Source organism: Alphaproteobacteria bacterium 33-17, from assembly GCA_001897445.1.
In the GTDB taxonomy this organism is placed as follows: domain Bacteria; phylum Pseudomonadota; class Alphaproteobacteria; order Rickettsiales; family 33-17; genus 33-17.
The window spans coordinates 57,672-110,029 of sequence record MKSX01000016.1 but is presented as its reverse complement, the minus strand read 5'-3'; the positions used below and the strand labels follow the sequence as shown (position 1 = coordinate 110,029).

Annotated in this window: 54 protein-coding genes, 1 tRNA gene and 1 other annotated feature (1 of these 56 only partly in view); of the genes, 31 read left to right on the top strand and 24 right to left on the bottom strand. The window is 33.5% G+C overall.

Annotated features, from left to right (window positions below; all coding sequences use genetic code 11):
* Window positions 1-204: 204 nt before the first annotated feature.
* Together BGO27_01450 and BGO27_01445 are read right to left on the bottom strand one after the other, a co-directional pair.
* On the bottom strand, window positions 205-1,146 hold the full coding sequence (locus tag BGO27_01450) for a hypothetical protein (protein OJV14136.1): 942 nt from the start codon (window positions 1,144-1,146) through the stop codon (window positions 205-207).
* A 72-nt stretch (window positions 1,147-1,218) separates the two neighbouring features.
* Window positions 1,219-1,869: a ribulose-phosphate 3-epimerase gene (locus BGO27_01445; GenBank protein ID OJV14135.1), complete on the bottom strand. Its 651-nt coding sequence runs from the start codon at window positions 1,867-1,869 to the stop codon at window positions 1,219-1,221.
* 79 nt (window positions 1,870-1,948) lie between these two features.
* Here BGO27_01445 and BGO27_01440 point away from each other — a divergent pair, with 79 nt between their 5' ends.
* Genes BGO27_01440 through BGO27_01420 form a run of 5 tightly spaced genes read left to right on the top strand, consistent with a single transcriptional unit; the run spans window position 1,949 to window position 7,224 of the window.
* The gene (locus tag BGO27_01440; GenBank protein OJV14134.1) at window positions 1,949-2,302 is read left to right on the top strand and encodes a hypothetical protein; all 354 of its coding nucleotides are present in this window, start codon (window positions 1,949-1,951) and stop codon (window positions 2,300-2,302) included.
* Window positions 2,303-2,309: 7 nt separating this feature from the next.
* Window positions 2,310-4,040, top strand: coding sequence for a hypothetical protein (locus BGO27_01435; GenBank protein OJV14133.1), 1,731 nt, complete (start codon window positions 2,310-2,312; stop codon window positions 4,038-4,040).
* An 8-nt stretch (window positions 4,041-4,048) separates the two neighbouring features.
* Entirely contained in the window at window positions 4,049-5,434 is a 1,386-nt protein-coding gene (locus BGO27_01430; protein ID OJV14132.1) for a glutamate--tRNA ligase, read from the top strand.
* Window positions 5,435-5,452: 18 nt separating this feature from the next.
* Window positions 5,453-6,259, top strand: coding sequence for a hypothetical protein (locus BGO27_01425; GenBank protein ID OJV14131.1), 807 nt, complete (start codon window positions 5,453-5,455; stop codon window positions 6,257-6,259).
* Window positions 6,250-7,224: a hypothetical protein gene (locus BGO27_01420; GenBank protein OJV14130.1), complete on the top strand. Its 975-nt coding sequence runs from the start codon at window positions 6,250-6,252 to the stop codon at window positions 7,222-7,224. Before BGO27_01425 ends, BGO27_01420 begins: the two co-directional genes overlap by 10 nt.
* A 137-nt stretch (window positions 7,225-7,361) precedes the next feature.
* On the opposite strand, the gene BGO27_01415 is transcribed toward BGO27_01420, so the two are convergent.
* Window positions 7,362-8,027, bottom strand: coding sequence for a thiamine-phosphate diphosphorylase (locus tag BGO27_01415; protein OJV14129.1), 666 nt, complete (start codon window positions 8,025-8,027; stop codon window positions 7,362-7,364).
* On the bottom strand, window positions 8,014-9,198 hold the full coding sequence (locus BGO27_01410; GenBank protein OJV14128.1) for a hypothetical protein: 1,185 nt from the start codon (window positions 9,196-9,198) through the stop codon (window positions 8,014-8,016). Before BGO27_01410 ends, BGO27_01415 begins: the two co-directional genes overlap by 14 nt.
* 53 nt (window positions 9,199-9,251) lie before the next feature.
* Window positions 9,252-9,353: a binding site (TPP riboswitch), on the bottom strand.
* A gap of 186 nt (window positions 9,354-9,539) precedes the next feature.
* Here BGO27_01410 and BGO27_01405 point away from each other — a divergent pair.
* Complete coding sequence (locus tag BGO27_01405) at window positions 9,540-10,736, top strand: phage portal protein (GenBank protein OJV14127.1); 1,197 nt, start codon at window positions 9,540-9,542, stop codon at window positions 10,734-10,736.
* 89 nt (window positions 10,737-10,825) lie between these two features.
* Here BGO27_01405 and BGO27_01400 read toward each other — a convergent pair whose 3' ends face one another.
* Window positions 10,826-11,059 carry a hypothetical protein gene (locus tag BGO27_01400; GenBank protein ID OJV14126.1) on the bottom strand — a complete coding sequence of 78 codons (234 nt, stop codon included), beginning with the start codon at window positions 11,057-11,059 and terminating at the stop codon, window positions 10,826-10,828.
* A gap of 174 nt (window positions 11,060-11,233) precedes the next feature.
* Between BGO27_01400 and BGO27_01395 the strand changes: the two genes are divergently transcribed.
* Together BGO27_01395 and BGO27_01390 are read left to right on the top strand one after the other, a co-directional pair.
* Window positions 11,234-11,674 (top strand): hypothetical protein, encoded by a 441-nt coding sequence (locus tag BGO27_01395; GenBank protein OJV14125.1) that lies wholly within the window; start codon window positions 11,234-11,236, stop codon window positions 11,672-11,674.
* 23 nt (window positions 11,675-11,697) lie between these two features.
* Window positions 11,698-12,876, top strand: a complete 1,179-nt coding sequence (locus tag BGO27_01390; GenBank protein OJV14124.1) for a hypothetical protein — start codon at window positions 11,698-11,700, stop codon at window positions 12,874-12,876.
* A 272-nt stretch (window positions 12,877-13,148) separates the two neighbouring features.
* On the opposite strand, the gene BGO27_01385 is transcribed toward BGO27_01390, so the two are convergent.
* Together BGO27_01385 and BGO27_01380 are read right to left on the bottom strand one after the other, a co-directional pair.
* Entirely contained in the window at window positions 13,149-13,544 is a 396-nt protein-coding gene (locus BGO27_01385) for a hypothetical protein (GenBank protein OJV14123.1), read from the bottom strand.
* Between the two features lie 96 nt (window positions 13,545-13,640).
* A complete protein-coding gene (locus tag BGO27_01380; GenBank protein OJV14122.1) occupies window positions 13,641-14,054 on the bottom strand; it encodes a hypothetical protein in 414 nt (137 codons plus the stop codon).
* A gap of 51 nt (window positions 14,055-14,105) precedes the next feature.
* Here BGO27_01380 and BGO27_01375 point away from each other — a divergent pair, with 51 nt between their 5' ends.
* The 14 genes from BGO27_01375 to BGO27_01310 are packed head-to-tail and all read left to right on the top strand — an operon-like array spanning window position 14,106 to window position 23,571.
* Window positions 14,106-14,894, top strand: a complete 789-nt coding sequence (locus tag BGO27_01375) for a hypothetical protein (protein ID OJV14121.1) — start codon at window positions 14,106-14,108, stop codon at window positions 14,892-14,894.
* Window positions 14,895-14,910: 16 nt separating this feature from the next.
* Entirely contained in the window at window positions 14,911-15,297 is a 387-nt protein-coding gene (locus BGO27_01370; protein OJV14120.1) for a hypothetical protein, read from the top strand.
* A complete protein-coding gene (locus tag BGO27_01365) occupies window positions 15,287-15,472 on the top strand; it encodes a hypothetical protein (protein ID OJV14119.1) in 186 nt (61 codons plus the stop codon). Before BGO27_01370 ends, BGO27_01365 begins: the two co-directional genes overlap by 11 nt.
* A gap of 1 nt (window position 15,473) precedes the next feature.
* Window positions 15,474-16,001: a hypothetical protein gene (locus tag BGO27_01360; GenBank protein ID OJV14118.1), complete on the top strand. Its 528-nt coding sequence runs from the start codon at window positions 15,474-15,476 to the stop codon at window positions 15,999-16,001.
* 1 nt (window position 16,002) lies between these two features.
* Window positions 16,003-16,338, top strand: a complete 336-nt coding sequence (locus BGO27_01355; GenBank protein OJV14117.1) for a hypothetical protein — start codon at window positions 16,003-16,005, stop codon at window positions 16,336-16,338.
* Window positions 16,335-16,739 (top strand): hypothetical protein, encoded by a 405-nt coding sequence (locus BGO27_01350; protein ID OJV14116.1) that lies wholly within the window; start codon window positions 16,335-16,337, stop codon window positions 16,737-16,739. Before BGO27_01355 ends, BGO27_01350 begins: the two co-directional genes overlap by 4 nt.
* Before the next feature lies 1 nt (window position 16,740).
* Window positions 16,741-17,145, top strand: coding sequence for a hypothetical protein (locus tag BGO27_01345; GenBank protein ID OJV14115.1), 405 nt, complete (start codon window positions 16,741-16,743; stop codon window positions 17,143-17,145).
* A complete protein-coding gene (locus tag BGO27_01340) occupies window positions 17,138-17,695 on the top strand; it encodes a hypothetical protein (GenBank protein OJV14114.1) in 558 nt (185 codons plus the stop codon). Before BGO27_01345 ends, BGO27_01340 begins: the two co-directional genes overlap by 8 nt.
* Window positions 17,692-18,459: a hypothetical protein gene (locus tag BGO27_01335; GenBank protein ID OJV14113.1), complete on the top strand. Its 768-nt coding sequence runs from the start codon at window positions 17,692-17,694 to the stop codon at window positions 18,457-18,459. Before BGO27_01340 ends, BGO27_01335 begins: the two co-directional genes overlap by 4 nt.
* A gap of 5 nt (window positions 18,460-18,464) precedes the next feature.
* Complete coding sequence (locus tag BGO27_01330) at window positions 18,465-18,875, top strand: hypothetical protein (GenBank protein OJV14112.1); 411 nt, start codon at window positions 18,465-18,467, stop codon at window positions 18,873-18,875.
* A 10-nt stretch (window positions 18,876-18,885) separates the two neighbouring features.
* Window positions 18,886-22,332 carry a hypothetical protein gene (locus BGO27_01325; protein OJV14111.1) on the top strand — a complete coding sequence of 1,149 codons (3,447 nt, stop codon included), beginning with the start codon at window positions 18,886-18,888 and terminating at the stop codon, window positions 22,330-22,332.
* Window positions 22,333-22,336: 4 nt separating this feature from the next.
* Window positions 22,337-22,696, top strand: a complete 360-nt coding sequence (locus BGO27_01320) for a hypothetical protein (protein OJV14110.1) — start codon at window positions 22,337-22,339, stop codon at window positions 22,694-22,696.
* 13 nt (window positions 22,697-22,709) lie between these two features.
* Window positions 22,710-23,153 (top strand): hypothetical protein, encoded by a 444-nt coding sequence (locus tag BGO27_01315; GenBank protein ID OJV14109.1) that lies wholly within the window; start codon window positions 22,710-22,712, stop codon window positions 23,151-23,153.
* Between the two features lies 1 nt (window position 23,154).
* A complete protein-coding gene (locus tag BGO27_01310; GenBank protein OJV14108.1) occupies window positions 23,155-23,571 on the top strand; it encodes a hypothetical protein in 417 nt (138 codons plus the stop codon).
* Window positions 23,572-23,719: 148 nt separating this feature from the next.
* Here the strand turns inward: BGO27_01310 and BGO27_01305 are convergent, their stop codons facing one another.
* Window positions 23,720-25,933 carry a DNA topoisomerase IV subunit A gene (locus BGO27_01305; protein OJV14107.1) on the bottom strand — a complete coding sequence of 738 codons (2,214 nt, stop codon included), beginning with the start codon at window positions 25,931-25,933 and terminating at the stop codon, window positions 23,720-23,722.
* 144 nt (window positions 25,934-26,077) lie between these two features.
* Window positions 26,078-27,271, bottom strand: a complete 1,194-nt coding sequence (locus BGO27_01300; protein OJV14106.1) for a hypothetical protein — start codon at window positions 27,269-27,271, stop codon at window positions 26,078-26,080.
* Window positions 27,272-27,430: 159 nt separating this feature from the next.
* On the opposite strand from BGO27_01300, the gene BGO27_01295 reads away from it, so the two are divergent.
* From BGO27_01295 to BGO27_01265, 7 genes are all read left to right on the top strand, one after another.
* The gene (locus BGO27_01295; protein ID OJV14105.1) at window positions 27,431-28,108 is read left to right on the top strand and encodes a hypothetical protein; all 678 of its coding nucleotides are present in this window, start codon (window positions 27,431-27,433) and stop codon (window positions 28,106-28,108) included.
* Between the two features lie 4 nt (window positions 28,109-28,112).
* Complete coding sequence (locus BGO27_01290; protein OJV14104.1) at window positions 28,113-29,294, top strand: hypothetical protein; 1,182 nt, start codon at window positions 28,113-28,115, stop codon at window positions 29,292-29,294.
* On the top strand, window positions 29,294-30,640 hold the full coding sequence (locus tag BGO27_01285) for a ribosome biogenesis GTPase Der (protein ID OJV14103.1): 1,347 nt from the start codon (window positions 29,294-29,296) through the stop codon (window positions 30,638-30,640). The genes BGO27_01290 and BGO27_01285 overlap by 1 nt, the downstream gene beginning before the upstream one ends.
* Window positions 30,641-30,794: 154 nt before the next feature.
* Complete coding sequence (locus tag BGO27_01280) at window positions 30,795-31,370, top strand: ribosomal subunit interface protein (GenBank protein ID OJV14102.1); 576 nt, start codon at window positions 30,795-30,797, stop codon at window positions 31,368-31,370.
* 113 nt (window positions 31,371-31,483) lie between these two features.
* Window positions 31,484-31,573: transfer RNA gene (locus tag BGO27_01275), tRNA-Ser, on the top strand.
* A 59-nt stretch (window positions 31,574-31,632) separates the two neighbouring features.
* The gene (locus BGO27_01270) at window positions 31,633-32,166 is read left to right on the top strand and encodes a GNAT family N-acetyltransferase (protein ID OJV14101.1); all 534 of its coding nucleotides are present in this window, start codon (window positions 31,633-31,635) and stop codon (window positions 32,164-32,166) included.
* A 319-nt stretch (window positions 32,167-32,485) separates the two neighbouring features.
* Window positions 32,486-33,088, top strand: a complete 603-nt coding sequence (locus BGO27_01265; protein ID OJV14100.1) for a hypothetical protein — start codon at window positions 32,486-32,488, stop codon at window positions 33,086-33,088.
* Window positions 33,089-33,146: 58 nt separating this feature from the next.
* On the opposite strand, the gene BGO27_01260 is transcribed toward BGO27_01265, so the two are convergent.
* From BGO27_01260 to BGO27_01235, 6 genes are all read right to left on the bottom strand, one after another.
* Complete coding sequence (locus BGO27_01260) at window positions 33,147-34,778, bottom strand: hypothetical protein (GenBank protein OJV14099.1); 1,632 nt, start codon at window positions 34,776-34,778, stop codon at window positions 33,147-33,149.
* Between the two features lie 105 nt (window positions 34,779-34,883).
* Entirely contained in the window at window positions 34,884-35,090 is a 207-nt protein-coding gene (locus tag BGO27_01255; protein ID OJV14098.1) for a cold-shock protein, read from the bottom strand.
* A 302-nt stretch (window positions 35,091-35,392) separates the two neighbouring features.
* A complete protein-coding gene (locus BGO27_01250; GenBank protein OJV14097.1) occupies window positions 35,393-35,914 on the bottom strand; it encodes a hypothetical protein in 522 nt (173 codons plus the stop codon).
* A 50-nt stretch (window positions 35,915-35,964) separates the two neighbouring features.
* On the bottom strand, window positions 35,965-36,438 hold the full coding sequence (locus tag BGO27_01245) for a hypothetical protein (protein ID OJV14096.1): 474 nt from the start codon (window positions 36,436-36,438) through the stop codon (window positions 35,965-35,967).
* A complete protein-coding gene (locus BGO27_01240; protein ID OJV14095.1) occupies window positions 36,439-36,909 on the bottom strand; it encodes a GNAT family N-acetyltransferase in 471 nt (156 codons plus the stop codon).
* Window positions 36,906-37,331 (bottom strand): hypothetical protein, encoded by a 426-nt coding sequence (locus tag BGO27_01235; protein ID OJV14094.1) that lies wholly within the window; start codon window positions 37,329-37,331, stop codon window positions 36,906-36,908. Before BGO27_01235 ends, BGO27_01240 begins: the two co-directional genes overlap by 4 nt.
* A gap of 153 nt (window positions 37,332-37,484) precedes the next feature.
* Between BGO27_01235 and BGO27_01230 the strand changes: the two genes are divergently transcribed.
* On the top strand, window positions 37,485-40,682 hold the full coding sequence (locus BGO27_01230) for a hypothetical protein (GenBank protein ID OJV14093.1): 3,198 nt from the start codon (window positions 37,485-37,487) through the stop codon (window positions 40,680-40,682).
* Window positions 40,683-40,820: 138 nt separating this feature from the next.
* On the opposite strand, the gene BGO27_01225 is transcribed toward BGO27_01230, so the two are convergent.
* Window positions 40,821-41,972, bottom strand: a complete 1,152-nt coding sequence (locus BGO27_01225) for a hypothetical protein (GenBank protein OJV14092.1) — start codon at window positions 41,970-41,972, stop codon at window positions 40,821-40,823.
* A 155-nt stretch (window positions 41,973-42,127) separates the two neighbouring features.
* Between BGO27_01225 and BGO27_01220 the strand changes: the two genes are divergently transcribed.
* Window positions 42,128-43,975, top strand: coding sequence for a tRNA uridine-5-carboxymethylaminomethyl(34) synthesis enzyme MnmG (locus BGO27_01220; GenBank protein OJV14091.1), 1,848 nt, complete (start codon window positions 42,128-42,130; stop codon window positions 43,973-43,975).
* Between the two features lie 32 nt (window positions 43,976-44,007).
* Here the strand turns inward: BGO27_01220 and BGO27_01215 are convergent, their stop codons facing one another.
* The 8 genes from BGO27_01215 to BGO27_01180 form a co-directional block, all read right to left on the bottom strand.
* Entirely contained in the window at window positions 44,008-44,394 is a 387-nt protein-coding gene (locus tag BGO27_01215) for a hypothetical protein (GenBank protein OJV14090.1), read from the bottom strand.
* A gap of 88 nt (window positions 44,395-44,482) precedes the next feature.
* Window positions 44,483-44,854: a hypothetical protein gene (locus BGO27_01210; GenBank protein OJV14089.1), complete on the bottom strand. Its 372-nt coding sequence runs from the start codon at window positions 44,852-44,854 to the stop codon at window positions 44,483-44,485.
* 181 nt (window positions 44,855-45,035) lie between these two features.
* Complete coding sequence (locus tag BGO27_01205) at window positions 45,036-45,425, bottom strand: hypothetical protein (GenBank protein OJV14088.1); 390 nt, start codon at window positions 45,423-45,425, stop codon at window positions 45,036-45,038.
* A 271-nt stretch (window positions 45,426-45,696) separates the two neighbouring features.
* Complete coding sequence (locus tag BGO27_01200; protein ID OJV14087.1) at window positions 45,697-46,146, bottom strand: hypothetical protein; 450 nt, start codon at window positions 46,144-46,146, stop codon at window positions 45,697-45,699.
* Between the two features lie 217 nt (window positions 46,147-46,363).
* Entirely contained in the window at window positions 46,364-47,617 is a 1,254-nt protein-coding gene (locus tag BGO27_01195; GenBank protein OJV14086.1) for a hypothetical protein, read from the bottom strand.
* 287 nt (window positions 47,618-47,904) lie between these two features.
* The gene (locus BGO27_01190; GenBank protein OJV14085.1) at window positions 47,905-49,158 is read right to left on the bottom strand and encodes a hypothetical protein; all 1,254 of its coding nucleotides are present in this window, start codon (window positions 49,156-49,158) and stop codon (window positions 47,905-47,907) included.
* 202 nt (window positions 49,159-49,360) lie between these two features.
* On the bottom strand, window positions 49,361-51,493 hold the full coding sequence (locus tag BGO27_01185; protein ID OJV14084.1) for a hypothetical protein: 2,133 nt from the start codon (window positions 51,491-51,493) through the stop codon (window positions 49,361-49,363).
* A gap of 3 nt (window positions 51,494-51,496) precedes the next feature.
* Window positions 51,497-52,358, bottom strand: partial view of a hypothetical protein gene (locus tag BGO27_01180; GenBank protein OJV14083.1) — the 3' portion only. 161 nt of this gene lie beyond the right edge of the window; only the last 862 of its 1,023 coding nucleotides appear in the window; its start codon lies beyond the right edge, outside the window; it ends in the stop codon at window positions 51,497-51,499.

Genomic DNA, 52,358 nt, shown 5'->3' with positions numbered 1-52,358 from the left:
ATTGTCAACCCTTTTCACTCAAAATTCCGTCACCGATACTCCGAACCTATACAATTGCGAGGAAAATCAAATTTTCCGTGGCAATCCATTAAAGTAATAGAATATCTTTTTTTAAATTAAGCAGTATAAGAAACGAAGAGCGAAGCCTAGTCAAACCTAGGTGAGCGATAAGTGACGCAGTAATGCTTTATTTAAAAAAAGATATTATTCGCCGTACATGTATAGGGGCGCATTAAGCTCAATATTATTAGCCTTCATTTCTCTGAATAGTTCATTATAAATATTACTGACTATTATTGCTCTTGAAATATCTGCGCGCAAATCTATCCAAAATGTTATTTTATATGTTAGAAGCCTTTCTTCAACGTTTATAAGCAAAATTTGTGGCTCTGGGAATTCAAGAATATTGTTTTGTGAATATATAACACTTTCAAGAATCTCTGAAACTTTGTTAATATCGTTTTCTTGAGATACTTTAAACTCTATTGCGTGCCTTATTGTACCCTCACCCGATAATGTATAATTAATGATGGTATTTTGAAGTAGCGTACTATTTGGTATTATTACATCAATATTGTCACCAGTGACAATATGCGTACATCTTGCTGCAATATTTGTGACAATCCCGCTTAAATTAGTACCACTACCACTTACTTCAATAATATCACCTATTCTTATTGGTTGTTCCATCATTATAATAATGCCACTAACAAAATTGTTGAGAATTTGCTGTGTTCCAAAACCAAGACCAATGGCAAGCGCACCACCCACAAATGTAAAGGCTGTTAATGGAATATTAGCAATATCAAGAACTATAAAACTTATAATAACTATAAGTCCATAATAGGTCGCCTTTTCAAATGCTTGCGCCGCACTTCTTTCGATATCAAGCCTTGAAATAAAACGTAAGTATATTTGTCTACTTAAAGATTTAGCAACTTTCACACCAAAGTATAAAAGTAAAGATGCTATTACAAGATTAGACAAAGCGATTGTTTGATTTTCCCCAGCAACAATAGGATAGTGCCAGATTTTATCTAAGATTCTTAAAAAATATAAAAACCATTTATAAATCGACATATCGTCCGGTATGGACATAACAATATCATGAAGCGATTCTGTATGATCTGTAAGCGATTTGCGCATGCTTGACCTCATATTCCAAATATTAACTATTTGAAAGTTTAGCAAATCTTAGAGCAGTATACTAGCAAAACCTTACGCTCTTAAGCTTTCGATATTATCTTTATAATTTTTATTTCCGAAAATGTAAGACCCTGCAACTAATACATCAGCCCCTGCCTCTATAACAAGTTTTGCCGTATCTTTGTTAATACCGCCATCTACCTGAAGGTCAATTTGCCTTCCTGTTTTTTCTATCATTGCCCGAATATTACGAATTTTCGGTAGCATGGTATCAATGAATTTTTGCCCGCCAAAACCAGGGTTAACTGTCATGACTAAAATTAAATCAACTTTATCCATAACATATTCTAATGTTGATTCTGGTGTTGATGGTACTAAAGATACACCTGCTTTTTTACCAAGAGATTTTATGTGAGCAAGTGTACGGTCTAAGTGTATTACTGCCTCTTCATGGACTGTGATAATGTCAGAGCCTGCACGTGCAAATTCCTCAATATAATGATCAGGATTTGAGATCATAAGATGCACATCAAATGGAAGCTTACTATGCTTTCTGGCAGCCTTAACAACTTCAGCTCCAATGGTAATATTTGGTACAAAATGACCGTCCATAACGTCAAAGTGAATGTAGTCTGCACCAGCTTCGGAAATAGCCCTTACTTCTTCGCCAAGGCTTGCAAAATCACACGATAAAAGAGAAGGAGAAATTTTGATTTTATTCATTATTTAAAAACCTTTAATTTTATATTACGCCATGCTATTATAATATTATGAAAAACACAAGTATAAACGGGTAACTAATATGGCAGGTCATGATTCATTTCAGGCGTCACTTCAAAGTCAGCTTTCTCAATCACCAAGCATTATAGGTGCAGGAAGCGGATCAGCTCAGGCTGTGCTTTTCGAAATGGGTGCAGACTCAAATATTACTTCAAATCTTGAAAAATATCTAGATGCTGTCGGTCAAAAAAAAGGTGCTTTAGGTGCAATGATTGGCGCATTCATGAGTATGCAGGGAATAGCAGGATTTGCTGGTATTCAGGCTGCATCTTTAGCCATCTTAAGTCCTCAAATGACACCTACCTCAATAGATTCTACAAATATCGGTAAGGGTCTTCAGGGCGCTGGTACTCACAATATAGGTCAAGGCAAATAGAAATACTATGATAGATTCTAAGCTTAACATTCTTCAAAAAGTTTTAGAAAACAATAGCATAGAATCATTTTTAATACCTTCAACCGATGAATTTTTAAGTGAATACAGCCCCCCTTACCTTAAGCGATTAGAATATATTTGTGGATTTTCCGGATCCAACGGAATATTGCTTGCAAGTAGCAATGGCAAGCACGTATTATTTACCGATGGGCGCTATTTAATTCAGGCTAGAAATGAACTACCCCAAAATGTAAAAATAATAAATCTCTCTGAAAAATCAGTAAAAAATTACATTGATGAAGAAGGGATCAAGTTACTCGCTTACGATCCAAGACTGCATTCTTCAGCATTTATTGATAACATTAAGTCAGATAATTGTAAGCTCTTACCTATTAAAAACCCTATTGATGAAATATGGGAAAATAGACCTAAAATGCCAAATTCTATGCCATTTATGCAGAATTTGGATTATATAGCTGATTTTCCTCAAATTAAACTTACTGAAATTCTAGGCAAATTCGCGACAATTGCAGATAAGCTTTTAGTAGCCGACCCAGAATCAATATGTTATTTACTTAATATTCGCGGTACAGATATTCCATGTAACCCAGTTATACTTAGCTACATTTTTATTTCAAAATCAGGCGACATTGACTTATTTACTTATAAGCCTTCAAGGTTTGATTATCTTAAAGAAGTTATTGAGCTTCAAATAAAATTCCATGATATCAATAATTTAGAAGAATATATATCGGGTTTAAATGGTCAAAAAATTGCCTACAACATCCCTAAAACTCAGGATTGGTTTAGAAATAAATTTGATAAAAATTCCATTGAAAGCGTAAGCTTTGATGATGGTCTTTTACTTATGCGCGCTGTTAAAAAAGACAATGAAATAGAAGGCGCAAAAAAAGCCCACATTATGGATGCTATTGCTGTAATTAATGCCATTTACCGTATTAAACATGCAACTACTACCCTAAATGAAATGGATATTGCCCAGATTTTGCTTGAAGAGCGCAAGAAATATAAGGAATTTATTTGTGAAAGTTTTCCAAGTATATGCGGTTTTGCATCTAATGGCGCTATCATACATTACCGTGCTACTGAAAAATCAGCAAAACCTCTTGTAGGAACTGAATTACTTTTAGTTGACTCTGGTGGTCATTATGAGTCTGGCACAACAGATATTACCAGAACTATATTAATAGGAAATAACCCTAAAGATAAATGGAAAGAGTGCTATACCGCTGTACTTCAGGGTCATATTAACTTGCTAGATCATGATTTTAATGAAAATACAATTGGCTCAGAGTTAGATGCCATTGCCAGAAAGCCAATTCAGGATATTGGATATGATTATGAGCATGGAACAGGTCATGGCGTTGGAAACTTGCTTAACGTTCATGAAGGACCTTTTCATATATCTAAACGCCATAACCCTCAGAAAATTATGAAAAATATGATTATGTCAAATGAGCCTGGTATTTATATAGAGGGTGAGTTTGGCATTAGAATTGAGAACCTTATGTTTTGCAAGGAAGTTGCAACTCATCAATATGGATTTGAAAGCCTAACTTTAGTACCATATGAAAAAGACCTTATTTTATTTGAAAAACTTGACACATCCCAGATAAATTGGCTAAAACATTACTATAAAATGATTTCTAGCATTATATTGCCACAAATCAAAGACAATAACATATCTGCATGGCTTAAAAGCCAACTAGAGTTTTAGGACTTATTATGACAATTACAACACGTTTTGCGCCGTCTCCAACGGGTGCTTTACATATTGGCAGCGCCAGAACTGCACTGTTTAACTATCTTTTTGCACGCCGCCACAACGGCAAATATTTACTAAGAGTTGAAGATACTGACGTAGCAAGATCAACCGACGCCGCTAAACAAATAATACTTGATAGCCTAGAATGGTTAGGGCTTAAAAACGATGACGAGATAGTCTATCAACTTGCAAGGTCAAATAGGCATGCAGAAGTTGCGCATGAGCTTGTTAAAAAAGGTAAAGCGTATTATTGCTACACTCCGCAAGAAGAAATTAATAAGCTTAGAGAAGAAGCGCAAAGTAAAGGTGAGTCATTTTTATTTAGAAGCCCTTGGAGAGATGGCGGAACCCCACCAGAAGGTCAAAAACCAGTAGTACGTATTAAAGCACCACGCGATGGTGCAACCGAGGTTAATGATCTTGTTCAAGGTAAAGTTGTAGTTCAAAATGCCATTTTAGATGATATGGTAATTTTGCGTTCTGATGGTACACCAACATATATGCTGGCAGTGGTTGTAGATGACCATGATATGAACGTAAGCCATGTTATAAGGGGTGATGACCACTTAAATAACACTTTCAGGCAGATAATGATTTATGACGCAATGGAATGGAAAAGACCAGAATTTGCTCATATTCCACTTATTCATGGAAGTGATGGAGCAAAACTTTCTAAAAGGCATGGAGCATTATCTGTGCTTGAATACCGAGAAATGGGAATACTTCCCGAAAGCTTATTAAATTACTTACTTCGCCTTGGCTGGAGTCATGGAAATGAAGAAATTATTCCAATCGAAAAAGCTATCGAATGGTTTAATTTAGAGCATGTTAATAAAGGTGCTGCTAAGTTTGATATGGCAAAACTGCTTAATTTAAATGCCCATTATATAAAAGAATCTTCAAACGAAAGGTTAATTAGCTTAATTGAAAATCTGGCTGGTAAATTTTCAGACTCAGTTAAAGATAAGCTTATAAAAGGCTTAGACTCCCTCAAAATTAGAGCCAAAACCATTAATGAGCTTCAGGATCAGGCAAAGTTTTATTACTTAGAAACATTAGATTACTCAGATGAAATAAAGTCTAAAATGACTGATGAGAAAAAAGATTTGCTAAAAAATATTATGCAAATACTTGAAAATGTTGAAAATTGGCAGCAGGATAGTATAAAATCTGTTGTTGAGGATTTCTTAAATTCTAAACAACTAAAATTAGGACAATTTGGCGAAGTGGTAAGATATGCAGTTACAAACTCTACTTCCTCACCAAGTATGTTTGAAGTTCTTGAGATTGTTGGAAAAGAAATGTCTCAGGCAAGAATTAAAAGCTTTTTAGAGCAAATTGGATAAACTTTAATAGTTAATTATATGAAATGTACAGCATACGCAATAGCTGAAGAATTTGACGTAGATAATATCGCAAAAGAACTTAGATTTAAAGGTTATGAACCTAAGTTTTATGATGACGTTATTCATTTTACAATAGACCGCACAAGTGAAATACATCAGGATGTATTTTTATTCTCATATGGATGTATAGTGACCTGGGGATCTACCGAAGATGTCCTTGAAATTATGGACGATATGAGTAAATATATTAAAGGCAAATATGATGCCGTATTCGAGGAAGTCACTAACTTTAAAATAGATACCGAACAAAAAACAAGCATAATCGAAGAAGATGATTTATGGATTTTAGAAGAAAATGATGAGCTTATTAAACTATCATTCTCGCATGCATTATCACAATCAGCAAAGCTTGAATATTTTGAGTTTAGAGTAAGTAAGTCTATTGAAAAAACTAGACCACTTTCACATGAACTTGCTCAAAAGGGTAAAGTATCGCTATCAAGAAAAGCCTTAGCTAAACAAATTGGGGCGCTTTTTGGTGAAAGAAACTCTATTAATTTAGACAACGATATTTTAGACTTACCAGAATTCTTCTGGCGCAGACCTAAATATGAGTCATATTACCAAATGGCATCAAGTTACCTTGATATCAACACACGTCTTGATATTTTAAACAGACGCCTTGATTCGATTCATGAAGTGTATGATATTTTATCTAACGAACTCAATCACTTACATTCTTCAAGGCTCGAGATGGTAATTATCCTGCTTATCGTAATTGAAGTTATAATGTCAATATTACGTGACTTACTTAAATGGATTTAGAGCAGATATATTCACATTTTAATGGCTCTTTAGAGGAAGTTGATCGCATTGTATGCGAGCGTTCCTCATTTCATACCGATATTATACCGCTTGTTACTGAATATATTGTAAAATCAGGCGGTAAACGATTTAGACCGTTACTTACCATTTTATCGGCTGAACTTTGCAACATTACTAATAATCGCCATTTAAAACTTGCTGCTGCTGTTGAGTTTATTCATACTGCAACATTACTGCATGATGACGTAATTGACGAAAGCATGATGCGCCGTAACAAACCAACAGCTAATAATGTCTGGGGCAATAAAGCCGTTATTTTAGTTGGCGATTATTTGTTCAGCCGCTCATTCCAGCTTATGGTAGAAGACAAAAGCCTTGATGTTTTAAGAGTTTTATCAACTGCATCTAGTATTATTTCCGAAGGTGAAGTAATGCAGCTTGATGAGATTGGTAACTTTGACTTAAGCTATGATAAATATATAAAAATTATATCGGCAAAAACTGCAGAACTATTTGCTGCATCTTGTGAAATTTCACCTCTTACAGCTGATAACATTGATAATAAGCTTGTTTCAGTAATGCGTGAAATTGGTCTTTATTTAGGTATAGCATTCCAGATTATGGATGATGTTATTGATTACTCCCCCTCACCTAAAAAAGGCAAAAATCAGGGCGATGATTTTTTAGAAGGAAAAGTAACTCTCCCACTTATTTTACTTCGTGATAAGCTTGAGACTCCAGCCAAAACAAAGCTATATCAGATATTTGCAGATCTTGATTTTACTAAAGAAAGCTTTGCATATGTATACACCTTAATTGAGAAATATAATATTTTAGAAAAATCAGTAACTTATGCTGAAGAATATATAAATAAAGCAAGACAGAAGCTTGAAAGCTTCCCAGATTCTTATGCAAAAGAAGCTTTTGAAGAGATTTTTAAATTTTCTTTAGAGCGGAATTTTTAGAATTTATTGCGTCAATTATTTTAATTGAAGTTATGCGAAAAACTCCCTAGAGTTTATTCGCTTAAAAATGGGTGTTAGTTTAGAAACAATTCACTGGATTGTTTCTAAAACTCCCCCCACCCCACCCATTTATAATCTCATAAACTTACTGCCCTGATCTTACAATTATACTGGTCAATCACTTGTCTTAATTGACTCGATGCCTCCTTTGGATCTATAGCATCTGTAATCGCACCAATCACTGCAACACCATTTATACCTGTTTGCATTATTTGATCTATGTTATATTGCTTAATTCCTCCTATAGCCATAACAGGATGCCTGGAGTTTTCTACAAAACCTCTTAACCCTTCAATACCCCAAAGTCTTCTACAATCAGTTTTAGTTCTGCTTGGAAGTACTGCGCTTGCAGCAACGTAGTCTACCCATGACATTTTATTAGCTATTTCAAGTTCATACTCTGTTTCAATTGAAAGACCTATAATTTTATCTTTACCTAAAATTTTTCGAGCAGACTCTGGATCCATATCTCTTTGTCCAATATGGACACCATCTGCATCAATTTCTTTAGCAATATCAACATGGTTATTAAGCATGAAAGCCACTTTAAATGGTAATAAAACTTTTTTAAATAGCTTAGCTCTATGTCTATATTCTTCTTTACTTAAATGTTTATCTCTTAGCTGCACCATAGTCACACCACCTTTTACAGCCTTAACTACCATTTTACTATATTCTTCAAAACTTTCCTGCTTCATATTTGTGACTAAACAAAGCTTCATAGCATATTCAAGACTTTTCATATCTGTACCTGTTTAAAATTAATATACTAAGAAGAAACAAAATACTAACTGGTGCAATTATGCTGATGAAAAATTCATATAATAATATAGTTCCAGACAGTAACAAAGTTGAAGCACACTTTCCTGTGGTATAACTAACTGATATTGATTTATATCTTGAAATACTTTGTGATAAATCTTGTGCATATGCATGAAAAGGAGCGATATATAATGCAGCCATTAGCATAAAAATTGTTTTAACTACCAATACTATAATTAAACTTTTAATGCTTAGCATCATAGTAAGCGGATATATTAATATTACAGTAAAAATAACTGCAATTCTCATTTGTTTTTTAAAGCCAATCTTATCAGATATATAACCGAAAATACTTAAACAAATCATGTATATAATTAAAGATAAGGCATTAATTAGCATAATATGTGACTGACTTATACCACTGTGCAAAGGTAAAATAACGCTCAGTATTTTCGAAGGCAAACCATATAAAATACCAAAATACATACTTGCTAAACAGATATCATATATAAAAATTAGTTTTGAATTACTATTTGGCTTAGCTTTATATTCAGGGGTTTCCTTTATATCTTTACGCATAAATACTGTCAATATCGCTAAGATAAAACTTAAATAATAAGCATACCTAAAATATTCAGCTCCAAATTTACTAATTAAATATGCTACAAAGCTTGCTACAACTATACCAAGTACGGTAAAGGAACAATAAATCCCACTAATAAAACCCTTGTTATTTTTCGTATGTTCCAGGCAATAAATAGCACCACCATTATACTCCCCACCTAAGAAGAAGCTTTGTAATAGCCTTGATAAGACAAATGCTATAGTTGCAACTATTCCAATATCATTATATGTAGGAAGCATACTTACTATAAAAGTAACCAAAGATGTTCCAAGCATCGAGTAATACATTGCTGGCTTTCTGCCATACTTATCACCAACATACCCAAATATTTTGGCACCGCACACCTGAAAAAGTGCGGCTATAAACTCTATGAAAAAATAAATAAAATAGGCTTTACTTTTAGTTATGTAAGGAAAAAACACCTTTACTAAAATGGGTGCCATAAATCCATAAAGTGCTACGTCGTAGTACTCTATAGCAGCCCCAAGCATTGCTGGTAAATAATTTTTTTTAAATTTTAAAAGCATCTGATTTCCCCATTAAATTGGGAATACAGAGCATAAAAATGATATAATAAAGTATTGGCATTTTATTACGCTCCCTCCGCAGGCATTATCCAGTGCAGGTTAAAAAGGGTATTTCTCAGCCTTAGCAAATGCATCAGGCACCCCTGGTAAATTGAATTGCTGGTAAATTATTATATGTATTTTTATTTGTCAATTACGATAATAAGAAATTTTAGCTTATTATATCATCCTTTTGATTAGTATAGAAAAATAAAAAAAGTTGAAAAAAGTTAAGCACACCCCATTCCCAAGATAAAAAATATTCATATTATAGCCCCTCGTACCTAGTAACGAGGATGATTATGAATCTTAAAAACTTATTTTCTTATTTTAGTAAATCTGCGTCTATAAGATCTACTTACAACAAAAACCAAACTATATTAAATAGCGCAGGCAAAGCCACCTGGATGAAGCGCGAATATACTGAATTTGCAAAGGAAGCTTATTGCAAAAACGTAGTAGCACATAGGTCTATTAGTTTGATAGCAAAAGCAGCTAGCAGCATTACATGGCAGGCTGAAAATAGACTTACAAATGAAAATTATGACTCTCACCCGATTATCACTTTGATAAACAAACCCAATAGTCTAACTTCTGGCATAGAGTTTTTTGAAAGTTTAATAAGTTATATTTTAATAGCGGGTAATAGCTTTTGCGTAATTACTAAAAACTCACAAAGTAAACCAATCGAACTTCACTTACTCAGACCGGACAGAGTAAGTATTATTACAGATGAAAAAGCATACCCTGTCGCATATAGACATAAGATTGGTAGCCTTCAGGAAGATTACATGATCGATAACGTTACAGGTAAAAGCGATATTATCCACTTTAAAAATTTTCATCCCCTTGATGATCTGTATGGGCTTTCACCAGTAGAAGCTGCTGCTTACAGCATTGATCAGCATAATATGGCGGCAAGCTGGAATCAGTCATTACTACAAAACGGAGCAAGACCTAGCGGTGCACTAATTTACAAAGCTGAATCTGGAAACTATCCATATTTAATAGAGCAGCAATATGAAAGACTAAGAGAGCAAATTGAAGAGAATTTCTCCGGTCATAAAAATGCTGGTAGACCGCTAATTTTAGAAGGCGGATTAGAATGGAAAGAAATGAGCCTCTCAAATAAAGAAATGGAGTTTTTAGAAGCTAAAAATAGTGCAGCACGTGAAATTGCTTTAGCTTTTGGTGTGCCGCCTCAATTACTTGGTATTCCAGGTGATAATACTTATAGCAATTTACAAGAAGCAAGACTTGCACTTTGGGAAGAAACTATTTTCCCACTGCTTGATAATATAACCAATCAGTTAAATAGCTTTCTTGCACCTTACTATAATGACAATATTAGAATTATTTATAATAAAGATAATATTAGTGCGTTGTCAGCTAGAAGAGAAAGTTTATGGCAAAGAATTGAAAGCTGTAGTTTTTTAACTAAGAACGAGAAGAGAGAAATCTTTGGCTATAGCCCTTTAAATGGGGATAATTACAACTAAGTCTATATGCTGTTATATGTAATAAAAAAAGGCCAGAATATAAAATTCCAGCCTTTATAGATAAAAGAAACTTAAAGCTTCTAATAAACTTATTTTACGAGTTTACCGTCTTTAACTTCGATTTCTTTACCATCAGCTAAAACGTGTTTCCCGTCTGGAGCTGGTTTTTTAGAACCGTCTTTTTCAACTACGTTAACAGCATCACCCATGATTTCTACTGTTGTGCCGTCTTGTAATTGTGCGTGCATAGCTTCTTCAGCAGATGCAACTTGAGCTGTAGCAATAGCAGCAACGAATGCGCTAGCAAGTAAAACTTTTTTCATTTGTTGTACCCAATTTGTTATGTGTTTATGTATGCATGATGCCCATGCATCATTGCTAGTTATATTAGCAACATACATGCAAATTTCAACAACAAGACAATAACAAATTATGCAATTTTTTTTAATAGTGGCATAAAGATCGCAATTTTCAACTTACAAACAATATAACTTAAGATGAATAAAGACATTATTAATAAAAACCCAATGTTTTCAGGTTATGCAAGCGTTTTTAATGTTGTTGACCAACATAATGATATTGTTGCTCCAGGTGCGTTTAAAAAAACTTTGGCAAATAATAAGCCAGAAAATATTAAATTACTTTGGCAGCATAACCATGACTATCCTATTGGTAAAATTATAAAAATTACTGAAGACAAAAAAGGTCTCAAAATTGAGGCAGAATTAATTCTTGCAGTAAAAAAAGCCAGTGAAGCTTTTGCACTAATAAGTAACAAGGCAATCTGCGGACTTAGCATAGGATTTAATGTTGTAAAAGCCGTTAAGAATCGCAAAACAAAAACCCGAATAATCACCGAAATAGACTTACTTGAAATTAGTTTGGTAACTTTCCCTGCTAATAAAGAATCACAAGTAATGACTATAAAATCTATTTAACTAATCATAATAGGCAAAAAAATATGAATAATTCAGAATTACAAAATCAATACGAACAAACTTTAAACGCTTGGGAAAACTTTAAAGAAATAAATGACCGCAAAGAATATGAAATTAAGGCATTTGGAGCAGCAGATTCTGTAACAGAAAGCTCTTTAAATAATCTTCACAACGTTATGGAAGGCTTAAATGACAAAATTGAAAACCTTCAGGCTTCTATTTCTCGCCCTACAAGAGAAGTAAAAAACTATACATCATCTGATGATCACAAATCTGCATTTACAGAATATTTACGTAAAGGCACAGATAATAATCTCGCAAAATATGAGCAAAAAGCTTTATCAGTTGGCTCTGAATCTGATGGCGGATATTTTGTAACTCGTGATATGCAGCACAAAATTGCAGATAATATCGCAAACTCAGTTTCAATGAGAAGACTTGCAACTATTCAAAAAATTTCAAGTGATGCTATCGAGATTTTAGAAGATTACCAAAAAATGGATACAGGCTGGACATCTGAAACTAATATAGTTACCGATACTACTACACCAAAAATCAGCAAAAAAATTATTCCAGTACATGAAATGTATGCTCAGCCAAAAGCTACCCAAAAACTTATTGATGATGCAAGCATTGATATTGAAAGCTGGCTTGAAGATAAAATTGCTATGTCTTTTGCTGAAATGGAAGAAAATGCATTTATTAAAGGCGATGGAATGGGCAAACCAAAAGGTATTTTATCTTATCAAAACGGTAAAGAATGGGGCAAAATCGAGCAAATTCAAAGCGGTATTCAGGGTGGACTTAATGATAAATCGCTTATGAAGCTTGTGTATAGCTTAGGTGAAAATTACGCATCACGCGCAAGCTTTATTATGAATAGACAAACTACTCATTTAATCCGCACCTTAAAAAGCGAATCAGGACAGTACTTATGGTCACCTAGCCTTCAGTTTGGCGCTCCGGACACATTACTTGGCATTCCTGTAATTCATAGTGAAGCAATGCCACTTCCTACTAAAGATGCTCTTGCAATTGCACTTGGTGATTTCAAATCGGCATACATGATTGTTGACCGTGCAAACGTAAAAGTAATGCGCGACCCATTTACAGAAAAACCATTTGTAAAATTCTATACAACAAAACGCGTAGGTGGCGATGTAGTTAACTTTAGCGCTATTAAGTTGTTAAGCTTAGTTTAAATAGTTTTGGGATTATAAGATAGATTACCGTGGGATGCTTTTGCATCCCTCGCAATGACCTTGTGTCTACACCTGTCATTCCGAGAGGTATAAAATACCTCGTGGGAATCCATAATATAAACTAATGCCACTTAGTTGTTTGCCGCTTTTATAGTTTTGGATTGCCACAAAATGCTTTGCATTTTTCGCAATGACTAAATCTATTGAGTCATCACCATAAAAATAATGAATCCATTTAGTTGATTTATAAATATATGAAGAATTATCAAAAACTATTCATAATTAAAAAGATTATCAATCCCCTCAATCATACCCTTAATATCATCTGTTGGGTTGTTAGCTCGCTTTTTTTTCATGCACTCTTTATGGCAATAAAGTTGCGCCATTGCATTAGAAGGTGGCTGGACATACTTTATATAATTGACTTCACGGGTTTTTCCAATTCTATTACCTTGATCATCATAAATATCTTGAGATGGTTGATACACCCTAACCTCATCCATAATTGTAGGAACTTCTTTTTCTACCTCGTCCCAGCACCAGTCAGCATCTTTTTGATATTCAGCATACCTTCTATGAAGATAAGTTTTTCTCTCCTCAAAGCATTTTTTAAACTCATCAGAATTGATAGAAACTTTAGTACCGAGCTTCTCCCTGCAATGCTGCACAGACAGTGTCTTAGACACACTACAGTTAGTTAACAACATAATAACAAATAGAAATGGAAATATTTTCATATGAAAGAAAAATTAGAAGATTTAAATCTACTTATACAAAAACAGATTATCTATGTCATTAATCATATCATTAATGTCATCTGTTGGGTTGTTAGCCCGCTTTTTTTTCATGCACTCTTTATGGCAATATTTACGCGCTCTTGCATTTTCTGGTGGCTGTACATAATCAACTCTATCTATTTTTTCAGTACGACCGATTTTATTACCTTTATCATCGTAAATATCTTGAGAAGGTATATAGGTTCTTATTGTATCAACTTTATAAGGAACTTCTTTTTCCACCTCATCCCAACACCAGTCAGAATCTTTTTGATATTCAGCATATCTCTTAAGAAGATGTTCTTGCCTACTTTTAAAGCATTCTTTGAACTCATCAGAATTGATAGAGACTTTAGTACCAAGCTTCTCCCTGCAATGCTCAACAGACAGTGTCTTAGACACACTACAGTTAGTTAACAACACAATAATAAATAGAAATGGAAATATTTTCATATGAAAGAAAAATTAGAAGATTTAGAATTATTAAAAATCAAATTAAAAGAGACAGATGACGAAGTCAATAAAATATATAACACTTTAGTCAGAAAATTTGAAGCAATTCAAGAATGCTGCGTAGCTGCTGAAAAACAATCTGAAAAAACCGCTGCAGTAATTTCTAAAAATTGGACGGATATTATAAGGTATCAAATAAATGAAGAATTATTAGAAGCAGCAAATGATACTACTAAAAAATCACGCGAAATATTTGAGAAAAACTTCACTCAAATTTTAAAAGGTGACACTCAAAACTTCAAAACCGAAATGATTAAGGAACTGGAAAGTTTTAAAAATGGTGCTTTAAACAAAGTTATTAAAACTTTTTTTATAGGTGATTATGCAAAATCAGGACAGATAGGAGGTATAGCCGGTAGGTATATGCCTAATTTTATAAAAGATGCAAATGCAACACTTAATGATCCCAAAAAACTTGAAGCCCTACAAACAGATTTGCTCAGCAAAATTAAATATGATCTCTTTCATTTTCCAGCAAGTAATAAAAAAGCTATTGGTGGCAGTGTATCATCCAATACTCCATATTTAGTCGGTGAGAATGGCCCCGAGCTTTTCGTTCCTGACACATACGGATCGGTCGTCCCTAATAACAGGCTGGGTGGAAACACTAAAAACATCAACGTTACCTTAAATATTAGTGCCAATGACTATAGCGGCTTTCAGCATAATAAACAGCAAATTGTTGGCGAGCTAACAAAGACACTTAAAAAACACAGCCGCAAATTTTAACGATAGGATTATAATCATGCATTACAAAAAGCAAATTGATGTAAATACTTATATTTTTATTTCAGAATTCGGATCACAAAGAGGTCTTGATTTTGAACATAATAATGAAAGATTTAGCGCAAATATCACTTTCGGATCTGCAATTAATATTGAGCGTGATCTTGGCAAAAAGTTTAACCGTCTCATATCACTTGATAATCAAAGTCTTGATGAAGAAAGTATTGAGAGCATTTTATATCACGCACTAAATAGTGACTCTAAAGATTATTCACTTTTGAAAATCAGATATTTAACTGCCGAAATGGGCATTAAAACCGCATCACTCATTGCTACATGTTTAATCACCATTTTCCTATACCCAAACAGCATTAATAAACTTACGGATATCTGCCATGAAAGATGAATTTATAGAATGGGAAAAGCTTATTAAAACGGCTTTTCTTATCGGTATAAAACCAAACGAACTCTGGAAACTAACCCCATGGGAGTTAAACAGTATTTTAGCTACCGAAAATCCGGCGATTGCCAAACAAGACCTTGAAAAATTAAAACAACAATTTCCTGACCAAAAGGTTTAATATGAATATTACAATATATAATAACATTAATTCAGAGAATCTGGAAAAATTAGACATTATCAAATTTGATGCTATTAAGTCATATCTTAAAATAGATGACGATAGCGATAATGACCTTATCAATGAAATTTGCGATGCTGCAATAGAGTATGCTGAGCATTTTTTAAATATTAAAATAAACCCAGTTAAATTTACCCTAACGTACTCTAAAGTATTTCAGGAAAATATTATTTTGCCTCATGCAAAAATATTATCGCTTGAAAGCGTTTTTATAGATTCATATGGCGAATATAAGCTACTCGATCAAAAATATTACAAACTTATTGGCAGGACTGTAAGTTTTAAGTTTCCTGTATATTCTGATCACCTTGAAATTTCGTATACTACCGGTTTTAAGTCTGCAAAAGATATTCCAAATATGATTAAGCAAGGAATTTTAGCTCACATAAAAGGCATCTATTATCACGAACAAAATCATCTTGATAAAGTGCATAATTATTACACCCCATTTATAGAATATAGGTTGTAGTATGGTCAAAAATTATAAGCTATCCGACCTTAATCAAAAAGCATACGTCCATAAAGCAGAAGTTAGAAAAGGCTTATTCGGATCCAGCGAAACTGTTTACACAAAATCTTATAATATCTGGGTTAAACTCGAGCCTATTATAGCAGAACAAACAGTTCCATACTCACCTGCTTCGGGGGTGGTTCAGGTAAATGCAACTTATAAAGTTGTTACAAACTCCAGCAAAAATATAACAAAAGGCGACATTATCAGCATTAAATACCAAAAGCTAAAAATATTCAAAATTTATACGCTTAATGACCCTTTTAAAATGTTTATAACCGAGGAAATAGAATGAATATAACATCTTCAATATTAATTGCTGAGAAAATGCTAATCGAGATGTTAGAAAAACATTCAGTGATTGGTAAAATGATAAGCGGCGTTTATGTATATTTACCGGAAAATGTTAAGCTTCCTTACATACATATCCATAAAATCAGTACCAAAGATTATAGCACAAAAACCTTTCAAAGCACCGAGATTAAAATCAACCTGCACTGCCATAGCAATGAAAAAGGCAATACCCAGCTAAGTATAATTCAGGATGAAATTACTAGAATGTTTGCTAACAAGCGTTTTGATTATGAAGGGAATATCTTTTTATCTTCCTTAACAACTTCTGAAATCGCACCTTCTAAAAAGGGCAGCAACTATACATTAAACTTAGATATTAACTTAAAACACATGGAGAATTAATATGTCAATTCAACCAGGCTCACTAATGCTTCTTAAAGTACTTAATGGTGACTCATTTGACACCATAGGCGGTCTAAAAACTACTCGCATGGTACTTAACAACCAAACTATCGATATTACCAATAAACTTTCAGGAAACTGGAGAGAGCTATTAAGCGGCGCGGTAAGATCCATCTCTATAACAGGTGGCGGAATCTTTACTGATTCTAGCAGTGAACTTACAATACGTAACCTTAGCTTTAGCGGTGCAAAAGAAAAATTCCAAATGTGCTTTGGCAGTGGCGAGATATTTGAAGGGTATTTCATCATATCATCGTATGAACGCACCGGAAATTACGATGATGAAGAAACATATACTATCACCTTAGAAAGCGCATCAAATGTAGAGATCAAAAACCATGCATAGTTTCAGCGAAGAATTATTCCCGCTTGATATTGCTTATGGCTCAGAAGTGATGCTTGAATATTCAACACATGTATCTACCAGTAAATCAGGTCATGAAGTTAGAAACGTTAACTGGAAGCATGGGCGCTTAAAATATAATATTTCATATGGCATAAAAACTATTTCGCAGCTTAAAACTTTAATGGAATTCTTCCGAGATAAAAAAGGTAAGGCTGTTGGCTTTAGGTTTCGTGATTTTTCAGATTTTAAAGCTGAAAATGAAAGACTTCAAAAGATTGCACCAAATACATTCCAGCTGATGAAAGGTGAAAGAATTATACAAAAGCCAGTTATCGACAGTGTCGAGCTATTTTATAGTGGCGAAATAATAGAAGGACTCATTGACCATACATCAGGAATTGTAACAACTAGAGATGATTTTGAAGAAATCACCGCAAGCTTTGAATTTGACGTAGCAGTGCGGTTTGACACCGATACACTAAGCGTTACTAACCTAACTGATGAAGCTTTTGACATTGATAATATTTATTTAATCGAGATAAAATTATGAATACAAACTATTGCTATTTGCTAGAAATAGAGGCGCATAAACAGTTTTATTACACAACATATGATCAGGATATATTAGTTGCTGATATTGTGTATAAAAGCCAGTCTGGTCTTTCGATAGGTACAGTTCACAACCAAATTGATACATATGCAACGGCTTCAATAAATGGATCAATTAATGACGAATGTATAAATGAAGAAGATATTTTATACGGCAGCTTTGATAATGCTAAAATATCAATAAAGCTTTGCGATTATTCACATAAAACCATTATTAAAAATATTTTTACAGGGATTATACCCTCTATTTCATACGATAATAATATTTTTAAAGCTGATATAAACGGTATAGGCTGTCAGCTTGATAAAAAAATTATGGACACTTATACGCCCTTTTGCAGAACAAATTTTGGCAGTAAAGAGTGCGGTGTTGATATTAATAAATATAGCTATAATGCAAATATTGTTAAAATCATAGATTCATCAAATTTTGTAGTCCATTTGGATTCTTATAAACCATCAGGTTTTTTTAACTTTGGAACACTAAAACATCAAGATAAAATTTGGGAAATCAAAAGCTTCCATAACAATATTGTTACTACTAATTTACCAATCCCCAACCTTAATATAGATGATAGCATTATACTTTTTGAGGGATGCTCTAAACGCTTTGAATGCTGCGTGAGCAAATTTAATAATGCCCTCAATTTCAGGGGAGAGCCGCACATTCCAGGTATTCAGGAAATCCTGCAGAAAACAAGGTAATACTTATGCGAAAAAAACTAACATGCTCTGCAAGACAATACCTAAACGTGCCATTCAGACATCAGGGGCGTAATAGCCATATAGGGCTAGACTGCATAGGACTGATAATGCTGGCAGCTAAAGAAATAGGCATTAATTTAATTGACGAAAAAGATTACCCAAGGATCCCACAAGGTGATTATTTTTTAAATAAAATTACTTCGCAGCTTCCTGAAAAGTTAACAAAAGATATTACAGAAGGTGATATGATTTTGTTTAATATAAACGGCGCACCATCTCATGTTGGGCTTATTACAATTCATGATAATGAACCTTATATTATTCACAGCTATGCACCACTTAAAAAGGTAGTAGAGCATCGCCTTACCGATGACTGGATTCAAAAAATACATTCAATTTATAACATTATAAACTAGAGAAATAAATATGGCTTCTATTGTACTTGCCTCTGCGGCAACGGCTTACCTTTCAAGCTATGGAGCTGTTGCGGTAACCGCAGGAACTATTGCTGCAACAATGGCAGGCGGCGCAATTGACGACCGCATGTTTGGTCTTAATAAAATAAAACAAAAAACTATAGGTCATAAACTTTCGGATCTTTATGTTCAAAGCTCTGCTTATGCAAGTATCATTCCTGAAATATTCGGTACAGTCAAAATTGCTGGCAATATTATCTGGGCAATGCCACTTAAAGAATGCGAAGAACACCGCGTACATTCCAGCAGAGTTGGCAAAGGTGGCGGGAAAAAAGTATCAAATCATGAAACAGTTTTTGTATATTACGCAACGATAGCTATAGCACTTTGTAAAGGCGAAATTAATGAAATCACCAAGATTTGGGCTGATTGTAACCAACTTGACCCAAAATCCATTAATTACCGCGTATATAGCGGAACAGATACGCAGCTTCCCGACCCTGTAATCGAGGCGTATGAAGGTATTGGCAAAGCTCCTGCTTACCGCGGTCTTTCATATGTTGTAATTGAAAACTTCCCGCTATTTGAATATGGCAATCGTATACCAAATTTTAGTTTTGAAGTTGTTAAAAAACCTAAAATCAAATTATCAAGCCACAAAACTTTAGAAGAAAAAATTGAAGCGATAACTATCATACCAGGATCTGGCGAATGCGTTTATGACACAGAGCCGCAGTTTAAAGTATTTGGCAAATATCATAATGGTAAGTTTCTGCAAAAAGGTAAGCAGCTCCCTATCAATACTAATAACCGTGAATTTGTTACCGATGCATCATTGTCGCTTAAGCAGCTAAATCAGGCTCTTCCTAATTTAAAATGGGTTTCTATTGCCGTATGCTGGTTTGGTAACTCGCTTAATATTCAGGATCTTTTGCTTAAGCCTGGTGTGGAATATAAAGATGCAGAAACCTTGCCATCAAAATGGAACAGCGGCAAATATGATAGAAACCTTGCACATCTTATTTCTAAAGACAAAGACGGATTTATAAGATTTGGCGGCACGCCTTCGGATAGCTCACTACACCGCTTTATAGATAAATGCAGGGAAATGGGCTACAAGATAATGTTATATCCAATGATCATGCTAGATTTAGAAGGCAAACCATGGCGCGGTCATATTACAGGCAGCTATAAAGACGTTAATAATTTTTTTGATAAAGAACATGGTTACAATGACTTCATCATGCATTATGCTAAAACTTTTGGCGATAAAGTTGACTGCCTAGCAATAGGGTCGGAACTAAAAAATATTACCAGCATTCAGGAAAACAACCATTATATTGCGGTTGATAACTTAATTTCTCTTGCTAAAAATGCTAAATCATTTTGCAAAACTTTAACTTACGCTGCCGACTGGTCGGAGTATCATCATGATAATATCGGTAATTATAACTTAGATGCTTTATGGGCAAGTGAGTATATCGATGTTGTTGGAATTGATGCTTATTTTCCGCTTACAAATGATGAAAATCAAGATGTAAAAAAAGGCTGGGAAAGTGGTGAGTGTTATGATGAATACGAAGCTCCTTACGCACTTAAGAACATTAGGTATTGGTGGGAAAATTACCATTACAATAATGGTCAAAAAACAGCATGGCAGCCAAAGATGAAAAAAATATGGTTCACCGAATATGGTTTTCCATCAGTTGATAAAGCTGCAAATCAGCCGAATGTATTTTATGATCCAGAGTCATCTGACGGCGGCTTTCCAAAAGGATCAAACGGCAGCATAGATTTTGAGGCGCAGTATAATGCAATTAATCAAAGCCTTGATAAGTTTACTGAATTTGAGTTTTTAGAGAATAGCTTTCTTTGGTGCTGGGATACACGCCCCTACCCTTACTGGCCACAGCTTAAGCACTTATGGCGCGATCATAATCTATGGAAAACTGGTCACTGGATTAACGGCAAAATCGGCAGAGCTTCTTTAAGTAATATTGTAAGCGAACTTATGCTAAAGGCAGGATTTTTACCAAATGAATTTGACGCAAGTCAGCTTCATGGAGAAATTGACGGGCTTATTATAAATGAAGACGCAAGCATTATAGATGTTTTACAAACATTAAGCCTTGCCTATTTTTTCTGTATTATTAACGATAATATTATTAGATTTATACCATTTAATGATGCAAAAACTTATGAGATAAATTCAAACGATTTATTGGTAAATGACAAAAACCAGTACATTGAAATTGAAAAAGCATCAGTTAATAATTTAGATACGGAAGTTAATGTGGTATACATTAGCCGTAACTTTGATTATCAGCAAATGATTAGCTCAAAAAGAAGGTCAGAGCTAAATAACTACAGCAAAACTATCGCAATGCCACTTGTTTTAAGCGATAACATGGCGGAAAAAATAGCAGAATACAGCCTTTACAATGATTACATTAAGCAAATATCCTTTAGTTTTAGCCTTACTAATAACTTTGATATTAACATTGGTGATATTATTAAGCTGGACAATCATATTATAAAAGTTACAGATATAACTTATAACATTGATTATACAACATATATTAAAGGTCATAGCACTTATTCAGTTGCTAATATTAATCACGAGACAATCGGGACTAATATTAAAACATCTGGGCAGATTTTATCTAAAAATTATATTAGTCATATATTTGAGCTACCAAACTATTTTGCTAAAGATAAATCTAAACTAAACCTTTACTTCGCTTGCTGTTCAGAAACAAATTCCTTTGCAGGTGTTGGTGTATTTGATAGTGGCAATTTCAAAGAATATGGCTTTAGTAACTTAGAAGCATGTATAGGCAATATCACAAAGAGTTTACATAAAAACAGCCCTTATTTTGAGGATAAAATTACTAATATTCATGTATCAATTATAAGCGGCGATATTTATCAAACAGATAGCTACCAATTTGCACTTATCGGCGATGAAGTAATAGCTTTTAAGAACGTTCAAACATTAGAAACTAATGAATATATTTTAAGCGATATTATCCGTGTATTTGCTCAGGATCATAGCTTTTTAGAGCCTCATGAAATTGGTGATAGATTTATTTTACTAGATGAAAGTATCTTATCGGTAGATGCAGATATAAATCTGATAAACAAAGAAATAAATATTATTGTAAGCCCTATTGGTGAAGATATATCAACAGGAGATAAAATAAGCTATCAAATTAGCGGGCAAAATTTAAAACCTTTATCACCTATTGTAATAGGAAACCAAATTATTAGTGGCGGACTACTACCTTATGAAATTAAGGACTTTTTTAGCAGTGATACATCATCACAATTTTTACTTATAACAGATGCGTCAGAAATCGTGATCAGTGATGCAAAAATTCCGCAAAACATACAAATTAACAAAATCGCCGAGCTGGATAAACTTTCTGGCAAAGGCTACGAACTTAATATCAGGTAATTATATGATAAAATACTTAACGCCTACTCAGGCAAATAAAGAATATACAATTAATTTTAACTTTGCTCTAATGCAGTTTTTAATTCACCCTGTAATAGATCAAATAGTGGAAGATCTGGGTGAAAAATTAGAGAATGAAAAAGCATATTTAATTATAAATCAAAATTCCCCCCACCATAATCACTTAGTATTTATTAATGGCAACGTTACCTACATTCCACCAAAGCCATTCATGAAAGCATATTTTGAAAATCAGGAATTACAGTTTATGGATACCGAGTGGATGTACATAAATAATAAAAATGATGAACGGAGTAGAGTAAGACCTACCAAAGTGAAGAATGACATAGAAAGTTTAATATAGAATAGGTATACAGATGATAAGTTTAATTGCAGCCCTGACTGGCTTCATAAGCTCATTATTTCCCTATTTCCTACAGATTATCAAAGATATTAGCGATAAAAAACATGAGCTTGCGATTTTAGAAAAGCAAATAAAAATACAAAAAATGGGAATGAGTGAGCGCTTAGAAGCAGCGGAGCTTTTTGCCGAAACTGCACAGTTCCGTGAACTTTATACAACGTATAAAACGAATATAAAATTTGTGGATACTTTAAATGGGCTTGTCCGCCCTATTATGGCATTCGCTTTTTTCTTTTTATACGTATCTATCAAATATTTACAGTTTTCAATTATTGATGATAGCGCACCCCTTTTTATGATTACCGAAATTTTATGGTCGCAGGAAGATCAGGCAATTTTTGCAGGTATTATAAGCTTTTACTTTGGTCAGCGGTCTCTTGCTAAATTTAGGAAATAAAATGAAAGCTATCGATATTATTAAACAATTTGAGGGGCTTAGACTTAAGCCCTATTTATGCCCTGCAGGGCTTTTAACCATAGGCTATGGACATGTTATTAAATCAAATGAGCATTTCACTGAAATTTCAGAAGTTTACGCAAATCAGCTACTAGAAATTGACATTAATTTAGCTATAAATAAGGTGAAAAAGCTTATATATCAGCCACTTAATGATAATCAACTAGCCTCTATTACATCTTTTACGTTTAATTTAGGGGCTGGAGCGCTACAAAGATCAACTTTAAGGCAGAAAATTAACAGAGGCGAGCATGAACTTGTTGAAACCGAGCTTATGAAATGGGTATACTCTAAAGGTCGGAAACTACCAGGACTTGTAAAAAGAAGGCAAATAGAGGGGGTTATTTATAATATATAGTTAGTATATAAATAACTAGAGCAGCTCCTGATAAAAATGCTGCTTAACATTCTATAGATCTTATTTCAAATCATGATAATCATAACTTACAAATTACACAGAAAACAGAAATCTCAGATTATTAATGGATTTAAGTTACCAATAAAAACTACATGGTAAACTTATTATCCATAGGGAATCCTGTAGGGGCGATACGTCCGCTTCCTGCACGGTTACCCTGCCATGGTAATAAATCCTTTTCATGATAATTACGTGACTTAAACTTCCATGAAAGACCATCGGCTAAATTAAAGTTGATAATATCCGATATTGTTCCATCTTTATATTTTTGTAAGCTAACGCCCTGGCCTTTTTTCATAGCAGGAATTTGCTCTATAGGGAAAACCAACATTTTGCGGTTCTGACCTATGACTGCAATACTATCATGAGTAATATTAATAATTTTAATTAGGTTATTCGCACCTGTATCAAATACCTGTTTACCAGTTTTTGTTTGGGCAACGAGCGATTCCTCTGGAACTATAAAACCTTTAGCATTATCAGCAACTAGTAATAATTTAGCCATTGGATCAAGTGCCTGCGCATACATAATTTGGTTATCAGCTTCTAAATCAATATAAACCCTGATTGGCTCACCAAAACCTTTACCTTTTGGAACGCGGTCAGCAAGAATTGTAAAGAATCTACCTTTATTAGATGCCATAATAATTTTATCAGTAGTATAGGCATTAAAATGGAATAGAAGATCGTCGCCATCTTTGAATTTAAACTCGCTTGAATCTGCATCAAAGCCTTTAACCGACCTTATCCAGCCCATTTTACTGATAATAACCGTTAGTGGTTCTTTTTCAATAAATGCATTAATATCGATTTCAGTATGGGAAATTTCGCCATAAATAATATCTGTACGGCGTTTGCCTATTGCAGAACTTTCGCCAAATTTAGTTTTAAGCTCAGTAATTTCTTTTTTGATAACTTTAAGTAATTCTTTTTCGCTACCTAAAATCTTTTCTAAAATCGCCTTATCTTTTGATAAACTATCTTGCTCTTTTTTGATTTCAACTTCTTCAAGTTTACGAAGGGATCTTAATCTCATGTTTAAAATGGCTTCGCACTGAATATCAGATAGGTGCCATTTTTTCATCATTATAGCTTTTGGCTCATCTTCTTCTCTGATAATTCTAATGACTTCATCTATATTTAAATAAGCTATCATTAACGCATCAAGTATATGAAGCCTGTTATTTATTTTATCAAGGCGAAATTGCGAACGCTTTGTAACTACTTCAACTCGGTGTAATAAGAATGATCCAACCAATCCTTTAACGCCCATAAGTCCTGGAACTAAATTAGCATCGAGTACGTTCATATTATAGTTAAAGCGTACCTCAAGATCAGTTGACTTAAACAGTGATTCCATAATGGTTTCTGCTTCTACAGAGCGATTTTTTGGCTCTATAACAATCCTTATATCTTCGGCTGATTCATCACGTATGTTGTTGATAAGTACTAATTTTTTATCTCTTAGTAAGTCGGCTAGTTTTTCAATCAGCTTTGATTTTTGAACCTGATAAGGAATTTCAGTAATTACAATTTGATAAAGACCATGAGCTAATGTTTGTTTATGCCACCTTGCTCTAACTCTTAGCGATCCTCTACCTGTTTCATAAATGCTGCGGATATTTTCTGCTGTATCAATAACAATACCGCCAGTAGGAAAATCCGGACCTTTAATATACGATGCTATTTCACTATCTGATATTTTAGGATTTTCAATAAGGGCTAAAATAGCGTTACAAATTTCTTCTAAATTATGCGGAGGCACACTAGTTGCCATACCAACTGCAATTCCTTCACTTCCATTTGCAAGTAAATTTGGGAAATTTGCAGGCATTACAACAGGCTCATCTTCTGATGAGTCATATGTTGGTCTAAATTCTACAGTATTTTCTGATATATCCTGCATAAGGTGCATTGCAATATCTGTAAGGCGTGACTCAGTATAACGCATTGCCGCCGCATTATCACCGTCAATTGATCCAAAGTTGCCCTGACCTTCAATAAGTGGATATCGTAAGCTAAAAGACTGGGCAAGTCTTACTAAAGCATCATAAACAGACTGATCACCGTGTGGGTGAAATTTACCGATTACGTCACCTACTACGCGGGCGCATTTTTTATAGCCTGATTTAGGGTCAAGCTTTAACTCCAGCATGGCGTACAAAAGCCTTCTATGAACTGGCTTAAGACCATCGCGTACATCAGGAAGAGAACGTGACATAATGGTAGAAAGCGCATAAGATAAATAACGTTCACCTAATACATCATTAAAATCTTGTGTAATTATTTTATTTTTTTCCAAGTCTGAAAAGCCCTTTTATGTTTTAATCCAACATAGAAGATAGCCTTTATTACACATAAAAATCAATAAAATTATAAAAAAGAGTATATGCAAAAATATAATTTTGTATTTAAATGATATTTTTGCATATATCGGTTAGGCTATTTAAGCTATTTTACGATCTTTTAATTCAATATTTAATCTATTACTATCTTCCCTAGACCTGTAATCAGAATCAAGATACTTTATTAAATCGCTTAATAATTGATTTCTCTGAGGATGATACTGCCTTATATATTCAGTTATACTCATAGAAATATTATCAAGTATTAGCATGTCATTACCATCAAAACACCAATTAAAAGGCTTCTGACTGAATTCAGGATTACTTTTTAAGCATCTTAGTAAGTTTTCCGAATTATCTTCAATAATATATTTCTCAATCTGGATTTGAGTACTAAAATCTAAACATTTATTATATTGAATACCAATACTGTTTTTAATTTCAACAATGATTGAATTAAAATTATATGCAGATGTAAAACCATAAGTTTTGAGAATTCTTTTATCTATATGTTTGTCTACTTTACTTGCAGTTTTATAAAAACTATCAATATGCTCTATGAGAGATTCATAATATTTTGCGCTCATGCTCGACTCTAAAATATCTAATATATAATTTTTAGTCATGCTAGCTGAAATTTCATGAAATTTGCTCATATCAATTTTATGACTTACTAAATATTTAAACATTTCACTACATGGTATTTGTAGCTCTGAACGCTTTAAACAATTACCAAAGTTATATTGCATAATTTGCTTATCCGCTAAGTATTCATCTAACTTAGGATTTAACTTAGTATCAGCAAGTGACTTATTGAAATGGAAACGCGGTATATGCGTCGCATCCAATGTATAGAAGAAATCTTTTCTATCAACTTCAGTATCAAGATACAACATCAATGATATTATCTCTGTTAATTCATTACTTACATCAGTATTTTGAAGTTTAACTGAATATCGTGTTTTATCTTGCAAATAGTAATCCATTGGCGATACAGCTTTTTGGTCAAGTTTTTTTAGCGTATAAACCAGATGTTCTTTATCATCAGTATTTGTAACTAAAGTTACATGCGTTTTATTTCTGTTTTTAGAAACTATATAGTCCACGAATATGTATCTTGGATTTCTACAGTTTAAAATATAAATGTTTGGAATATCTTTATCATCCTCACATATTTTAATTTGCCCATCAGCTACAGTATGGCTAATGACTGTTTTTAAATTAATAGTTTTTTTCGTTTCAAGATCCTTAAATGTTATGAAATCTTGTTTATTCTTATTGCTATTACGAGACATAATACGCCTCCCGTTTTGCAGTTAGTTAATAACAGACTGTAAATTACACAGCCCCTACATACAATTATAAATTAATTTTATAGAAAAGGTAAACAAATATACTCTTTATTTATATTTTTTTAATAAAAACAGCGGGGTTTTAATAATATTTTACATAGAATGATAATAATGCTTTGCTTTTTTAAAAAAATTTCTAATATGAATTTTGTTTTTAAATTTCAAATGATTAAGGCTATGCAAAACGAAAATCAAACAGAAGATCAGTTAATTAAAGAACTTCAAAGTGATGTAAAACAAGAAAAACTTCATACAATGATTATCAAAAACACACCAAAAGCCCTTGGTATATTTGCATTAATTCTAATATTAGTCGCAGCAAAACTATATTGGGATAGCAAAAAAAATCAGGAGTATCAGGCAGATAATGATAAATTAATGCATGCTATCGAACTTTACCAAGAAAATAAAATTACCGAAGCTAACAATATACTAGATGAACTTGCTCAAAATAATAATTCCACAGGCGATATTGCAAGCTTTGTTAAAAATCACCGATTAGAGCAATTTACAGAACAAGATATTGAAAAGCTAAAAAAATCACAGAATCAGCTAATTAAAGAGCTTGTTGAAATTAATTTAAATGAAGTTCCTGGTAATTATAAAATACTGCATTTACTTGCAAAAGAAAAAGAAATTATACACGACATTAACATGAAAAAATATGATGATGCTCTTAAAAAAATAGAAGATAACTTTACAAATGTTACAGTTCTTCCTTCTATAGAACAGCGCATTGATTCCTATAAAAAATTAATTCAAGTCAGAAAAAAGAAGTAATTAAATGAAAAAGCTACTATTATTACCATTGTGTTTATCTTTAGCATCCTGCGAAACTTTTGCAGAATTAGACTGGTTTGGCGCTCATTCAAAGAAAATTGAGGGTAATAGAATAAGCGCTTTTTCCGATGAGAACTTGATAAATAATGAATTAATCTTAGCAAATATTCCTACTTTAGATCTTGGCAATATTACTTCACTAAAACTTGCTACAAGTGCTAAACACATATATTTTAACAATCATTATGCCTATTATTTAAATGGCAAAAATTTTGTCAAATTAGATGTAAAAAACGGCGAAAGTAAGCAAATTTTCCGAATTCCTAATAATACAAAAGTTGACCGAATAATTTATGCTGATGACGAAGAAATAATAATAAGCGATAGCATTAATATTATTGCCTTTAACCTATATAATCACACTTCTAAAGTTATATATACTGAAGTACCTGTAAAATCAGATATTGTTAAAATCGATCATAATACAAAGTGCTTTCAAGATATTTCATTAAACCTGAAGTGCTTTAACAATGACGGAATTTTTACATTGTTATTTGAAGACATTGCGTCCGATATTGTAGCTAAAAGCCAGAGTACCATTTCTCATATGAATAATATGGCATTTTTCAGCTCAAAAGACGGAGTTGTAAGAGCAATTGACGTTAAAACCAGAAATTTATTATGGGAATATAACTCAGCTCATAAATTTGACAGCTTAGGTCAAAGCTTTTACAACCTATCCTTTGGACCTCAAACATTTGGTTCTACATTAGTCTTTGCAAATTATGCTACAGGTATTTTTGGTATTGACCTTACAACCGGTGTAGAAAAATTCAGAAACCCTGCACGTGAGCTGATTAGCGCTGCATCTGTAGCAGGTTACTTAATAGCAAATGGCTCAAGCGGTAATATACTTATTATAGATCAGGCTACTGGAAAAAGCTTTAAAACTCAGCTAAATATGCCTAAGTCAGAAAAATTAAGGTTTACCTACGTACATAACGGCAAGGCTTTATTATTTACATCTAAAGGCAAGATTATCACTATAAATTTGACTACTACTCCTTCTTATGATAAAAGCAATGTGATTGTAGATTTAAAGCAGGAAGTCCTGGATGTAAAGGTACTTGATAATAAAATCATACTGCGTACAAAAAACAAATTACTGATAATTAATAAAAAATAATGTCTAAGATGAAAGTTGCCCTTATAGGGCGTCCTAACGTTGGTAAATCAACGTTATTCAATAGGTTATGCGGCAAAAAATTAGCTATTGTTGAAGATACTCCGGGTGTAACCCGTGACTGGAAACAAGGCAATGGTAACATTGGCCCTATGGAATTTGTAGTATTTGATACTGCAGGTCTTGATGATAGTGAGAAAAACTCGCTTGCCGCTCGTATGACAAAAATGTCGGAATATGCCATAGACCAAGCTGACGTATGCCTGTTTATGGTTGATGCTGCAAGCGGAGTTTTAGCAGAAGATGAGCATTTTACTCGCTGGTTACATAGAAAAAACAAACCTGTAATACTTGTTATAAACAAAGCCGAAAATAAAAAAGCCAGAGAAAACATACCTGATTTCTATAGATTAGGCTTTAATGAAATGGTTGTAATTTCAGGTGCGCACGGTGAAGGCATGATTGACCTTTACGAAGCGCTGGATCCTTACCATCAGAAAGCTGAGCAACGTGAAGAACAAGTTGAAAAAGAAGAAGTCATTAAAATAGCTATTGTTGGAAGACCTAATGCAGGGAAATCTACTTATATTAACAGCTTAACAAATTCAGACAGATTACTTACAGGACCAGAACCAGGAATTACCCGTGATTCAATCAGTATTGACTGGGAATATAAGGGTAATAAGATTAAACTTTACGATACAGCAGGTGTTCGCAAGAAGGCAGTTATTAGCCTTGATCTTGAGAAAATGGCTGTAAGTGACAGTATGAGGGCAATTGACTTTGCTCATGCTGTAGTTCTGCTTATGGACGTTGAGAATGCGCTTGAATCACAAGATATTGAAATTGCTGAGAAAGTTATCCGTGAAGGAAGGTGTTTAGTATTAGCTTTCAATAAATGTGATGATAAAAAAGCACAAGAGAAAGTTAAAAGAGCGATGCGAGATAAGCTGAATTATAATGCAAGATTTCTTGAGTTTGCCCCTATGGCGTTTTTATCGGCACAAAACCGCATTAGTATTTTTTCACCAATTGAAGAAGCTTTAAAAGTTTATAAAGAGTGGAATCAGGAACTTAACAAACGCACCCTCAATGAATGGCTTGAATTTGTAACGCAAGAGCATCCGCTTCCTCTTGCAAAAAGTGGACGCAGGGTAAAAATTAAGTATATTAGGCAAATTAACACAAGGCCCCCTATATTTTTACTATTCACAAACCATCCCGAAGATATTAAGGAAGACTATCAAAGATATATGGTTAAATCTTTAAGAGAATGCTTTAACCTACCGCATACACCTATCAGGTTTATGTTTAGAAAAACAGACAATCCTTACGCAAGTGATAAGTAATATAAAGCTGCAACCATTGTAGCTTTATATTACGTTTTAAGATGATTAAGATATAATATCATTTTAATTTCATGTATCTGCATAATTTACTTGAAAAAACTTAAACCCCTATTACAACTTATATATGGGGTATAGTTTAGAAAAGGAGGAAGACATGCATATTAATATTTCAGGACAACACATAGACTTAGGTGACTCATTAAGGACGCATGTTGAGGAAAGACTTCAAAAAAGCGTTCATAAATTTTTCGAAAAAGCTGTAAGTAGCGAAGTACACTTTGTGAAACACAATCATAATTTTCATTGCAATATATTAGTTAATGAAGGTACAAAACAGCATTTAGTAATCAAAGGCGAAAGCGAGTCAGATGATGCCTATACCGCTTTTGATCAAGCTTTAATTAAAATTGAAAAACAATTACGTAAATATAAAGATAAAATCAAAAATCATCATAAAAAATCTCTTACAGATTTAGATAGTACTGAAATTAGAAAATTAGGCGGTACAAAATATACTATCGAGAGACCTCAGGAAGAAACCGAACACCCATTGGTAATAGCTGAAAAAGCAACAATCATACAGCATTTAACAGTTGCTGAAGCAGTGATGCTTATGGATCTTGCAGACCTTCCAGCTATGGTATTTATAAATAAAGCAAATGACCGCATTAATTTTATTTATCACCGCAAAGATGGTAACATATCCTGGGTAGATCCCGAAAATCATTAAATAATAAGTGGATTTTTAGGTAAATATATAAAAAACAGTATTTTTTGCTTAAAAATCCACTTTTACCACTTGCCAAAACTTATTACGTATGATATCAAATAGAATACTTTTACGGAGGGATGGCCGAGTGGTTTAAGGCACCGGTCTTGAAAACCGGCGTACGGTCAAACGTACCGTGGGTTCGAATCCCACTCCCTCCGCCACTTATCACTTTCACACATTTTCCTTTCATCACCTAAACTTAATATTTTAGGTAAAACTTATGATTATTATACAAACTGATCGCCTGATTCTTAGAAAATGGAAAGATGAAGATATAAAACCATTTGCGCTAATGAATCAAGATCCAAAGGTAATTGAATTCCTTCGTGGTTCTATGAATGAAGAAGAAGCTAAGAAATTTCTAGAAGTTCATAACAATGCAATTAATTCACGTGGTTACTCTTTATTTGCCGCAGAATTAAAAGAAACTAATGAGCTAATAGGTTTTATTGGATTATCTCAGCCCATTTTTAAAGCTACCTTTACTCCGTGCGTGGAAATCGCATGGCGATTAGGCTCACAATTTTGGGGCAAAGGTTATGCTTCAGAAGGCGCAAAAGCGTGTTTAGAATTTGGATTCAATCAGCTAAATTTAAAAGAAATTGTAGCCTTTACAGTACCAGATAATATAAATTCAAGGAAAGTTATGGAAAGGATTGGCATGGTTTATGATGCAGCTGCAGATTTTAACCACCCGCTCCTTCCTATTGACCATAAATTATCAAAGCATGTGCTTTATAGAATTAAACTATAGATGAAGTTTTTTTAATATGCTTCCTATATTGAGAAAAACGCGCTGGTGTTTATTCTTTTATAGTATTTTAGGATAAATTTAGAAATAACGAGTGAAGCCTAGTAAACTTTAGAGAGCGAGGAAATGACGCATATATAATCAACATACATCTACATATAGTATTTTAGGTTAGATTAGATATAGGAATAACGAGTGAAACCTAGTAAACCTAGGTTAGCGAGGAAATGACACATATATAATCAACATAAAATATTATATAATCTAGACTCTATAACTTTTAGTTGCTATACATTATTTATAACCTTTATAAGAGTAGATTATGCAATTACAAGATCTTGATGCTAAAAAAGAATTTTACCAAGAAGTTTCAAATTATGTTCTTAATAATCAATTTGACACAGCTATATATATACTAACGGAATATCGTCGTACCAATCAAAATTTAACTACACAAGAAAGATTAGGAACATCAATAATTATTGCCAATTGCTATCTTGAAATTGCTAAATATCATGAATCTTTAACGATTGCAATTTCAGTAGAAAATGATCCAAATTTGCATAGGGATCATAATTTAGATAAAGAATCATACTACAAAGAAGCATATTATATTAAAGCAAGGGCATACACTGAACTTGCAATTAAAAACCCCGATAACCGCAAACATATTGAAACAGCAAGAAGCCATTTAGGACACGCTTTAAAAGATATTATAAATGTTCATCCACATACTCAGGGTAAAATTTATTATACGCAGGCATTATTCTCTCTCAATTTCGACAAAACCTCTGAACTTGCAAAATCATATTTAGATAAAACTCTAAAAGATTTTGGTGGTAAATATTGGAATGATAAAGTGAAAGAATTACAAGACCAAATTAGCTCTGCAGCAACTAAAAACAAAGGATTTTCTATTGCTTAATATATAAAAAAAGGGGCGTAACTTACACCCCTTTTCCATCTTATTTAAGCAAATAGTTCTAGAAGAACACTACTTTACGTTTGCCTTGTTTTTGCTGAGCACCACCAGAGTTACCACCGCGTCTTGCTGCACCGCCATCACTGCGACCTCTGTCATTGCGGTTACCATTACGAGCGCCATCACGACCTGACGAATTACGTCCGCCTTCACCACGACCAAACTCGTTACGACCGCCACCATTACGGTTACCATCGCTACGACCACCAAACTCACTACGACCGCCTTCACTACGTCTGCCGCCACGATTAGCATCACCACGTCCTGCAGGTTTTTTATCACCAAAACCAAATGCACCGTCTCTGCCTTCAGAGCTTCTACCCTCTTTTTTGCCACCAAATCCGAATGAAGAATTTCTATCAGAACCTCTACCTTCTTTTTTATTGCCAAAGCTAAAGTCACCTCTAGATGGACGATCTTCACGGTTGCCACCAAAGCCGAAGCTGCCTCTTGGTTTATCGCCGCTACGTCTTCTGCCGCCACCAAAGCCGCCCCTTTTCTTCTGATCTTTTTGTGCAAAAATTGGGTTACCAATTTCTTTTGCACCGTCAAAATTCATAATTCTTTTAATAGCAAACCATTTGCTTCTGTCTTCTGGAGTTACGAAACATACTGCTTCACCATCTGCACCAGCTCTTGCTGTACGTCCAATACGATGAATAAAGTCTTCAGGACATTGTGGAAGATCATAATTCACTACATGCTTAACATGCGAAATATCAAGTCCACGTGCAGCAATATCTGTTGCAACTAAAATACGGAATTTTGTGCTACGGAAAGCATTTACTACTCTTTCACGTTTACCATGGTGCAAATCACCATGAATAGCCTCTGCTGTATAGCCTTCTGTACGTAAACGTTTAGCCATTTTATCAGCGTTAACTTTTGTTTTTACGAATACTATCACTGAACCATCACGATTATTAAGCTGATTTATGAATTCATCATATTTAGCATCTTCTGATAAATAAATAATTTCTTGAGATAAATTAGCAGCAGGAAGTGAATCTTCACCTACTGATACTCTCACTGGATTTTTTAAATATTTTTTAGACATTTCAACAATATTCTTAGGAAGAGTCGCTGAGAATAATAATGTTTGTCTTTCTGCTGGTAAGAAACTTACGATTCTATCGATTTGCGGTACAAAACCCATGTCAAGCATACGGTCTGTTTCATCAAGTACTAAAAAGTTAGTATTGTTAAGAATAAGGCTACCACGATCGATATGATCATTGATTCTTCCAGGTGTACCAACGATTAAACGTGGTCTGGATTTAAGTTGACCAAACTGCTTACCAATTGGCTCACCACCAATCAATAAGGCTGTTTTTATTTTACTGCGTCTACCACCAAGGAAACTGTCTAAAGTTTTAAGTACCTGCACAGCAAGCTCACGTGTAGGAGTCATAACTAGTGCGTTTGCGTACTCGTCGTTTAGAAGTTTAGAAACAAGCGGTATACCGAATGCACCAGTTTTACCAGTACCGGTTTGCGCTGAACCTAGAATATCACTACCTTTCATCGCGTCAGGAATAACCTGATGCTGAATTGGGGTTGGCGTTTCAAATTTGAGATGTGTTAAAGAAATAACTAATTGTTCCGGCAAGCCGAAAGAAAGAAAATTTTGCATAATAAACCTAATAATAGCAAAGCAACCTAGGCATAGAATGCAAAATTTGCCTCGCGTACGTTAAAAAATATAATTAAATATCGCGCTTAATCTAAAGCTTTAATATTAATCAACAACCGCTAAATTGTCTGCAGACGCTCTGCCTCTGCTTTCAACGAGTTCATAGCTGATACGTTGACCTTCAGCAAGATTTTTCATTCCTGCTTTTTCTACGGCGCTAATGTGTACGAATACATCGCTACCTTTTTCTTCTGGGCAAATAAAACCAAAACCTTTTGTTGGGTTGAACCACTTAACTGTTCCAATTGCCATGGGGCATTCTCCTTTAGTATAAATAAATCATTGTTTTTACTTACAAAATTAATTGCAAGCGTTTGTAATAAGAGCCCTATGATCTGAATTATACAACCGAAACACCCGGCACCCTTAGCGGCGCTTCTAGGTTATTTAGTTTAAAAGCACTAGGCGTAGAAAAATATTTAGCTAGAAAGCACATGCGATTATGAACATAGCTGGTATTATCGGTTTTGTCAATATATTAAGACTCACGAAACCCAAGCCAGTTTATAATATTTGCAATAATGCAAACTATTCAGTGACTTAATAAAAATATCTTAATAAATTTTTTCTACTGTAGTTTTTTGAAGAACCTGTGTCCATTTTTCTTTATTTTCAGGACTTATTGGCAGGTTTCTTGTTGAGTAATGCAGTACATAAAACCCCGCGTCAGTAGAAAATGCTCTTACAATTTCTGACTGACTTGGCAAGTTACCGCACTCACTCATATTATAAGACCATGTGCGATCTTTTTGCCCTGTAACTTCAGGAGTGCTAAACCACTCTATTTTCTTACATATCTTGCCAATTTCTTTTTTGCTACTCTGCTCAAAATTATATGGCTGCAAAATATTTAAGCCAGGCATCGAGTTAACTGTAACAAGTTCAGACCAGTTTTGCATAGTTTCAGTTTCTAAAACATACTGCTCCGCACCAATCTTACCATTTTTTGCTGCTTCTGCATCCAACGTAAAACCCAGAACCCATTTTCTGTCATCAAATTCAGGCTTTACTACTTCATAAGCATTAGCATTTGATGCAATTAAAAAAGATGATAATAATATAGAATATTTTAGCATGCCTACCCCCAAATTTACTTTGTAAATTTAATGGTATAGCATTTAATATTTTAAATACAGGTAATTCTGCTTTCTAGTTCTAATAAGTATTCTTTTGCATTAATACCACCAGCATATCCGGTTAGTTTACCATTACTTCCAATAACTCTGTGGCATGGCACTATTATAGAAATCGGGTTTTTGGCAATTGCGTTTGCAACCGCCCTCACAGCTTTTATATTACCAATTTTTTTCGCTATATCTAAATAAGACAAGACCTTACCATGCGATATTTCACATAGTTTTTTCCATATTTTTTTTTGAAATTCAGTACCTTGCATTATAAGAGGAACCGTAAAATTATTTAGCTCACCTTTAAAATAACTATTTAATTCTGCTTCAAGCAAATCAAATACTTCTAAGGTATGGTTATCATTTATTTCTATAAAATACTTATGATTTTCTGTATAAATTGCCGTAATTTCCTTGCCATTAGAAATCGCTAATATTTTGCCTACTGGGCTATCAATAATCTTTTTATACATTTACAGATCCATTTTCATTACTTTCACGGGGATATTTTTAAACTCATCATCGCAAACTGATTCCCAGCCACTATTTTCATAATACTTATATTTTCCTTCACCTATAGCAAAAAGATATAAAGTTTTATAATTCATTGATTTTGCTTTATTAATGACTTTTTCCATAAGCATTTTACCAATACCTTTGCCCTGATATTGTTTGTCTACAACCAGTGACCCTAGGCACGGGCTTAGGTCTTGACGTAGTGTTCCATCTTTTTCCCTTAAACTACACATCCCAATAGGTATATTATTATCAAAAGCTACATACGTTAAGGGTATTTGATCGTCATTTAAGTGGGTTTTGAATCTTTCTATTATATCTTCTATCGGCGTATCTGGTGCCCATGTACTTCCAAGCTCCGTATGCCATATCTCACAAAGCCTTGGTAAGCTATCAAGCCTGTTTTTTAATAATTCTATAGTTATCATATGTTTAATGTTGCTCTAAGTCCAATTTTTACAAATTCAGTAGATTTATCTGATAATGCAGTATCAATATCTAGCCAAATTGACCCGTTTGAATCTTGACCATCAGGATCTGTTTTATGATTTCCTCTGGCGCTAACATTGTATAATATAGCAGTATGTCTATATTTAGTATTATTTACGTTAAATATATTCAAATAAGCACCAAGCTGCTTAGAATTTGTAACCTCCATACCAGTTTCTTCCAGAATTTCTCTTATCAAAGTTTCCTCTAAACTTTCCTCAAATTCAGGAGTACCACCTGGTAAATCATATAAACCTTTATAAAAACCTATAGCTTTTTCAATTACAAGGATTTTGGTTTTATCCTCATTTAGAATAACCCCATAAACCCCTAAGTGGCTGTTATTTATCTCAAATTTCATATTTTTAAGTAATATAAGTTATCTTAGTTTTATAACTATATAGCAAATTTTTCACTTTTAAACAGCAAAAAATACCCAAAAGTTAATTTGCCTTGACATTTTAACTTTTTTTTAGTATAATCGCCATAAATTAAATTTTAATGTCATGAACATATGAAAGATAACTTAACACACTTAGAAATATTTGCTGATATAATTTCTGATATACTAAATACAAAGCTAGATACTGATGGCACACATTACAGAGTATCATCAAAGGAATATTTCGTAAGCTGCATGGCTAATATCTTGTATTATTATTGTGGTATTCATGATTCCCTAATCTCTAAATATATTAACTCTACAAATGATAAATCTAATGTAAATTTTGATGATATTTTAGAATGTCTAAAAAAACATTCTAATCACCTTGTAACATTGGGCTTAAAATTATCTTTACTTGAGGAACTTAAATCTTTAGATGATCTAGTGAAAAACGAACCCTGCATATTTACAGATAATAGCTTAAATATTTTAAAAGATCAGCTTAGGATTATTTATTCAGAAACCTCAACACAAAATGAGCATAAAGAAGCTTATAAAAATATTATAAAATTACCCGAGGTTCTTGATGAGGCTAAATTTAATCAAATTAGAAAATATCTCTCAATTTTAAGAAATATATCTAGTAATGCAACTGTTGGATTTATTTTAAAAAACAAACCTTTAGAAAAATTATCATATAACATAATTAGTAATAATATTAAATACAATTTACATAAGTTATATGCCCAGGAATATAGATTAAATGTTGGAATTAGAACTCACAAAACAACTGGGAATGAAGTTTTTTACAGAGGACTAAAAAGTCCAACTACTTATCAAGATCACATTGGAAAAGAAGTGTTTTGTTATTACTACACTTCAAATTTATCAAATAGCAAGTTTCAAGGTGGCGACGCCTGTCATGCAACTTCTACTACAATAGATTTGCTGCGTGCAAACTATTATGCATTAGAAGGTTATATATTAGACATTCGACCACCTGCTGGAACCGAAGTGGTGAATTTAATGGAATATCATAAAAATTACAATCAAGATATTAGATATGAAAACAAAGAAGTAACTTTTGACGTTATTAAATTATCCTGGATTAAAGCAGTTTATAAATTAGACCTTATTAAGAATTCATCAACAGGAATTAATAAAAAAGAAATATCTATAGTTTACGAAAACCCTTTTTTTACTCCTGCATCAAATAATGCAGATTATCCATTAGCTTTAATTAGACAAGATGTTAAAGAACATCAGTGTGATATCAGCTATGGTAATGAAAAAGTTCACGTTTATACCCACTACCCTATCGATCCTGCTCATCAAGAGGCGTTACGTACAAAGTGGCTGAGTGCGCTTTATAATGAAGACGGTACGCAAAAACCATCGCTGGATAAGCCTTATGTTGAGATTAATGGCGAAATGAAACGTATCGAAAATTATGACGCAAGCATAATTATTCAAAGACGAAATGAATATATAACAAAATTAAAAGCTGATTTAGCAAAAAATAATATAGATATACCGGGATTAGTTATAAATACCCGTATACCAAATGAGGAAAATAATGTAAACATTCCTCAGCAGCAACCTAAAGCACAACAACAAAACGGAGACAAAAAAATGAGTAAAGTAAGAGTTTATGGAGATGGAAACTTCGGATGTAATATACACTTAAGTGTAATATTCCCTAATACTGATGAAAATCCAAAGTATCTTAATGATATTGCAGGTCAAATTGAACAAGAAGCATATAAACCTGATCAATGTGCAGCTTTATTACAAGCTATGGCAAAAGACCATTCAAATATCCAATTTCATTTCCTTTCCTATAGAGCAGAAGATGATGACAAAGCAGCTGATTTTATTAGTCTTGTTAAATCAGCACCAAATCAAATTAATGCAATAGTACTATTTGCTGAATCACATTACCAAAGTCTTATTTTAGATAAAAGAAATTCTGATCTAAAGCTATACTATTTTGATTCTGCTACCTCAATAATTGGCGATGAAAGTAATCGTTTACCTGCAATTGCCGGATACCTAAACAGAAGTGAATTTAAAGATAATTATAATTTAGTTTTTAATGATTTATTCAGAGCGCAAGGTGATAATCAGGACGAATGCGGTCCTATGGCAATTCAGTTTCTAACAAAAATGCTTGAAAAAATTAAACAAGAAAATTTTGCCGGATATACAACTAATGCAGATTATGTAACAGCTTTAAAAGCTGCAATGGGTATAGATGAAAATCAAGCAGATTGTATTGCAGAAAGTCAGTCAACTTTTAGAAATGCTCAAAAAGCACTTTTATCATCTGATAAGCATAAAAAAGATTTTCTGAATAAAGATTCTTCTATCGAATTTAAAGAGATTCAAGAATTTATTGACGAAATGAAGCCTACAATTGAACCTAAAGCCGAAGAGCCAAAAGCTGCACCACAACCAGCTCCTGCTGCTGATCCTAAAGTAGAAGATAAAAAAGACGTAGATCCAGCACAACCTGCTGCAGCAGAAGCTGCACAGCCTGAAGCTAATCCTGCTAATGGCACACAACCTGCGCCTTCAGCACCAGCACCGAAGGCTGATCCTGCTATTGATCCTAAATCATCTACAACTACAGACACTAAAGTAGAAGATAAAAAAGATGTAGATCCAGCACAACCTGCCGCACCAGAAGCTGCAAAGCCTGAAGCTAATCCTGCAAATGGTACACAAGCAGATCCTACTGCACCAGCACCAAAGGCTGATCCTGCTATTGATACTAAATCATCTACAATTACAGACACTAAAGTAGAAGATAAAAAAGATGTAGATCCAGCACAACCTGCTGCACCAGAAGCTGCACAGCCTGAAGCTAATCCTGCTAATGGCACACAAGCTGCCCCTGCTGCACCAGCACCGAAGGCTGATCCTGCTGCTGGCACTGCACAACCTGATCCAAGCAAAGCAAAAACTAACAACTCTGGACAAGATGCGTCTAAAACAGACCCTGCTCCAGCAGATGATAAACTAAACCCACCTGCGCCTACAAAAAAACTTGGGGTTTCATTATTATCTACAGCTATTTATGCAGCATCGTATGTTGGGACAGCTTTACTAATTAACAATATCCAATGTTCAAGGCTTGTTAAAGTTTGCTTAAATCTTGTAATAGATCTTGCAATCAATTTTGTAACTAGCAAAACTATAAAAAGCAACAGTCCAACACCTAAATTTACTAACAAAGTGGCTCAGACTGTATGTGATAATTTTGCTCCAAGAATTTGGAAAGAAGTTGTAAATCAACCTCAGCAAAATAAGCAAAAAACAGTATAAATTAGTTAAAAAAGGGCATTGTTTTCAACAACAACGCTGAAAACAATGCCCCGTAAAAAAATCTGAGTGTACGACTATTATATTTTTTGCTGCATATTTTAGACCATGGAACATTCTATCTTCCATGGTCTTTTTTTACTATTGAATCTGATATTGAGCAAAACTATTTAGAAATTCTCTTGTTTCTTGCCTAGTTCTAGCATCTAGATTGGGATTGTGTAACTTGTCTTCTAAAACAGCTTTAGCCTGATTTTTTAATTCCTTTAAATATTCTTGCATTTGTTCTCTGTGAACCATAGAAGCACCGCCCATTATATTTGCGCACATATAGCTTATGAATGAGTTAAAGTCTATATCAATCATCATTACATCTTCAGGGTAATCCATGATATTCAGACCCTTTGGGCTTACATTGTGTTTTAAAGCAATAGCATTTCTTATGGCATCTTTAAATTCCCAAAGAAGCAGTGCTGTTGGCGCTCTGCCAAAACCATATGCGCAGTTAAAAGCACCTCTTACTTCCCTTGGATTATCTGGATTAATTTTATGAACAATGCTATCCATTAAATTAGCAAGCCCTACTAAACCGCTAACATTCATAGAACCAATATCTGCCCAGTCTCTACAGTCGATAAACGTTACATACCTAATTTCAGCATCACTTGATAATTTAATCGATTTAACATGTACTGTATTTTTATCCGAGAGCTTTTGGTCTATTATTTCTACACATTCAACTTTATAGTCATCTACCTCTAAAACTTCATTCAGCTCAAGCGAATGGATACCTAATATGAAGCCTTCTCTATAATAATTAATAACATCTACACCTGGACGAGCAAGCGAAACAATCATTTTTATGTTTTCTTCAATTATCATGCGATAATAATTATCAACGTAAAATGGAGACTGATTTACAATATACTTACGCTCATTCATTTCAAAAACGTTTGCTGGCATATATTTACCCGCATGCTGCCCCGATTTTAACTTATATAAATTATTAGGATTAACTGTTTGAAATCCTATGTGTCTTACAACATCTAGTCCATCATCAAATTTATTAAGCTGTACGTTAAATACATCATTTACTCTAGAGCCAGGATGCTCAGATTTTCCTTCCGGATCTTGCTTTATCTCAAAATATCTCTCTGATTTTTTCCATTCCTCAACTAATGGCGTACAATCAGGCATTAAATATTCTTTTTGGTTTTTGGTATTAATGCATGACTTGAATTCAAGTTCAAGTGCGCCTGCCTGTTTAATTATTATTTTTTCATGTTTTGACATTAAAATTACCTATGGTTAAAGTTTAAAAAATAAAATCCACTAAAAGCTATTATATTTAACTGTTTATTTAAATACTCAACATGACTATTGATCAATGTATTAAAAAGTGGTATAAGCCTATTAAATTTTTAATATATCACTTATAATTCAACATTATGCAAAATTTCGATGTTATTGTTATTGGCGCAGGTCATGCAGGTGCAGAAGCAGCTTTTATTTCAGCAAGGCTTGGTGCAAAAACAGCCTTAATCACTATCAAGCCAGAAAACCTTGGCGAAATGTCATGTAATCCTGCTATTGGCGGAATTGGCAAAGGCACAATCGTTAGAGAAATTGACGCTCTTGGTGGACTTATGGGTATGGCGATTGATCAGGCTGGCATTCACTATAAAATGCTAAACTCTACAAAAGGACCTGCTGTTATGGGACCCCGTGCTCAGGCAGACCGTAAGCTTTATAAAATAGCAGTATCTAATATCTTAAATAATCAGGAAAACCTAGAAATTATATATAAACCGGTCGAAGATATTATTGTTGAAAATAATCTGGCTAAAGGCGTGGTACTAGCAGATGGCAGTATAATTCACTCGAACTCAGTTATTTTAACTACAGGCACATTCTTAGACGGAATAATTCATATTGGCCAGACTCAGATTCCTGCCGGTAGAGTAGACGAAAAACCATCTATAGGTCTTTCTAAAACCCTGAAAAGGCTTGAATTTATGACAGGCCGCCTAAAAACCGGAACTCCTGCCAGAATTGATGGAAGCACTATAAAGTGGGAAATTTTAGAAAAACAGCCGGGCGACGAAATACCTGTGCCATTTTCTTATTTAAATGACGAAATTACAGTACCGCAAATTGATTGTTATATAACCCACACAAATCAGGATGTTCACTCTATTATTCAGGATAACGTGCATTTATCTGCTATGTACAGCGGCAATATAAAATCTCGGGGGCCACGCTATTGCCCATCTATTGAAGATAAAATCATGCGCTTTGCGGATAAAGAGCGCCACCAGATATTTTTAGAACCTGAAGGGCTTGATGATACAACAGTTTACCCTAATGGTATATCAACCTCTCTTCCAGAAAACGTACAGCTTGATTTTATTAAGAATATCAAAGGCTTAGAAAATGCAAAAGTACTTCGCCCTGGTTATGCGATTGAGTATGACTACGTAGACCCAAGAGAACTATACCCTACACTTGAAACAAAAAAGGTAAAAAACTTATATTTTGCAGGACAAATTAACGGCACAACAGGCTATGAAGAAGCTGGTGGACAAGGTATTGTTGCAGGAATTAACGCTGCACTTAAGCTTAAAAATCAGGAATTTATCCTAAGCCGCAGTGAGGCTTATATTGGTGTTATGATTGATGATCTTATTTCTTATGGCGCGCCAGAACCTTACAGAATGTTTACCTCTAGGTCTGAGTTTAGGCTTTCTATGCGTGCAGATAACGCAGACCAAAGACTTACACCTAAGGCTATTGCAATAGGATCAGCATGCGAACAGCGTGTTAAACGTTATACAGAAAAAATGGACAGAATAAGTAAGGCTAAGGAGATTTTGGAAGGTCTTAATATTACCCCCAATAAATTAGAGGCTTTTGGCATTCAGCTTAATAAAGACGGGGTAAGACGATCAGCACTTGATTTACTTTGTAATCCTAAAATTACGTTTGAGCAGGTTCAGTCCATATGGTCAGAAGAACTTAGCCAAATTGACAAAAATACAGCTGAACAGCTTAAAATCGACCAAATGTATAAGCCATATTTAGCAAGGCAAAATGCTGATATAAAACTATACCTAGAAGAGGAAGCTATGCAGCTTCCGAATGATCTTGATTATAAAAAAATTAAAGGCTTATCTACAGAAGTAGTTGAAAAGCTTAACTTTAATAAGCCTCATAATATTGCTTCAGCACGAAAAATTCCGGGCATTACACCTGCTGCGCTTACAGCTGTTATTGTATATTTAAGGACAAAAGGATAAAAAAGGGGCGTTTTCACGCCCCTCGTATTTATTTAGAATACGTATTCTCCGTGAATTGTTACATAATATACGTCATTAACAATTCTTTCATTGAAATTACATGCTGTTAAATAATTATCGTCATCCAGGTATGCTAAATGACTTACATCAAAACCTTTATCAAATTGATTATATATATAAACATCTAAATAATTATCATATTCAGAAAATGAATCTTGAACTTTACAATAAGTATCTTTTAGAATTTTATATTCATCTATTAAAACTCCTTGATAGTTATGAGTTTTTGCAAAATCTTCTCTTACTGTATATATAGATAACTTCTTATTTGTTGAATCTATAATAGTTTCGTACCCTTTTAACATCGAACCAGTTGAAATAGAAAATTCAAAAGAAGTGTCAACTATGTATTTTCCCATAAATTTTACCTTAATAAATATTTAATACAAACATATTATACTAAATATTCATTAAGATGTCAATTTTTATTTATATTTTATTAATATATTATGAATAGTAATCTATTTCGATAACATGTGAAATACCGTTATCATTAAAATCCATGTGTTCATCTGAAACTTGCTTATAGCTATCTAAGTCTTTCAAATGCGATCTATCAAATCCCTGATCACATTTAATATGGTAAAATTCCTTTGAATAATAATCTTGATAGCTAAATTCATTACCATATTTACCTGAAGATATAACAGACATTATATCAGTCTTCTCTACCCCAATAAAATTGTGATTTTTAGCATAATCCGCAGATACCTGACCACCTGTAAGATGATAACCTTTAGAATCTTCCACTAAAACGGTTTCATTAACAGAACCATTTGAATTTAATTTTTCTATAATTTCAACGTGAAACTTCTTCATATTAACACACCTCAAATTTTAAGTTAATATATTAATATTAGCTTAAATATAGTACCAATACTAGCATTCAATTAATTTGCGACACAAGTTATTATAAAAAGATATATATTTCAGGCAAATAAAAAAGGTCTCAAAAAAATTTGAGACCTTTTTTATTATTAAATTTACTGTAACAGCTTACTTAGAAAGAATAATCATCTTCATAAACATATGCATGTAAATCAGCATCGTATCCACCTGATGGACCCAATATTAAGCTTTTGATATTGTCAATATGAACTGTATCAAAGTCTTTGTCATAACCTACAACAAAGTACCCTTGCTTGTCATTATCATAAAAACTAAATGGATTATTTGTCTGACCATTTGAAATCATTTTTGCAACATCAAAATAATGTCCACGGTAATCAGGATCAATGTTACCAACAAAGTTGTTTTTAGAAGCTGTATGCTCACTTGTTTGGTGAATATTTAAAACATGATTTGCAGAATCTGTAATTGTAATTAATTCAGAACCATTTTTTGAAGATGTATCATCAGGATACATAACTCTAACGTGATAATTACCCATGGTAACCTCCATTTAAATTAAATTAAACTTTAGTTCCCGGCTAAAAACTTAATATTTATCATACATTCCCTATGATAATTAATAAATTTTTACATCGGAACAATTTAAACGTTAAACTAAGGTTTATAGCTAGTCAATAGGTTTTTAAAAAAAAATTTTTTACGTATTTCAGATTTGATTAAATAGCTTGATAATTAAAGGACTTAATGTGTATTTTTTTTAAACGAATTATTTTATAAGAATAAAAAAAGGGGCAAAAACCCCTATTTTTTTAATAATTAAATTCCATAAACATATGAATTTCTTCGTTATTTGAGAGCATATTCTGCTTTACTAAATAATTTTCATTATCAATAATATATAAGTTTTTATAATCAAAACCATCATCATACTTTACATAACAATAATTATTTTCTTCATGATCATAATAAGAAAATCCATTTGGATTACTCTTGAGCTGAGTCATAAATGATACAAATTCTCCATCATACTGTTCCCAAAAATTATGGTTTTTAGCAAACTCTTCTGTAACCGCTATTTCTGTAAGGGTTTTTCTATTAACATCAGTAACTTGAGAAAATTTTGTAACTACTTCCACGTTAGGATTACCTTGTTGCTTTTCTAAATTAAGGTAACAGTAATATATCACCTGATTTGCGCTGTGTGTTGATGTATGATAATCTGCGTTTAAAACTATATTTTTTCCTGATCCCGTAAACATAACTAGCCGTTTATTAAAAATTTTTAGCATTATAAAAACTTTCTTAACAAATGTCAAGTTTAATCAAACTTAGTTAACATTAGTGTATTTGGCACTAGTCAACTTATAGGAATATTCTGGTCGACTATTTTACGTTTATATATACTTTCTTTTTATTATATAAAATGCAAAAAAGGGAGCTTAAAGCCCCCTTTTTTAAACAAAGTTTAACTTCGGATTAGAAGTTGAATTTTGTACCAACGAATACAACGTTACCTTTGTTTTTAGTAGCTTGTGTAGAACCACCGTTTGTTGTCATAACGCCAGTAGCTGGTTTTAATTTGAAGAATGTACCTTCAACATAAGGCATCATACCAGCAGCTAATGCATAATCAGCACCAACAGAGATTGTTTCTACTTTGTTTTTCATTCTCTTAGAATCAAAGTATGTAACACTTAAGCCAACTGGACCTTGTACCATAGAAGCACCAACTGTGTAGTACTTTGTAGAAGATTTAGAGAAAGCATCTGTTTCTTTTGTGTTCATGCTTTTCTTCCAGTCACCGAAAGAAGCAGCAGCTGTCATGTTAGCATATGATACAGAAGCACCAACTGCATAAGCTTTAACATCTCTAATTTCTTCATATAAAGCAGGAGATGTTGTTGTTACTTTTTCAGCTTTACCATATTGACCTGTTGCAGATAATTCTAAAGCGAACTGATCCATTTGTGTTTTATATTTTAAACCACCAGAGAAAGCATTTTTAAATGTTCTGTTTGCAAATGTAATTGGATCAGCTGTTGTAACGTGCTTAGAGCTGATAGCATTTGAAGAACCAACTTCACTTGTATCAACTGAATAGCTCACACCTAATTGTAAACCTTGTACTTCTGGTGTGTAATATGTAATTTTGTTGTAACGACCTTGGAATGTTGAATCGTCAAATGGTAATGCAGGAGCTAATAACCAAACACCTGAAAGATCGTTTGTAGCTGCACTTGTGTTAATGAAACCAAAACCACTATTTACATAGTCAGTCCAGTCACCGTCAATACCACCTGTTGCACGTGCGATTTTATCAGCACCAACGCTCATAGCATCAGCAGAACCAGCCATAGAACCAGCTTCAAAACGGCCCATAGCAGATTCAACGAAAAGCATTGTGTCTTTTAATTCAACATCTTTACCAGATGTACTTGAAGATGCGTTGCGACCAGATTCTGATTTATCACCTAATTCAACTACAGCACCGTATTTCATGCCATAATCTGTCATGCCTTCAGCTTTAACGCTTGCACGTGAAGCTGTTGCGAAGTGTTGTGAACGGTCAAATTTTGTATTTGCTGTTTTGTGAGCAATTGATTGCTTTACAAAAGAAGCTTGGAAATCTACTTTACCGCCAGCTGTTACTGTTGGAGCGTCAGCCATTGCTGCTGAAGCTAAACCAGATACTAAAGCTGTAGTAAGAAGAATTTTCTTAGAATTTGTCATATACTTATTCCTTACCTAAACTGGTTAAACGAGTAATATAGCTAAAACTATATCTAATTCCAATTATATACCATACATTTATAAAAGTTAATTTTAACAGTCATTTATGGCTTTTTTAATAACAACTTTTGGTTAAGTGTGTGCTATAAAAAACACACCATTTGTACCTAAGCTGGTATTAATAAGATTAAAAATATAGGGAAATAGAGCTTATTGCCTCATTTTAATCAAAAAAAGAGGGAGCTTAAAGCCCCCTCTTTTTTTGTTATACAAACTTAAACTTCAGATTAGAAGTTGAATTTTGTACCAACGAGTACTACGTTGCCTTTGTTTTTTGTAACTGCAGTAGCACCACCTGATGTTGTTGTAACGCCAGCAGCTGGTTTTAATTTGAAGAATGTACCTTCAACGTATGGCATCATACCAGCAGCTAATGCATAATCAGCACCAACAGAAATTGTTTCTACTTTGTTTTTCATTCTTTTAGAATCAAAGTATGTAACACTTAAACCTACTGGACCTTGTACAATAGAAGCACCAGCGGTGTAGTATTTTGTAGAAGCTCTAGAGAAAGCATCTGTTTCTTTTGTGTTCATGCTTCTGCCTTGATCACCATAAGAACCAGCAAGTGTGATGTTTGCATATGTTACAGCAGCACCAACGTTATAAGCTTTTACGTCTCTGATTACCTGATCAATTGTAGCTGTGCTTGAAGCTTTAGCAGCTTTACCATATTGACCTGTAGCAGCAACTTCAATTGCGAACATATCGTATTGTGTTTTATATTTAACACCTGCTGTTACAGCATTTTTGAAATGTCTTGAAGAGAAAGCAACTGGTGTAGCTGTTGTGTCTAAGTATTTAGAACCAATAGCGTTTGAAGAACCAACGCCAGCTGTGTCTAATGCATAGCTAACACCGATTTGTAAACCTTGTACTTCTGGTGTATAGTAAGCAATCTTATTGTGACGGCCTGTATATTTAGAAATATCGAAAGGTAAGTTTGGAGCTGTAAGCCATACGCCAGAAATGTTTGTAGCAGCTGTACTTGTTGGAATGAAACCAAAACCTTTGTTTACGTAGTCAGACCAATCGCCACAAATACCGCCTGTAGCACGTGCAATTGATTCAGCACCAACTTTCATTGTTTTAGCAGGACCAGCCATTGAACCGAGTTCAATACGACCCATATCTGATTGAACGAAAAGCATTGTGTCTTTTAATTCAACATCTTTACCAGATGTGCTTGTTGTATCTTGCGAACCGAATTCAGCTTTATCACCTAATTCTACAGTCGCACCATATTGCATACCGAAATCAGACATACCAGCAGCTTTTAAGCTTACGCGTGATTCTGTTGAGAAATGTTGTGAACGGTCAAATTTTGTATTAGCTGTTTTGTGAGCTACTGATTGCTTAGCAAAAGAAGCTTGGAAGTCTACTTTACCACCAGCTGTTACTGTTGGAGCGTCAGCCATTGCTGCTGAAGCTAAACCAGATACTAAAGCTGTAGTAAGAAGAATTTTCTTAGAATTTGTCATTTCTAAAATCCCCTATTTCATTAGTGTTTAACAAATATTCATACTGACATACAGCATGATATGGAGCTCATATTAATTAACTTTCCTCTGAAACCAATTAATGATTAGTAAAATATTAGATTTGATTATTTCTTTATAGCATACTGTGTCATACTTGCCACAACATTGCCTTATTAGTGTCGTAAAAATTAAGGTTTAAATTTTAATTTAATGTTTTTAGGGTAATTTTAAAAATAAGCATTGTATCAGGCATAACGTCACGATCTCGTTTAAATGATCTTGTCACGCCAAGCGAACTGGTCAAACAATTATGATCATAGTCCAGCCTTGCCCCACTTTCTATAATACCGTGATCAGCATTTATTTTTCTTTTAGTCAAAATTTTTGATGTATTAAAAGAAAGCTTAACCCCTTTAGAAAGACCAATATAACCATTGATAGCAGCATATTTTTGCTTCTTAAACCTAATTTCATCTTTTTGGTCACTTGCAAAGTATGTGGCAGCCAAACCAAATTTATCAAGGTAGCTGTAGTTTAAACCTGCTTCATTATTATGCCATGCTAAATTATGATTATCGAGTCTAAACCTATAAAATAAATCTAAATTACTGACTGGCTTCAGATTTAAAAATCCTACATAGTCAGAATGTTTTTCTCTTAAACCACTAACTAGAGGCATATTTTTATCTTCGTATCTTTTAACGGCTTTTCCAAACAATCCACTTAGTTCTGTATCACTAATTTTTGTATCAATTTGAACGCCATATGATCCTCTAAGCCCCCCCTCTACTCTGTCTAAACCAGTAAACCTGTTTTCAGAGAAAAGGTTATTAAAACTAAGCTCTGAGTTAGTGCTGTCTTCGTTTGGAATTTTATTAGGATTATTCCCCTTAGGGCTGTATGCTATTGTTGCTTTTGGGGTAAGAACTATATCACCATTAGAATATGGTAGCTCCCAGTATACTTTACTAACAGGAACAAATCTTCCTGTATTGCCATGTAAGTATCGATTACCTTGTGTTTGGTAAAATGGATTATTTACCCTTCTTACATGGTATCCATCTGCTCTAATATAATTATCAAATTCCAGAAAATGTCCACTGTCAGTTAAATGAGTTTTTTGAAACCCAAATGTTCCAGATACTCTTTGGATTTCAGATAAATGCGTTCTCATTAAATTAAGGATATTTAACTTTGCATATGGACTAATGCCATAATTTGTCTGCTCAAAATTTTTAGAGTAGTTTACATAGGGATATATTTGCGGCATATCGTTAAATTCGTTTCTTAAATCCTGAAACATCATATTTTTAACAAGATATTGCTCGTCATAATTAATTTTTTCAAAATCAAGCTCAGATCTTAAAAAAGAATCGTCTGTAAAGTCATAACGCTTTAAATACGTTTTATCGTAAGCTCTTTTATAGTTAGCTTTCATGATCCAGTCATAATTTAAATTATGTGTAGAATTGAAGAATATATGTCCTTTGAATTTTCTATTATATATGGCACTATCTTTTTTAGGATTTGTTCCTGAGAATTGTATATCATAATTGCTATGCTCGGTAATGGCTCTGTATTTAGTATATAAAAGAGGATTCTGCTCAGTAAATACTCTGGTAATAATTGTTGCATCCATGTTTGGCGCTATGTTGTAATAGTACGGAATATTAACGCCAAATCCCATATCACGAGATTGGGTATAACTAGGAACTAAAAATCCTGATTTTCTTCTTGCATTAGGTGTGGCATGTGCAAAATATGGCGTATATAAAACAGGCTTTCCGTAAATTTCAAGCCTTGCGTTTTCATGTACAATTTTTTCTTGCTTCTCGTCTATTAATGTTTTATCTGAACTTATTTGCCAAAGTGGGTATCCACTTTCCACTCTACAGGCAGAATATACTGAATTATAAAGCCTGGTTTGGTATTCGTTTACTTTTACAGCTGTTTCAGAAGCAATTAAAGCATTGTTTTTAAGCTTTATACTGAGTGCTTTTACTAGACCTTTGGTAAGATTTCTTTCAAGCTCTACATATTCAGCAAAAGCAACATTTCCATCTTCATCAACTATTGAAATATTACCATGCGCTTCTGCTTTATCCTGCCTTTTACTGTAAACCAGCTTATCTGCCATTAAAATATGCGCACCGCTTATTAATTCAACATTACCACTTGCTAAAGCGAGTTCATTATTTTTATCATACTCTAAAGTGTCTGCATTAATAATAACTGTATTATCATCTACATACTCTTCAGCACTCACTGTTACTGTATAAACCAGTACTAAAATTAAAACGTTAAATAAAGAGAATTTTTTTATAAAGCTAAGCATTTATCAGCCACCTTCTCTATGTAAAATTATGAAAATTGCAAATGCAGTTGTAAGTATAATTGGCGCTACCGCTGACAATAATAATGGTATTGAGTTTGAAAGACCCATGGCATTGATCATTTGAGTTACAAAGTATACAATAAAGCTAACGATTATACCTATAATAAGCTCATAATTATTTTGAATTCTGTTTGATATTCTAAGTGCAAAACACCCTGATATTAAAGTCATTGCAGCTAAGGTGAAAGGTAGTAACAAAAGTGAATAGTAATACTGTACATGTCTTATTGCTGAAAATCCTGCAAGCTTCATATTACCTATAAATTGAGGCAATTGCCATAAAGACAAATTATTTGGTTTTGCAAAACTATCCTGAAGTCTTTCAATATTAATTGAAGTTCTAAATATCATTTGATCAAACTTATTATGAAGACTTTTAATAGTAGATGCATTAATATTACTTAATATCCAGCCTTCATCTGTAATTTTCGCATTTTCTGCATCAATTCTTTTTTTAAAGGCAAAATTATTGTCAAATATCAGAAACTTTACTTTTTCAAGCTCACTTGCATCCCTAATTACACTTTTAGCATGAATTACTACGTTACCAATATCTGGCACATATTCTTTAAGCCAAACACCATGTGATAATGCTGAAGCTTTAGCAGATTTATTCCGCACTAGCTTATCTTCCATAACCTCAGCTTTATAGAACATTTTAGATGTTATTGGGGTTAAAATTGTAACATGCAAAAAACCCACAACAAATGCTGCAAACATGCTTGGTAACATAAACTTTAATGCAGGAAGTCCTGATGCCCTCAAAATTATCAGCTCACTACTACGCGATAATTTTACGTAGCAT

Bases quoted from the DNA above. Each gene is read 5' to 3' on its own strand.
- BGO27_01410 (OJV14128.1), bottom strand. From the start codon at position 9,198: ATGCTTTTAAAATTTAAAAAAAATTATTTACCAGCAATGCTTGGGGCT.
- BGO27_01450 (OJV14136.1), bottom strand. From the start codon at position 1,146: ATGCGCAAATCGCTTACAGATCATACAGAATCGCTTCATGATATTGTT.
- BGO27_01250 (OJV14097.1), bottom strand. From the start codon at position 35,914: ATGCTAAAATATTCTATATTATTATCATCTTTTTTAATTGCATCAAAT.
- BGO27_01265 (OJV14100.1), top strand. From the start codon at position 32,486: ATGCAATTACAAGATCTTGATGCTAAAAAAGAATTTTACCAAGAAGTT.
- BGO27_01190 (OJV14085.1), bottom strand. From the start codon at position 49,158: ATGACAAATTCTAAGAAAATTCTTCTTACTACAGCTTTAGTATCTGGT.
- BGO27_01200 (OJV14087.1), bottom strand. From the start codon at position 46,146: ATGTTTACGGGATCAGGAAAAAATATAGTTTTAAACGCAGATTATCAT.
- BGO27_01220 (OJV14091.1), top strand. From the start codon at position 42,128: ATGCAAAATTTCGATGTTATTGTTATTGGCGCAGGTCATGCAGGTGCA.
- BGO27_01270 (OJV14101.1), top strand. From the start codon at position 31,633: ATGATTATTATACAAACTGATCGCCTGATTCTTAGAAAATGGAAAGAT.
- BGO27_01185 (OJV14084.1), bottom strand. From the start codon at position 51,493: ATGCTTAGCTTTATAAAAAAATTCTCTTTATTTAACGTTTTAATTTTA.
- BGO27_01365 (OJV14119.1), top strand. From the start codon at position 15,287: ATGAAAGATGAATTTATAGAATGGGAAAAGCTTATTAAAACGGCTTTT.
- BGO27_01445 (OJV14135.1), bottom strand. From the start codon at position 1,869: ATGAATAAAATCAAAATTTCTCCTTCTCTTTTATCGTGTGATTTTGCA.
- BGO27_01330 (OJV14112.1), top strand. From the start codon at position 18,465: ATGCGAAAAAAACTAACATGCTCTGCAAGACAATACCTAAACGTGCCA.
- BGO27_01300 (OJV14106.1), bottom strand. From the start codon at position 27,271: ATGTCTCGTAATAGCAATAAGAATAAACAAGATTTCATAACATTTAAG.
- BGO27_01420 (OJV14130.1), top strand. From the start codon at position 6,250: ATGGATTTAGAGCAGATATATTCACATTTTAATGGCTCTTTAGAGGAA.
- BGO27_01295 (OJV14105.1), top strand. From the start codon at position 27,431: ATGATAATAATGCTTTGCTTTTTTAAAAAAATTTCTAATATGAATTTT.
- BGO27_01210 (OJV14089.1), bottom strand. From the start codon at position 44,854: ATGAAGAAGTTTCACGTTGAAATTATAGAAAAATTAAATTCAAATGGT.
- BGO27_01415 (OJV14129.1), bottom strand. From the start codon at position 8,027: ATGAAAAGTCTTGAATATGCTATGAAGCTTTGTTTAGTCACAAATATG.
- BGO27_01260 (OJV14099.1), bottom strand. From the start codon at position 34,778: ATGCAAAATTTTCTTTCTTTCGGCTTGCCGGAACAATTAGTTATTTCT.
- BGO27_01320 (OJV14110.1), top strand. From the start codon at position 22,337: ATGATAAAATACTTAACGCCTACTCAGGCAAATAAAGAATATACAATT.
- BGO27_01195 (OJV14086.1), bottom strand. From the start codon at position 47,617: ATGACAAATTCTAAGAAAATTCTTCTTACTACAGCTTTAGTATCTGGT.
- BGO27_01335 (OJV14113.1), top strand. From the start codon at position 17,692: ATGAATACAAACTATTGCTATTTGCTAGAAATAGAGGCGCATAAACAG.
- BGO27_01395 (OJV14125.1), top strand. From the start codon at position 11,234: ATGAATAAAGACATTATTAATAAAAACCCAATGTTTTCAGGTTATGCA.
- BGO27_01345 (OJV14115.1), top strand. From the start codon at position 16,741: ATGTCAATTCAACCAGGCTCACTAATGCTTCTTAAAGTACTTAATGGT.
- BGO27_01310 (OJV14108.1), top strand. From the start codon at position 23,155: ATGAAAGCTATCGATATTATTAAACAATTTGAGGGGCTTAGACTTAAG.
- BGO27_01245 (OJV14096.1), bottom strand. From the start codon at position 36,438: ATGTATAAAAAGATTATTGATAGCCCAGTAGGCAAAATATTAGCGATT.
- BGO27_01405 (OJV14127.1), top strand. From the start codon at position 9,540: ATGAATCTTAAAAACTTATTTTCTTATTTTAGTAAATCTGCGTCTATA.
- BGO27_01435 (OJV14133.1), top strand. From the start codon at position 2,310: ATGATAGATTCTAAGCTTAACATTCTTCAAAAAGTTTTAGAAAACAAT.
- BGO27_01370 (OJV14120.1), top strand. From the start codon at position 14,911: ATGCATTACAAAAAGCAAATTGATGTAAATACTTATATTTTTATTTCA.
- BGO27_01285 (OJV14103.1), top strand. From the start codon at position 29,294: ATGTCTAAGATGAAAGTTGCCCTTATAGGGCGTCCTAACGTTGGTAAA.
- BGO27_01390 (OJV14124.1), top strand. From the start codon at position 11,698: ATGAATAATTCAGAATTACAAAATCAATACGAACAAACTTTAAACGCT.
- BGO27_01425 (OJV14131.1), top strand. From the start codon at position 5,453: ATGAAATGTACAGCATACGCAATAGCTGAAGAATTTGACGTAGATAAT.
- BGO27_01225 (OJV14092.1), bottom strand. From the start codon at position 41,972: ATGTCAAAACATGAAAAAATAATAATTAAACAGGCAGGCGCACTTGAA.
- BGO27_01360 (OJV14118.1), top strand. From the start codon at position 15,474: ATGAATATTACAATATATAATAACATTAATTCAGAGAATCTGGAAAAA.
- BGO27_01315 (OJV14109.1), top strand. From the start codon at position 22,710: ATGATAAGTTTAATTGCAGCCCTGACTGGCTTCATAAGCTCATTATTT.
- BGO27_01400 (OJV14126.1), bottom strand. From the start codon at position 11,059: ATGAAAAAAGTTTTACTTGCTAGCGCATTCGTTGCTGCTATTGCTACA.
- BGO27_01235 (OJV14094.1), bottom strand. From the start codon at position 37,331: ATGAAATTTGAGATAAATAACAGCCACTTAGGGGTTTATGGGGTTATT.
- BGO27_01350 (OJV14116.1), top strand. From the start codon at position 16,335: ATGAATATAACATCTTCAATATTAATTGCTGAGAAAATGCTAATCGAG.
- BGO27_01230 (OJV14093.1), top strand. From the start codon at position 37,485: ATGAAAGATAACTTAACACACTTAGAAATATTTGCTGATATAATTTCT.
- BGO27_01215 (OJV14090.1), bottom strand. From the start codon at position 44,394: ATGGGAAAATACATAGTTGACACTTCTTTTGAATTTTCTATTTCAACT.
- BGO27_01430 (OJV14132.1), top strand. From the start codon at position 4,049: ATGACAATTACAACACGTTTTGCGCCGTCTCCAACGGGTGCTTTACAT.
- BGO27_01375 (OJV14121.1), top strand. From the start codon at position 14,106: ATGAAAGAAAAATTAGAAGATTTAGAATTATTAAAAATCAAATTAAAA.
- BGO27_01255 (OJV14098.1), bottom strand. From the start codon at position 35,090: ATGGCAATTGGAACAGTTAAGTGGTTCAACCCAACAAAAGGTTTTGGT.
- BGO27_01355 (OJV14117.1), top strand. From the start codon at position 16,003: ATGGTCAAAAATTATAAGCTATCCGACCTTAATCAAAAAGCATACGTC.
- BGO27_01205 (OJV14088.1), bottom strand. From the start codon at position 45,425: ATGGGTAATTATCACGTTAGAGTTATGTATCCTGATGATACATCTTCA.
- BGO27_01290 (OJV14104.1), top strand. From the start codon at position 28,113: ATGAAAAAGCTACTATTATTACCATTGTGTTTATCTTTAGCATCCTGC.
- BGO27_01340 (OJV14114.1), top strand. From the start codon at position 17,138: ATGCATAGTTTCAGCGAAGAATTATTCCCGCTTGATATTGCTTATGGC.
- BGO27_01280 (OJV14102.1), top strand. From the start codon at position 30,795: ATGCATATTAATATTTCAGGACAACACATAGACTTAGGTGACTCATTA.
- BGO27_01240 (OJV14095.1), bottom strand. From the start codon at position 36,909: ATGATAACTATAGAATTATTAAAAAACAGGCTTGATAGCTTACCAAGG.
- BGO27_01325 (OJV14111.1), top strand. From the start codon at position 18,886: ATGGCTTCTATTGTACTTGCCTCTGCGGCAACGGCTTACCTTTCAAGC.
- BGO27_01440 (OJV14134.1), top strand. From the start codon at position 1,949: ATGGCAGGTCATGATTCATTTCAGGCGTCACTTCAAAGTCAGCTTTCT.